Source organism: Xanthomonas sontii (assembly GCF_040529055.1).
GTDB classification, from domain to species: Bacteria; Pseudomonadota; Gammaproteobacteria; order Xanthomonadales; family Xanthomonadaceae; genus Xanthomonas_A; species Xanthomonas_A sontii.
This window is the reverse complement of record NZ_CP132342.1, coordinates 3,876,793-3,934,463: the sequence shown is the minus strand read 5'-3', so window position 1 is coordinate 3,934,463 and position 57,671 is coordinate 3,876,793. Positions and strand designations below refer to the sequence as shown.

Below are 57,671 nucleotides of genomic sequence, written 5' to 3'. Positions count from 1 at the left end.
GCCCGACCCAGGCGATGAAGGCCGATTATCCGGTGCTGATGCGCGACTACGCCCTGGTCGAGAACCTGCAGGGAATGTGGGCCAACGAAAAGGAATCGCCCTACACCGAGATCAAGCGATTCGACTGGTTCCGCGGCTATCACGTGGGCGGCCGCTCGCTGATGTGGGGACGGCAGAGCTATCGCCTGTCGGACCTGGATTTCGAGGCGAACCTGAAGGACGGCATCGCCACCGATTGGCCGATCCGTTACGCCGACCTCGCGCCGTGGTACGACCACGTGGAGAAGTTCGCCGGCATCGCCGGCACGCGCGAGGGACTTGACGTGTTGCCGGACGGCGAGTTCCTGCCGCCGATCCCGCTGAACATCGTCGAGAAGGACGTCGCCGCGCGGATCAAGAAGGCCTTTGGCGGCACCCGGCACCTGATCCACTCGCGTACCGCCAACATCACCCAGCCCAAGGTCGAGCAGGGCCGCGTCAACTGCCAGTATCGCAACAAGTGCATCCTGGGCTGTCCCTTCGGCGCCTATTTCTCGACCCAGGCGGCCACGCTGCCAGCGGCCATGAAGACGGGCAACCTGACCCTGCGGCCGTTCTCGATCGTCAAGGAGGTGCTCTACGACAAGGACCGCAAGCGTGCGCGCGGCGTGGAGATCATCGATGCCGAGAGCGGACAGACCTACCAGTACACGGCCAATGTCATCTTCCTCAATGCGTCCTCGTTCAATTCGACCTGGCTGCTGATGAACTCGGCCACCGACGTCTGGGACGGCGGCCTGGGGTCGTCGTCGGGCGAGCTCGGGCACAACGTGATGGACCATCATTTCGGCGCCGGTGCCTCCGGCCGGGTCGAGGGCTACGAGGACAAGTACTACTTCGGCCGCCGTCCCTGCGGCTTCTACATCCCCCGGTTCCGCAATGTCGCCATGGACAAGCGCGGTTACCTGCGCGGCTTCGGCTACCAGGGCGGTGCGAGCCGCACCGGCTGGTCGCGCGAGATCGCCGAGCTGAACATCGGCGCCGACCTGAAGGAGGCGCTGACCGTGCCGGGCGACTGGAGCATCGGCATGACCGGATTCGGCGAAATGCTGCCGCACCACGACAACACGATTCGCCTGGACCCGCAGCGCAAGGACAAATGGGGGCTGCCGGTGCTGGCGATGGACGTCGCCATGCGCGAGAACGAAAAGGCCATGCGCAAGGACATGGCCGCCGATGCCGCCGAGATGCTGGAGGCGGCCGGCGTCAAGGACGTGAAGATGCACGATGGCGACTACGCGCCGGGCAAGGGCATCCATGAGATGGGCACCGCGCGCATGGGCCGGGATCGCAAGAACTCCGTGCTGAACCAGTACAACCAGGTGTGGGACGCGCCGAACGTCTACGTGACCGATGGCGCTTGCATGACCTCCAGCGGCTGCGTGAATCCTTCGCTGACCTACATGGCGCTGACCGCACGTGCCGCCGATCATGCCGTGCGCGAACTGAAAGCGGGGAACCTGTGATGGAACGTCGCGAACTGCTGAAGATGATCTTCGCCGCCACGGGCGCGGCGATGGTCGGCCTGCCCGCGCTCGCCCCGGCACAAGCGTCGGCCGCGGGGACGAAGGTGCTGTTCTCCGCCGCCGAGATCGGCACGCTGGACGAGATCGCCGAGACCATCCTGCCGCGGACCAAGACGCCGGGGGCGAAGGACGCCGGTGCCGGTGCATTCATGGCGAAATTCGTCACCGACTGCTACACCCCGCGGCAGCAGGCGACGTTCCGCGCCGGCCTGGCCGAGATCGACAAACGTGCCGGCGGCCGATTCGTGTCGCTCACCCCGCAGGCGCGCGCCGAACTGCTGCGCGCCCTGGATGCGGAGGCCAAGGCAAAGGCCGTCGACGTGACCGACACCGGCACCGCCGACGCGGCGGACGCGATGCCGCATCCCTTCACGATGATCAAGCAGCTGACCATCTTCGGCTTCTTCACCTCCGAGGTCGGCGCGACCGAAGTGCTGCGCTACGTCGCCGTGCCGGGACGCTATGAAGACATCACCTACGTTCCCGGTACGCCTGCTTGGGCCACTGGCTAATGGAGCGCCACGCTTCGCCCTTCCTCCTTTTCCTGGAAACACGATGACCAGATCCCTGCTGATGGCGGCCTGCCTGCTGGCCGTGGCGCCTGCGGTCGCGCAGGCCGACGGCGACCCCGCACGCGATCCTGCCAAGACCGAAGTGTGGAAGCCCGTGCCCGCGACCGTGGCCACGCCCCCGGGCGGCGCGCCCTCCGACGCGATCGTGCTGTTCGACGGCAAGGATCTGTCGGCCTGGGAGTCGGAGCAGGGCGGACGCGTGCCCTGGAGCGTCGCCGACGGCGCGCTGACCGTGGTGCCGGGCAGCAAGGGCATCCGCACCAAGCAGCGCTTCTGCGACATCCAGTTGCATGTCGAGTGGCGCACGCCCACCGCGACCCGTGGCTTCGACGGCCAGCAGCGGGGGAACAGCGGCATCTTCCTGCAGGAGCTGTATGAGTTGCAGGTGCTCGACAGCTACGACAACCCGACCTATGCCAATGGCCAGGCCGGTGCGATCTACAAGCAGGCCATTCCGCTGGTGAATGCCTCGCGTGCGCCGGGCCAGTGGCAGGTGTACGACATCATCTGGACGGCGCCGCGTTTCTCGCAGGGCGGCGGGCTCACGTCACCCGCGCGCATCACCGTCCTGCACAACGGCGTGCTGGTGCAGAACGACACCGTGCTGGCGGGCAAGACCGAATACATCGGCGCGCCGTCGTATGCGCCGCATGGATGTGCGCCGATCTTCCTGCAGGAGCACGATTCCAAGGTCAGCTACCGCAACATCTGGGTGCGCGAGCTGTAGCGCCGGCGCGCAGTCGGCGCCGATCGCCCGAGGCGTGTCGGCGATCCCGGGTATGCCGCGCCCAACGCGGCATACTCGGGAATGGAGGGCGCGCCCTACTGCGCCAGGAAGCTGGCGAGGTCGTCGACCTCCTGTTGCGACAGCTGCGAAAACGGCGGCATCAGCCCGCCGCCGTTGCGGATCTTCTCCTTGATCTGCGCGGGCTGCAGGCGCTTGCCCACGTCGGTCAGCGCGGGGAAGGTGGGCGGGACGCCCGCGCGATTCGCGCCATGGCAGGCCGTGCAATGGTTCGCGTAGAGCTGCGCGCCGGCCGCCGGGTCGTCCTTGGACCAGGCCTTGGGCGCAAGCGTCGCCCCCAGCAGCACCACGGCCATCGTCGTGATCGTTTTCAAGCGGAACTCCTTTGCGTGCTAGCGCTGTGTGCTGGCGGGCAGATGTTCGCGCAGGTACTCCGCCCCGGTCCGGATGACGCTGGCCGGGTCGCGCGGCTGGTCGTGCTCGATGATGTACCACTGCACGCCGCTCGCCGCCGCGGCAGGCAGGATCGCGTTCCAGTTCAGCACGCCCTTGCCGACCGCGGCGAAGCCGCCTTCGTCTTGGGCCTGGCCTTTCGGTGCGTTGTCCTTGGCGTGGACCGCGAACATGCGGCCCTTGAACTTGCCCAGCATCGTCGCCGGGTCGTAACCCGCGCGCGCGACCCACGCCAGGTCCAGCTCGGTCTTGAGATCGGGGCCGGCCGCGGCGAACAGCAGTTCCAGGCCGGTCTTGCCATCGAAATCGACCAGCTCGAAATCGTGGTTGTGATAGGCCAGGCGCATGCCCTTGGCGCGTGCCCGCGTCGCGAGCTGGCCCAGCTCCTTGCCCAGTGCGGTCCAGCCTGCGGCATCGGTGGGCCGCTCCTTCTGGTCCAGGTAAGGCACCACCAGCGTCGTGTTGCCGATCGAGCGGTTGAAGGCCACCGCACCGTCCAGGTCCTTGCGCAGGTCGGCCAGCTGCACGTGCGAGGAGATCGCCTTGATCGAATACTTGTCCAGCAGTTGCTTGAGTTCCACCGCGCTCATGTTCTGCGTGCCGACCGTTTCCACCGCGCCCACGCCGGCGTCATGGACGATCTTCAACTGCTGGTCGAGCGTGCCGGCGTTGCGCAGCGAGTACATCTGCACCGCGATGGGGGCCTCCTGGCCGGCGGCGTCGCGTGCGAAGGCGGGCAGGGCCGCGAAGAGCAGCAGTGCGAGGGTTGCGGTTCTGCGTGTCGCTGTGTTCATCAGGAAGTCCTTCCGGGAGTCAGTCGATGGATGTCCAGCCGCGTGTCCTGGCCGATGTGATGACGCGATCGACGATCAGCGCCGAGCGCAGCCCGTCGTCGAAGGTGGGCAGGCCGTCCGGCCGCTCGCCGTCGATGGCGCGGTAGGTGTCGGCGACGAACGCCTCGAAGCAATCGCCGTAGCCCTGCGCGTGCCCGGCCGGCAGCGTCGCCAGCCGGCGTTGTTCGGCGCTGCCGGCACCCGGTCCGCGCACGAAGACTTCCTCGCGCTGGTCGGGCCGGCCGATCCACAGACGTTCGGCGTCCTCCTGGTCGAACGCCACGCTGGCCTGGGCGCCATCGATCTCGAACCAGAGCCGATTGCGGCGCCCCGCCGAGACCTGGCTGACCGTCAACGAGGCCAGCGTTCCGGCGCCGGTTCGGAGCATCGCCATGGCCACGTCTTCGCTCGCGACCGCCTGCATCGCGCCGCCCGCCGCCGGCGTGGTGAAGCTCTGTCCGGTGTTGGTGCCGCGTTCGGCGATCACCGTCGCGAACGCCGCGCTGACCTCGGCGAAGCGCTCGCCGCTCACCCATTCCACCAGGTCGCACCAGTGCGAGCCGATGTCGGCGAATACGCGCGACGTGCCGCCCAGCGACGGGTCCACACGCCAGTTGTTGCTGGCCGGATCCAGCAGCCAGTCCTGCAGATAGCTGCCGTGGATCAGGCGCAGCGGCCCCAGTTCGCCCTGGGCGATGCGCGCGCGTGCCTCGCGGACTACCGGGTGGTAGCGGTAGACGAAGGGCACCGTGGCGACCAGCCCGGTCGCGCGGGCCAGGGCCGCCAGCGCCCGCGCATCCTCCAGCGTGGTGGCCAGCGGCTTCTCGCAGATCACGTGCTTGCCGGCGTCCAGCGCCGCCTGCGCCATGGCGCGGTGCAGATGGTTGGGCGTGCAGACGTGCACGACCTGCACCTGCGGATCGGCGACGACCTCCTCGATATCGCGATACGCATGCGGGACATCCCACGATTGCGCCACCTCGCGTGCGCGGTGTGGGGACGAGGCGGCGACACCGCGGACCGAGGCGCCGGCCAGCAGCGCCGCGCGACGGTGTACGGCGCCGATCATGCCGGTGCCGACGATGGCGATTCCAAGCTTGGGCATCGGGGGGATCCTCAAGGTGCGGAGCGTGCGGCCGCGACGGCGGGCCGGTCGCGGAACAGCAGCAGGAAGGCGACCAGCACGAGCAGCGCGACGCCGGCCGGGAACAGCCAGATCTGCCGCCAGTCCGGGCCCGCCGCGGTGGTGTAGTGCTCCACCACCGCGCCGGACAGGAAGGTGCCGATCAGCATGCCCACGCCGTATGTGGCCAGGGTGATGAAGCCCTGTGCGCTGCTACGTGCGGCGGGGCCGGCATGCGCATCGGTGTAGATCTGGCCGGTGACGAAGAAGAAGTCGTAGCAGATGCCGTGCAGCACGATGCCGATCACCAGCAGGGAAAAGCCGCCGCCCGCATCGCCGAAGGCGAACATCGCATAGCGCACCACCCACGCCGCCATGCCCACCGCCAGCATCGTCTTGACTCCCAGCCGCACGAACAGGAACGGCATGGCCAGCATCAGCAGGACTTCGGACACCTGGCCCAGCGACTGCAGGCCTGCCGCGCCGCGCACGCCCAGGTCGTTGAGATAGGGGTTGGTGAAGTTGTAGTAGAACGCCAGCGGGATGCAGATGGCGATGGACGCCAGGAAGAACACCAGATAGGAGCGCGACTTCAGCAGCCGCAGCGCGTCCAGCCCCAGGATCTGCCCCAGCCCGGCATCGCGCTGGCGCGCCAGCGGCGGCGTGTGCGGCAGGGTGAAGGCGTACAGGCCCAGGGCCAGCGAGGCCAGCGCCGCCATCCGGAAGGTCAGCTCGAGCCGATGCGCCTGTTCCCAGCCCAGCCAGCCGATCAGCACGCCGGCCACGATCCAGCCGACGCTGCCGGCCACGCGCACCGGCGGGAACTGCTTTTCCGGCGCTTGCATGTGCCGCATCGCCACGCTGTTGGCCAGCGCCAGCGTCGGCATGAACAGCAGCATGTAGCCCATGACGCAGGCGAAGAACACGCCGAAGCTCGTCGCCGTGGATGCCAGCCACATGAGTACCGCGCCGGCGAGATGCAGCACTCCCAGGATGCGCTGCGCCGCGAAGTAGCGATCGGCGATCAGGCCGACCAGGAACGGCGCGACGATGGCGCCGATGGACTGGCTGAGGAACGCCGTCGCCACCTGGCTCGCGCTGGCGTGCAGCGGCCCCTGCACCAGATAGGTCCCCAGGGTCACGAACCAGGCGCCCCAGATGAAGAACTGCAGAAACATCATCGCGCCCAAGCGCGACATGGTGTGCGTCATGGCGTCCCCTCCCAGGGCGGTAATGACTCAGGTTCCCAGCATGCGGCGCAGCGATGCCGGATCGGCGCCGCTATCGGCGAAATCGTCGAAGGCGCGTTCGGTCACGCGGATGATGTGGTCGCGAATGAACGCGGCCCCCTCGCGTGCTCCATCTTCCGGATGCTTCAGACAGCACTCCCACTCCAGCACCGCCCAGCCCGGGAAATCGTATTGCGCGAACTTGGAGAAGATCGCCTTGAAATCGATCTGGCCATCCCCGAGCGAACGGAACCGCCCCGGACGATCGATCCAGTCCTGGTAGCCGCCATAGACGCCGCTGCGCGCGCTGGCGCGATACTCCGCGTCCTTGACGTGGAAGATGCCGATGCGCGCGTGGTAGCGATCGATGAAACCCAGGTAGTCCATCTGCTGCAGCAGCAGGTGGCTGGGGTCGTACAGGATCTTGGCGCGTGGGTGCTGGTCGACCACGTCGAGGAAGCGCTCGAAGGTGGCGCCGTCGTGCAGGTCCTCGCCCGGGTGGATCTCGAAGCACAGGTCCACGCCGCAGGCGTCGAAGGCATCCAGGATCGGACGCCAGCGCCGGCCGAGCTCGGCGAAGGCTTCTTCCACCAGTCCGGGCGGGCGTTGCGGCCAGGGATAGAAGTAGGGCCAGGCCAGCGCGCCGGAAAACGTGGCATGCGCCGTCAGTCCCAGGCGCTGGCTGGCCTTGGCGGCCAACTGCAGCTGCTCCACCGCCCAGGCCTGGCGGGCGGCGGGGTTGCCGCGCTTGTCCGGCGGGGCGAAGCCGTCGAACAGGCTGTCGTAGGCGGGGTGGACGGCGACCAGCTGTCCCTGCAGGTGGGTGGACAGCTCGGTGATCTGCAGGCCATGCCCGGCCAGCATGCCGGCGAGGTCGTCGCAGTACGCCTGGCTGTGCGCGGCCTGGGTCAGATCGAACAGGTGGGGCGCGCTGGTCGGTACTTGTAGGCCAGAATAGCCCAGGCCCGCGGCCCATTCGGCCAGCGTGTCCAAGCGATTGAAGGGAGGTGTGTCGGCAATGAACTGTGCCAGGAACAGCGCTGGACCCTTGAGCGTCTTCAACGTGATTCGACCTCATGCAATCGATTGAATCATCCTAGCATGGGCCTCCCGCAAGACCCGTTGTGCACTGCACAGCAGAAAGAAGAAGAGCTCAGATTCATGGCCACAACCATCTACGACATCGCAAAGCACGTTGGCGTCACTGCGGGCACGGTGTCGCGGGCGCTGTCCCGGCCGGAAAAGGTCCTGCCCGCCACGCGCGCGCGCATCGAGCAGGCCGCCGCCGCGCTGGGCTATGTGCCCAACACCGTGGCCAGGACGCTCAAGACCCAGCGCAGCGGCAAGCTCCTGGTCACCGTCCCGGACATCGCCAATCCCTTCTTTGCGCAGATCCTGCAGGGCGCGGAGGACGCCGCGCAGGCGGTCGGCTACGCCGTGCTGCTGGGCGATACCCAGCACCAGCCCGACCGCGAGGAGCGCTACGCGCAGATGCTCCGGCGCAACGAGGCCGACGGCCTGATCGTGCTCGGCCACCGCCTGCCGCCGACGGCGCGCGCGATCGTCAAGCAGCGGGGCGCCGCCGCGCCGGTGGTCAACGGCTGCGAGTTCGACCCGGCGCTGGGCATTCCCAGCGTGCACATCGACAACGCGGCCGCCGCGGGCGCGGTGATGGACCACCTGTATGGGCTGGGGCACGCGCGGATCGCCGTGGTCGGCGGCCCGCCCGACAATCCCCTGCATCAGCAGCGACTGGAAGGGGTCCGGGCCTGCGCCAAGGCGCACCGCCGCCTGCGCAGCCTGACCGTCGTGCCGGGCGATTTCTCCGTCGAATCCGGCCATGCGGCCGCGCTGGCGCTGCTGGGCCGTGCGCCTGCGCCGACCGCGATCTTCTGCTTCAGCGACCAGATGGCGCTGGGGGCCCTGGCGGCCTGCCGGGACCTGGGCATCGGCGTGCCGGACCAGCTGTCCATCGTCGGCTTCGACGACCTGGCGTCGTCCCGTTACCTCACCCCCCCATTGACGACGATCAGGCAGCCCATGCGCGACATCGGTGTCCGCGCAGTCAACCTGCTGCTTGCCATCATCGAACGGGTGGACGTGCCGCTGCAGCAGACGCTGGACTTCAGCTTGATGGTGCGCGGGTCGACCGGCGCGCCGAGAGAGTAGGCGACGGCAGGGCGGCGGCGATGCGCCTGATCGGTGCGCGCCGCCGTTTCCGCGGCTGGTGACGGGCGTGCGGCCTCCGGGCAGCGCGCTTTTTCAGTTTCCAGCCCCGTCGTCGCCTGAGGTCGGCGCCCAGCTTCCGGTACGCCATCGGACAAGCGCCTGGATTAGACTTCACGCGTACGTCACGCCAACAGGAACAGGGGAACAGGGAATGAAGAAGGGGCTGCGCGCAGTCGCGTTGTTGTGTCTGCTGGGAGCGGGGAATGCATGGGCGCAGGTGGATCTGGCGCCGTATCTGGTCAAGGAGCAGGTCGAAACGCTGAAGTTGTCGCCCACCGGCGAGTACTACGCGGCGACGGTGCCGCTGGAGGATCGGACCGCGCTGGCGATCATGCGCCGCTCCGACAACAAGATCGTCGGCAGCTTCTCGATGGAGAAGAACACGCACGTCTCCGATTTCGTGTGGGTCAACGACACGCGCGTGCTGTTCAACATGGTCCAGAAGATCGGGCAGCGGGATCGGCCGTGGGGGACCGGGGAACTGTTCGCGATCAACGCCGATGGCGGCGCGGCGGAGCTGTTGGTGGGCCAGCGCGTGACCGGCAACGGGCCGGGGACGCTGATCCAGACCAAGAAGGTGGAGAAGGTTGCCGCGTATTTCGTTGGTTCGCTGCCCGGCGACGACCGCAACGTCATCATCCAGGCGCAGCCGTTCAGCACCAGCCAGGATCCTTATAGCCGCACCGAAATCATGGACGTCTATAGCGGCCGCCGGCGGTTGCTGACCGGTTCGCCCAAGGTGCGCGGCGCGGATTTCTACAGCGATGAGCAAGGCAAGGTGCGCTTCGCCTTGGGCGCGGATGCCGACAATGCCAAGAAGCTGTTCTATCGCGATGCGCAGGGCAGCGACTGGAAGCTGATCAATGACGAAAACGTCAGCCATCACGTGGAGACGCCGATCGGTTTTTCCGAAGACGGGCATGTCGCGTATCTGCAGGTACAGCAGGCGAAGGGGAGTGACGTCATCGAGTCGTGGAATACCGACAGCGGCGAGCGCAAGGTGGTGGCACGCGATGTGCTGGCCGATCCCTATCGGATCATGTATCGCCATGGCACCCATGTCCCGGTCGGGATCGAAGTGCTGGGCGACAAGCCGCGGAGCCTGTTTTTCGATGACGCCTCGCCCGAAGCCAAGACCCAGCGCTCGCTGGAAGCGGCCTTCCCGGGGCAGGCAGTCTATGTCACCTCCAGCACGCGCGACGGCCAGCTCAACCTGGTCAACGTGCAGTCCGGTCGCAATCCGGGCGAGTTCTACCTGTTCGACACCGTCGCCAAGAAGGCCGATTTCGTGTTCGCACGCCGTGCGGCACTGCAGCCGCCGAAGCTGGCCGAGGTGCGGCCGGTCGCGTTGCAGGCGCGAGATGGCCTGCCACTGCATGGGTTCGTGACCCTGCCGGCGGCGGCCAAGTCCGGCAAGGTGCCGATGGTGGTGATGCCGCATGGCGGACCGTTCGGGATCTTCGACAACGGCATGTTCGATGAGGATGCGCAGATCCTGGCCAGCGCCGGTTACGCGGTGCTGCAGGTCAATTATCGGGGTTCCGGCAATTACGGGCGCGCTTTCCAGCAGGCCGGCGCAGGCCAATGGGGCGGCAAGATGCAGGACGACGTCACCGATGCCACCCGCTGGGCGATCGACCAAGGTATCGCGGACCCGCAGCGCATCTGCATGTACGGCGCCAGCTACGGCGCCTATGCGTCGTTGATGGGCGTGGCCAAGGAGCCGACGCTGTATCGCTGCGCGGCCGGCTATGTCGGTGTCTACGACCTGCCGATGATGTATGTCAGGGGCGATGCCCAGCTGCGCGATGCCAGCCAGAATTTCTTGCGCGAATGGATGGGGACGGGCGATGGATTGGCCGCGATTTCGCCGGTCAATCTGGCCGACAAGATCAAGGTGCCCGTGTTCTTGGCGGCGGGTGGCGAGGACGAGCGTGCGCCCATCCAGCATTCCAAGAAGATGGAAGCGGCGTTGAAGAAGGCAGGGGTGCAGGTGGAAACGCTGTACGTCCCGACCGAGGGCCATGGCTTCTACACCGAGGCGCATCGTCGCGAGTTCTACACCCGGCTGCTGGCGTTCCTGAGCAAGTCGCTGGGCGGTGCGCAGGCGGCGCCGGCGGCAGCGAAGCCGTAAGGGGCTGTCGCCTGACACTCCGGCCGAGGCGCCAGGCGCCACTGCTGTGCGGTATCAGTGCGGTCCGGTACTTCCGGACCGCACTGACGCGGGTTGGACTCGATAGCTCAGCGTGAGCGACTGGCACTGGCACTTCGAGTTCATACCGAATTGGTCACCTGCTTCCATGGCTGGTCGATCTTGCCGTTCAGCTGGAATGGGTAGAGGCGGTGCGCATACTTGACCGCCGCCTCGATGACGTCGAGGTCTCGCCGCCCTGGCTTCGCCTGCTGCATGGGATTGTCAGGCAAACTGCCGAACGAAGCGCTCCAGCCAAAGGAACGAGATCAATGGTGCCGTCAGCGGACGCGCGCGCGTCGCCACCAACTCGTCCAGTAGTTGGAGGACGGCGTCTCGGTCGACCAAGCCCAAGTCGGCAAGGGCGCATTCGCTCAGCTGCACGGCGATCGTCTTGGCGTGATGTGCGATCAACTCAGGCAGGACATGGGCGAACGTTTCCTTGCAATAATCTCGCGAAAATAGGTCGCCTACGTTGGCCCGTAAATAGCGCCACATCGTTTCTCGATCTTTACGGCACTCGAGGGGGAGGCCCCGACAGAAAGCCACCAGATGTGGATCGCTTAAGGGATTGACCGGCCAGAGGCCTCGCCGAAGCAGATGGGGAGCCTGGCACGCGTTCGACGCCAATACGGATGCAGACAACAGACCGGTGGGAGCATCAAATCCACTGATCGAACGCGATGCAGTGAGCGCTCGGGGCGTCAACAACAGATTCGCGCGACGTTTGGCTTCTGCAGCCACCCCGCTGCCGGGACCTGCGCTGGGATGTTCCTCGTTCCGGTACATTGGGAACAGCTGGTCTCCGCCAATACCGGTGAAAAGCCATTCGCTTTCCTGTGCTTGAGCGCAGTCCCACAAATGTTCGAACGCTTCGAGATAGAACTCGACAAGGGGATAGTCCGGTCGAGCCGCGCTCGGTTGCAGATCGAGCGTTGGTGGGAATGAAGCGATAGGGATGCTCGTGTCGCGAAGGCCGAGCTTTTCAACAAGCATGCGACGGCGTTGTGCCTGGTTTTGACTGTCTCCCTCGTCGAGCAAGATTCCAAAGCTCAGGATGTTGTCATGCGATCGCGTCAGAGCGCATGCAACCGTCGCCGAATCCATGCCCCCACTCAACTCCGTGGCCACCCGCTTCGACGCGGGACGAATCGAAATGGCACGATGCAACAACTGCTCGAATCGCTCTACGCCGTAGTCGATCAGTGCTTCTTGGGAAGGCGATCCGATGTCAGCAGGCGAAGGATAGACGTAACGCGTCTTGGCCGGCTCGGCGTAAAGCGTGGCGCGTTCTGTCAGCATTACGACACCCGAACACAACTGTCTGGCGGAGTAGTCCGCGTTAAGTGCGAGACGCCGACTGGCCATCTCCAGGTCGATGGTGGTGGGTCGGGAAAAAAAGTCGGCCAGATCGTAGGAGATTTCTACTGCGGCATCGGTGACCCGGCAATAGACCGGCGCCGATGCGAGAAGGCCCGCGCGCAATTTCAGTCGGGATCCGGCCTGGGCCACTTCGATCATGAGATAATCAAGCGGCCATAGCAGAGCCTCTTTGTATAGCCGGTTGAATTGATCGGCATCGACCAGCACGCCCGTATCGTCTTTTTTCCATTCGACGTCCGTGCAGCGCTCGCGTACCGTCGCGAACCACTGTCCCTGCGTGCGAACCACGACGGTTTCCAGCGCAGGGTGACGGTAGGGCGCGATCTGGCTGTTCCCGAGACACAGGATACTGTCCTGCCACACCGGGGAATGTTCGAGGTCGGAAAAAGCGACGTTGGCCTTGATCATGGCGACGCGGCTGCCTGCGATCGGCGTCGGATGGTTATCGCGCTTTAGAACAGAAGAGCGCCGCCTGATGGCGGCGCTCTTTATCGCGATGCCTTTGGTGCAATCGCCGTCGTTTTAGCCGCCAGGTTGCGTGGAGTACCCGCGAGAATCCTCACCAAGATAAGGCTTCATCTCGCAGACGCCAGGCGCTGCGATATTTTGCATGGGTTCGTCGAGCTGGATAGCGAAAGGATTGGATGGAGAATCTTGTTTCTCAAGCTTGCCATCTTGGATTTTCATCACAAAGCTCCTTTTCTAGATGTCGTCATGCGGCGACGAGCAGAAGCTAGCACCGCGCCTGTAGCAAGGCAAGATCTTTAAGATTTCAATAGTTTCATATGAAAATATTGTATTGAGAGGTTCAAATGCCGATCTGCGTTGCCCATGCACCACTAATGCGCATTGAGGCGACGCTGGGGGCTGTGTGCCGGTGGGGAGGATGTACGCCCCGGCGGGGGGCATGGATTCCATGCCGAAGCGCATCGCTGGGCGTTCTACACTCGCGCGCTGGAACTGCTGAGTGCTCGCTGTGCAGCACGTAGGCGGTGCCGGCGTCGGCCAAACCGTGAGCGCTTGCGCCTGACCATGTGCGCTCCAGGCGGCCGCATCGCTGTTGCACTGGCTCTGGTTGGATCTGTGGCGCAGCACGACTAGCAGGACTTATCGCCGAGGTCGTCCTTGACCATGCGAAATGCGCTGTGTCGATGTGAAACGGTTGCGTCGCCGCTCGGGCGACACAACCCCTCAACGCACCCCGTGCATCATCCGCCGCAGCAGCGGCGCGGCGAGGAAGGCCAGCACCGCGCAACCCACGCCGATCCACAGCAGCAGCCAGAACAGGTGCGCGTACTTGGCCGCGGCGTCGGCGATGTTGAGGGTCTGGCCATCCGGCACCTCGATCGCGGCCAGCTTGCCGAACAGCGCCGCCAGCGCCTCGGAGAACGCCGTGGCCAGGAACCAGGTGCCCATCATCAGGCTGACCACGCGCGGCACCGCGAGTTGGGTCACCGCCGACAGGCCGACCGGCGACAGGCACATTTCGCCGGCCTCCAGCACGAAGTAGGCCAGCACCAGCCACCACACGCTCGCCATCTGGCCGGTCGCGCCGACCTGTTGCGCGGCCAGCGCCAGCGGCACGAAGGACAGGCCGGCCAACAACAGTCCCATTGCCGACTTGGCCGGCTTGGACGGCTCGCGTCCGCGCCGTGCCAGCCACGCCCACAGCGCGGCGAACAGCGGCGCCAGCAACACCAGGAACAGCGCGCCCAGATAGGTCAGCGAGCCGGCGGTTTGCGGCAGCACCAGGCAGTCGCGGATCAGGAACAGCAGCATCAGCGCGCTGACCGCGACGAACAGCCGCCGCGGCGCCGACGAGCCGGGGCGGCGGTCGGACAGCGAGGCCGCCAGCACGAAACCCAGCGGCGCCAGCAGCAACGAGGCGATCGACCAGGGCAGGGGCGTGCCGCCGCGGATCACCAGCGACGGTACGATGTCCTTGGTCATCAGCCGGTCGGTGAAGGTGACCCACGAGCCGTAGGTCTGCTCGTACAGGGTGAAGTACACCAGCGCCATCGCGATCAGCACCATCAGCGCGATCATCTGCTGGCGCTGCACCGGCGTGCACTGGGTGCCGGTGAACCAGGCGAACCACAGCAGCACCGCGCCGAGCACCAGCAGCATCAGCAGCAGGGCCAGGGAAATTTCCCCGCCCAGGCTGAAAGCGCCGTTGGCCGCGGCCCACATCAGCGCGGCCACCGGCAGCACGCCCAGCGCGGCGCACAGGTAGATCGCCCATTCGCGCGGCACGCCAAGCACGCGCTCGCGCAGCAGCGCCGGCTGCGCCGGTTCGGCGTGGCCGTGCAGGTATTTCTGGCCCCACAGGAACATGCCCAGGCCGAGCAGCATGCCGATGCCGGCCGCGCCGAAGCCGTAGCGCCAGCCGTAGGCCTCGCCGAGAAAACCGCAGACCAGCGAGGCGAACAGCGCGCCGAGATTGATGCCGGCGTAGAACAGCGAGAAGCCGGCGTCGCGGCGCGGGTCGTCGGCCGGATACAGCTTGCCGACGATGGTGGAGATGTTGGGCTTGAGGAAGCCCACGCCCATGATGATCAGCGCGAGCGACAGGTAGGTCACGCCCAGGGATGCGGTGTCGCGCACCACCTCGCCGTTGACCCGGGTGGCGGCGTGACCCTCGAACGCCATGCCGATGTGGCCGAGCACCAGCAGCAGGCCGCCGAACACCACCGCCTTGCGCATGCCCAGCCAGCGGTCGGCGAGCAGCCCGCCGAGCACCGGCACGCAGTACACCAGGCCGCCGTAGGCGCCGAGCAGGTCGAGCCCGGCGTCGTCGCCGAACAGGTGGTACTTGGTGAGGTAAAGCAACAGCAGCGCCTTCATGCCGTAGAAGGAGAAGCGCTCCCACATCTCGGTGAAGAAACAGACGTAGACGCCCTTGGGATGGCCGAGGAAATCGTCGCGCGCGTGGCGCAGCGGCAGGGAGGACACGGACACGGCGACTCTCGGCGCAGGAAGGCAGCGGCGGAGTATAGGCGCGCGGGCGCCCGCGCGAATGGCGGCGCGCGGCATGGATGGTTCGGCGGCGGGCGCACCCTCACCCCAACCCCTCTCCCGGTGGGAGAGGGGCTCTTGCTGTTCCTTCTCCCCCTCGGGAGAAGGTGCCCCGCAGGGGCGGATGAGGGGCGGGTAGAGCAGGTAATGAGTGAGCGCGCTGCGCGCCGCCGCACCCTCACCCCAACCCCTCTCCCGGTGGGAGAGGGGCTAACGCCGTTCCTTCTCCCCTCGGGAGAAGGTGCCCCGAAGGGGCGGATGAGGGTCGGGCTGCGCCTGGGGGGTTGGGGTGTGCTGCGTGCGCCTCACCCTCACCCCAACCCCTCTCCCGACGGGAGAGGGGCTATTAGCTGCCTCAGCCTCTGCAAATCCCAAATCCCCAATCCCCGCCCCCAGGCATGTGCCACAAGCTGGGCACCGCGATGCTGGACTTGCCCGGCCCCAGACGCTAGCGTGCAAAGCGTTTTTGTCGTTTCAGGGGTAACCATGAACAACGCTGCCGCGCCGCGCCAGCTCACGTTCCGTGCCGTGGTGCTGGCGATCGTGCTGGCCGTGGTGCTGTCCGCCGCCAATGCCTACCTCGGTCTGTTCGCCGGCCTGACCATCGCCACCGCGATTCCGGCGGCGGTGGTGTCGATGGGGGTGCTGCGCCTGCTCGGCGGCGGTTCCATCCTCGAGAACAACATCGTGCAGACCGGCGCCTCGGCCGGTTCCTCGATCGCGGCGGGGGTGATCTTCACCATCCCGGCGCTGGTGATCATGGGCTACTGGCCGGACTTCAAGTACTGGTGGGTGCTCGGCATCGCCGGCATGGGCGGCCTGCTCGGGGTGCTGTTCTCGGTGCCGCTGCGGCGCTCGATGATCGTCGAGGACCCGCTGCCGTTCCCGGAGGGCAAGGCCGCCGCGGAAGTGCTCAAGGCCGGTGAGAATCCCGGGCCGGGGCTGAAGATCTTGGGCCTGTCGGCGGCGATCGGCGGGCTGGTCAAGCTCGGCGCGGCCAGCGGCCTGAAGGTGATTCCGGATACCTGGGCGCAGGCCGCGTACATCGGCAGCAGCAAGATGGTCGGTTACGTCGGCACCAATCTGTCGCCGGCGTTGCTGGGCGTGGGCTATATCGTCGGGCTCAACGTCGGCATCGTGGTGCTGTCCGGCTCGATCCTGTCCTGGCATCTGGCCATCCCGCTGTACCAGCAGTTCTTCATGGGCTCCGACCCGGCGCTGGCGCAGAGCCTGGTCAATGCGCCGGCGGCCGAAGCGGCGTTCGGCATCTGGGCGGCCAAGGTGCGCTATCTGGGCGTGGGCGCGATGCTGATCGGCGGCGTGTGGACGCTGTTCTCGCTGCGCAAGTCGCTGCTGTCGGGCGTCAAGAGCGGCTTCGCCGCAGCGCGCAAGAGCACCGGCGGCGCCGCGGTGGCCGAGACCGACCGCGACCTGCCGATGAAGTGGATGCTGGTCGCGCTGCTGCTATGCACGCTGCCGCTGCTGGGCCTGTACCAGGCCATCGTCGGCCAGTGGCACGTCAGCGTGCCGATGACCCTCATCATGATCGTCGCCGGTTTCCTGTTCGTCTCGGTGTCCGGCTACCTGGCCGGCCTGATCGGCTCGTCGAACAACCCGGTCTCCGGCATCACCATCTCCACCATCCTGTTCGCCTCGGCGGTGCTGGTGGTGCTGCTCGGGCGCGATTCGCCGATCGGCGCGGTCGCCGCGATCATGATCGGCGCGGTGGTGTGCTGCGCCGCCGCGGTGGGCGGCGACAACCTGCAGGATCTGAAGGCCGGCTACCTGGTCGGCGCCACGCCGTGGAAGCAGCAGCTGATGCTGGCGATCGGTGCGTTCTCCTGCGCGTTGATCATGGCGCCGGTGCTGAATCTGCTGGCCCAGGCCTATGGCATCGGCGCAGCCACGCCGCAGCATCCCAATGCGCTCGCGGCGCCGCAAGCCACGCTGATGGCGTCGGTGGCCAAGGGCCTGTTCGGCGGCGAGTTGCCGTGGACCATGATCGGCATCGGTGCCGGCGTCGGTGCGGCGATCATCGCCCTGGACGAGTGGCTGAAGAAGACCGGCAAGCGCTTCCGCGTGCCGGTGCTGGCCGCGGCGATCGGCATTTACCTGCCGCTGGAGCTGATGGTGCCGATCTTCCTCGGCGGCCTGCTGACCCACCTGGTCGAGCGCTTCCACAAGATCCGCGCCGATGACGAAGAGGGCCGCGATCGCGTGCACCGCCCGGGCACGCTGTTCGCCGCGGGCCTGATCACCGGTGAGGCGTTGATGGGCATTGCGATCGCGGTGCCGATCGTGGCCTCGGGCCGCGCCGACGTGCTGGCGCTGCCGGAAGCATTCCACCTCAACCAGTGGTACGGCCTGGCGCTGCTGGCCTTCGTCGGCTGGCTGCTGTACCGCACCGGCCGCAAGGGCGAAGCCGCGGCCGCGCCGCGCACGTAACCGGCGCAATCGCCTCCTGCAACGCAACATCCGAAGTCCGGCCCCGCGCCGGGCTTCGCTTTTTCCGGCCGGGCCCGCGCGCCGCACGTGCCGATCCCGCAAGCTTCTCGCTGGCTGCTCCGCGCCGCGTGGGTCGCAAAGACCGAATCTTGCCCCGGCCGCGTGCGCCTCCCGCGGTCCGCCTCGCCACCAAGGCCAGCTTCGGCATTGGCCTGCTGCACTTCGCCGTATCAGTGCCTCGCGGCCACTCCCGATCCATCACGCTCATCCGGCCGCGGTATGGCCACGGTCCGCTTGCTATCCGAAACCGGGTCAGTGCGGATCTTCGTAGCCCCAGCCGAACCAGCGCCCCGCGCTTCCCAATCCCCAATCCCGACTCCCCAATCCCAGCCCCTCCATGACTTCAGTCCTTTGCACCACGCCCACCGCGGCCCCTACCATCGACGTTTTGCCGTGTTCCGGAGACGCCCGATGACCCTGCGCTACGCCTTGCTGCCCCTGGCCCTGCTGACCGCGCTGCCCGCGCTGGCCGCCACCCGCGGTTTCGAAGTTCGCGACATGGTCGCGCTGGATCGGGTGTCCTCGCCGCTGCTGACGCCCGACGGCGGCACGGTGATCTTCGCCAAGCGGCAGATGGACAAGGCGCTGGAGAAGTCCAGCACCAGCCTGTGGCTGCGCGACCTGCGCACCCGCGATGCGGCGCCGCCGAAGCGGCTGACCCCGGAAGGCTGGAACGTCAACTCGCCGGAACTGTCGGCCGACGGCAAGACCGTGTACTTCCTCAGCGCCAAGTCCGGCCGCCAGCAGCTGTACGCGCTGCCGCTGGCCGGCGGCGCGCCGCGCCAGCTCACCGATTTCGCGCTGGACGTGGACAGCTACCGCATCGCCCCGCAGGGCGACCGCGTGGCCTTCAGCGCCGGCGTGTTCCAGGACTGCGGTTCGGACCTGGCCTGCACGCAGAAGCGCCTGGACGCCAAGAAGCAGTCCAAGGCCACCGGCGTGGTGTTCGACGAGTTGTTCGTGCGCCACTGGGATACCTGGAACGACGGTCGCCGCAACAGCCTGTTCGTCGCGCCGCTGCCGGCCGGCGCCAAGGCCAAGCCGGTGGCCGGCGCCTCTGCGGTGAGCGTGACCCTGGCCGGCGACATCCCCTCCAAGCCGTTCGGCGGCAGCGAGGACTACACCTGGGCGCCGGACGGGCAGTCGCTGGTCGCCAGCGTGCGCGTGGCCGGCCGCGAGGAACCGTGGTCGACCAACTTCGACCTGTACCGGCTGGACGCCGCCGGCAAGGCCGCGCCGGTCAACCTGACCGCGTCCAACCCGGCCTGGGACGCCGGCCCGGTGTTCTCCGCCGACGGCAAGACGTTGTTCTACCGCGCGATGAAGCGCCCCGGCTTCGAGGCCGACCGCTTCGGCCTGATGGCGATGGACGTGGCCAGCGGCAAGACCCGCGAGATCGCCCCGCAGTGGGATCGCTCCGCTGGCGAGATCGTGCTGTCGGCCGACGGCAAGACCGTCTATACCACCGCCGACGACATGGGCCAGCACCCGCTGTTCGCGGTCGACGTGGCCGATGGCAAGGTCCGCACCGTGGCCGCCGACGGCAGCGTCGGCTCACCGGTGCTGGCCGGCAACACCCTGGCCTTCACCCGCAACAGCCTCAAGAGCGGCGATCAGATCATGGTCGCCGATGCCGATGGCCAGCAGCCACGCGCCATCACCCCCAGCGCGGGCGAACTGCTTCCGGACGTGAAGTTCGGCGACTACGAGCAGTTCTCGTTCAAGGGCTGGAACAACGACACCGTGCACGGCTATGTGGTCAAGCCGTACAACTATCAGGAAGGCAAGACCTATCCGGTGGCGTTCCTGATCCACGGCGGCCCGCAGGGCAGCTTCGGCAACGGCTGGAGCTATCGCTGGAACCCGCAGACCTACGCGGGGCAGGGCTACGCGGTGGTGATGATCGACTTCCACGGCTCCACCGGCTACGGCCAGGCCTTCACCGATGCGATCAGCCAGCACTGGGGCGACCGCCCGCTGGAAGACCTGCAGAAGGGCTGGGACGCGGCGCAGAAGCAGTACGGCTTCCTCAACGGCGACAAGGCCTGCGCGCTCGGCGCCAGCTACGGCGGCTACATGGTCTACTGGATGGCCGGCAACTGGAACAAGCCGTGGAAGTGCCTGGTCGACCACGACGGCGTGTTCGACAACCGCATGATGGGCTACGCCACCGAGGAGCTGTGGTTCAGCGAGTGGGAGAACGGCGGCACGCCGTGGCAGAACCCGGCCGGCTACGAAAAGTTCAACCCGATCCTGCACGTGGACAAGTGGAAGGTGCCGATGCTGGTGATCCATGGCCAGCAGGATTTCCGCATCCCGATGGAGCAGGGCCTGGCCGCGTTCGGCGCGCTGCAGCGCAAGGGCATTGAGTCCAAGTTCCTGTACTTCCCGGACGAGAATCATTGGGTGCTGAAGCCGCAGAACAGCATCCTCTGGCACGACACGGTCAACGGCTGGCTGAAGCAGCATATCGGGCAGTGAGGGGACCTGGGGCCTGGGTTTCCCGGGCCGCTTCTGGAAATGCGGCCCAGGTCCCGGGGATTCGGGATTCGGGATTCGGGATTCGGGATTCGGGATTCGGGATTTTCCCGCGATCCCGGTAATCCGATGACCCTTGTGGGAGGGGCTTCAGCCCCGACGCCTTACCAATGAAGCGTCGGGGCTGAAGCCCCTCCCACAAAAACAACAGGGCGCTTGCAGCGCATCGCTCCTGCGAATTCACCCGCGGCTTGTTGCTCTCTTTCGATCGTTGTTGACACCTCCAAACCTCCAACCGCGGCGCACGAATCCCGAATCCCCGCTCCCGAATCCCCGCCCCACAGCCCGATGCCCTCGACGCCCCTGATCACCAACGACATCGTCATCTTCGGCCTGATCGCCGCCACCCTGGGCGCGGTGTTCTGGACCGCGGCGCGGCCGTCGGGATTTTGGAAGCGCTTCTACGGCATCGTGCCGGCACTGTTGTTGTGTTATCTGATCCCGGGCATCTACAACACCGTCGGGCTGATCGACGGCCAGCATAATTCGCTCTACAACCCGGTCGCGCGCGACGTGCTGCTGCCGGCGGCGCTGGTGCTGCTCACCCTCACCATCGATCTCAAGGGCATCCTGCGGCTGGGGCCGAAGTTGGTGGCGATGTACCTGGGCGCGTCCTTCAGCATCATGCTCGGCGCGGTGGTCGCGTTCCAGGTGATGAAGTGGCTGCATCCGGTGACCGTGGCCGGCGACACCTGGGCCGGCATGGCCGCGTTGGCCGGCAGTTGGATCGGCGGCGGCGCCAACATGCTGGCGATGCGTGAGGTGTTCCAGGTCGATGCCACCACCTTCGGCCAGTTCGCGGTGGTCGACGTCGGCGTCGGCTACGTGTGGATGGCACTGCTGATCTTCTTTGCGCAACGTGCGCCGGCGATCGATGCGCGCACTGGCGCCGACACCCGCGGCATCGACGACCTCAAGCAGCGCATCGCCCACTTCCAGGCCCAGCACGAACGCGTCGCCAGCCTCACCGACTTGATGCTGATCGTCGGCGTGGCCTTCGGCGCGGTCGGCCTGGCGCATGCGATCGCCACCCCGACCGCGGCGTGGTTCGACGCGAACGTGAGTTGGGCCAAGCAGTTCAGCCTCGGCTCGCCGTTCGTGTGGGTGGTGGTGCTGGCGACCACCTTCGGCCTGCTGCTCAGCTTCACCCGCGCACGCACGCTCGAGGGCGCCGGCGCGTCGCGCATCGGCACGCTGCTGCTGTATTTCCTGATCGCCTGCATCGGCATGCAGATGGACCTGCTGGCGCTGTTCGACCGCCCCTGGATCTTCGCGCTCGGCCTGATCTGGCTCATCGTGCACGTCCTGCTGCTGCTGGCGCTGGGCAAGCTGCTGCGGGTGCCGTTCTTCTACTTCGCGATCGGCTCGCAGAGCAATGTCGGCGGCCCGGCCTCGGCGCCAGTGGTGGCGGCCGCGTTCCACCCGGCGCTGGCCCCGGTCGGCGTGTTGCTGGGCACGATGGGCTACGCCACCGGCACGTACCTGGCCTATCTGGTCGGCATCACCCTGCGCGCGATGGCCGGCGCGGGCTGAGCCGCGGCGGCGTGACCGCCGCAGCCTGTTCGCGTGCGGCAGCGCGATGCGGGGGGCCGGCGCTGGGACTGCTGCCGTACATCGCGGGCATGGATCCAGGGCGCTGCGTCCGGCGGTGTGCCTGCGAAACCGCTGGTCTGGGTGGTGGACGCCACGGCAGGCGTCGGCGTGGATGCCTGCCGTGATGCAGTCGCAGGCGGCGACTACTGCATCGCCACGCTGCGCTGCCGTTCTTCCTGCTGCTGTGGCGGCGCCTGCAGGTTCTGTTGCTGCAACTGGCCGACGTTGGCCTGCGACGGCTCGTGGGCCGCGGCCGCGGTCTGGACCTGGCTGCGCAGGTGCGCCGGGTTCTCCGGTTGCCCCTGGACCGCGAACAGTCGGTCGCCATCGCGGCTGGGCAGCACCTGGTCGATGCGCTGCAGGCCGTCCTGGCCGGCGCGCGCGGCGACGCTGGCGGCGGTGTTGAGGAAGGCTGCGTCGTCGTGCAGGCCGAGCCGGTCGCGCTGGCCGTCCAACTGCACCACCGCGTCGTTGAACAGGCGGCTGCCGGTCGACAGCGAACCCGATTGCCCCTGGCTCTGAACCTGACCCTGGCTCTGGTTCTGCGCCAGGTCCTCGGCCTTCATCACCGAGTCGATGCCGTGCAGGTCCAGGCGATGCTTGAGCATCATCCCGGGGATCAGGCGCTGGCCGAACGACAGCGGGTCCGGTTCCGGCAGCTGGATCTGGTGGCCGGCGGCGTCGGGCATCAGGCCGCGGGTCAGCAGGTTGTCTTCCTGCAGGTAGGTCAGCAGTTCGTTCTTGACGTGATAGCCGCGGATCAGCCCGTCGGCGGCATAGGCCTTGGCCGCGTCGGCATCCAGCCCTTCGCGCTCGAGCGTCTTGTTGTTGACCCCGGCGGCGTTGAAGGTCACCGCCGGCACGTCGTTGACCATCGACGAGGCCGCGGCCAAGCCGCCGCCCAGCGAGTGCCCGGAGATCAGCAGGTTGTCGCCGAAGGCCTGCTTGGCCTGGCTGCCGAGCTGGATCGCCGAGGCGTACTGCGCGTCGGAAAAGCCCAGGCCCTGGCCAAGGTTGTGTTTCCAGTCCTTCAGTTCGTCGGTGCCGCAGAAGCCCAGCACCACGTTGCCCTGCGGGTTGCGGTAGAACGCGGCATCGAAGCCGCTCTTGGCGTCGTGCTGCAGGCTGGGATCGATGCCGGCGCGCTGCAGCGCGGCGTCGTCCATGCGCGACCAGCCGTCGGGCAGCGCGGCGAAGGTCTCGGCGCCGCCGGCGCGGCGTTCGGCCGCGGTGTGGTAGAGGTCCTGCAGCAGTGGCGGCAGTTGCCGGTCCACGGCCTGCGGCTGCTGGCCGCGGACGGCGTCGGAGAAGGAGGTGGACGGATCGGACGGGGAAAGCTCGTTCTGGTTCATGCGCGGCTCCGTGCGAATGTGGCGACCGACCGCGTCAGCGGCTCGCTTCCAACGGGATGGCGTGGGCGCTCAGCCAGGCGCGCACGTCGTTGCGGACCTGCTGCGCGTTGGCGTTGAGCAGGCGCTCGGGCGTGTTGAAGAAGTACGCCTGGAAGGTCTTGCCCTGGGCGTTGCGCAGGCTCGGATCGACCCCGGCCTGCAGCAGCTTCGGCACCCAGGGATTGCCGGCGCTGCTCTGCGCGGCCAGGTGCAGCAACGAGTTGCCGGTGGCGTCGACCCGCTTCGGATCGGCGCCGGCCTTGAGCAGCAGTTCGATCTGCGCGTCGCGCTTGCTCTGCACGGCGCGGAACAGCGGCGTCCAGTTCGCGCGCGCGCTCACCGGGTCGACCGGGGCGCCGTGCTGCAGCAGGATCTGCAGGTATTGCGGATCCTTGGCCATGGCGGCCATGTGCACCACGGTTTCCTGATCCATGCCCGGCAGCGACGGGTCGGCACCGGCGTCGAGCAGCGCCGCCAGCGCGCGCGGCTGTTCGTTCCAGATGGCCCATTCGAGCAGGGTGACGTTCTGGTCGCCGTGCGCGGACAGGTCCGTGCCGGGCGCCAGGGCGGCGATGCGGGCGACGTCGCCGCGCGCGATGGCGGCGGCGATGTCGGCGAGTGCGGGGTCGCGGAACGCGACAGAATGATCCTGCAGCGAGGCTGACATGGCGGAATGCTCCTTGGCGCCGGACTGTGCGGCGCAACTGACCGAGAAGAACAGCGAGGTCGCGAGTGCGATCAGGGCGGGGACGGGCGTACGCATGCAAGGCTCCTTTCCTGTTCGCGGTCCTGGGATGACGGCGCACGTCCTGGCGCCGTTGCCGATGCTAGCAGCGGAACGCAGTGGTGTTGTGCCAGTTTTGTGACGCGGTCTGCGAATCGCTGGTGGCGTCCCGCCAGGCGGTCCGTCGTTTAACCGGAAACAAACGTTTGGCGGCCGGGATATCGCCGAGATGCGATTGCTGCCACGAGCGGGCAGGGCGGACAGGCAGTGCAGCAGGCGCGTGCAGCGCGTGCGCATGGGATTGGCCGCGCTGCCGCGACTGCAGGCGCCGCACAGGCGAGGGACATGTGCGCAGCGGCATAATGGACGTTTTCCCAAAGGAGCGCGCGATGACGGCGACCCCCTTCGACCTGTTGATCAGCGATTGCGACGGCGTGCTCGTCGACAGCGAAGTGCTGGCCGACCGGGTGATGCTCGACGCGCTGGGCGCCTATGTGCCGCGGGCCGAACTGGAACGCTTTCTTGCGGGCAGCTTCGGCCTCACCGCGCAGGAAATCGTGCAGCGCGTGCAACGGCAGTACGCGCTGGCGCTGCCGCCGGGCCTGTGCCAGGAGATCCGCACACGCTCGGAGGCGTTGATTGCCGCCGAGGTGCAGCCGATCGACGGCGTGCGCGAGGCCTTGCTGGCGTTGCCGCTGCCGCTGGCGGTCGCCTCCAACAGCATGCGCGAGAGCGTGGTCGCCTCGGTGGCGCGCGCCGGCCTGCATGAGCGTGTCGGCGAACGCATCTTCAGCGCCGACATGGTGGCGCGGCCCAAGCCCGCGCCGGACGTGTATCTGCTGGCCGCGCGCACGCTGGAGGTGGCGCCGGAACGCTGCCTGGTGATCGAGGACAGCGCCACCGGCGCCAGCGCCGCGCTGGCCGCGGGCATGACCGTGATCGGCTTTACTGGCGCCGCGCACATTCCCGCCGGGCACGCCGCGACCCTGAGCCAGCTCGGCGTGGCCGCGGTGATGGAACATATGCGCGAACTGCCGCAGACCTATGCGGAACTGGTGCGCGCCGCGGCGGCCTGAAGAGCCGGGATTGGGGAATCGGGATTGGGGAATGGGAGCGGCGCCGCGAGTGCATGGCATCCGCGTGCTTCTCCGTAAGAGCGGCTTCAGCCGCGATGCCTTGTCGGTAATGCGTCACGGCTGAAGCCGTTCCTACAACAGCCAAGCGGCGATGCCCATTGCAAGCATCGCCGCACTTTCATCACGATTACAGCCACCAATCCCCAATCCCGACTCCCCAATCCCCGCCTTTCAACAACAGCGAAACCCGCTCTTGCCGCCGTACCGCGCTTCCTGGCGCTCGCGGAAGAAGGTCTTGTAGTCCATCGGCTCGCGGTCCGGATGCTTTTCCAGCATGTGCCGCACGTAGTTGTCGTAGTCGGGAATGCCGCAGCACAGCCGCGCGGTCTGCACCAGGCGCCGCCATAGCCGGCGGTGCGCCTGATACTGCCCGACCGGAACCAGGGCGCCGGCCATTACAGGTCCGCCATCTGGTGCGGCTGCAAGGCCACGTACGCGGTCTCGCGGTCGCTGCGCTGCGGGTTGCGGCGCGCGGCAAGAATGGTCTTGATCGCGTAGACCAGCACCGCGAACACCACGCACAGGAACAGCACGGTCAGCCCGGTGTTGACGTAGGCGTTGGTGACGATCTGCTGCATCTGCGCCACCGACTTGGCCGGTGCGGTGATGGTGCCGCTGGCGATGGCGTCCTGGAACTTTTGCGCCTGCGCCATGAAGCCCTGCGAAGGATTGCGGTCGAAGATCTTGATCAGGCCGGCGTAGGTGGTGCAGATCAGCAGCCATACCGCCGGCACCGCGGTCACCCAGGCGTAGCGGTCGCGCTTCATCTTGAACAGCACCACCGTGCCCAGCATCAGCGCGATGCCGGCCAGCATCTGGTTGGAGATGCCGAACAGCGGCCACAGCGTCTGGATGCCGCCGAACGGATCGATCACGCCGGTGTACAGCAGGTAGCCCCACAGCGCCACGCAGCCGGCGGTGCCGATGATGTTGGCGGTCCACGACTCGGTCTTCTTCAACGCCGGGATGAAGTTGCCGAGCAGGTCCTGCAGCATGAAGCGTCCGGCGCGGGTCCCGGCGTCCACCGCGGTGAGGATGAACAGCGCCTCGAACAGGATCGCGAAGTGGTACCAGAAGGCCATCATCGCGTCGCTGCTGTTGGGGATGGCCTGGTGCAGGATCTGCGCGATGCCCACCGCCAGCGTCGGCGCGCCGCCGGCGCGATGCAGGATGGTGGGTTCGCCGATCGCCGCGGCGGTGGCGGTCAGTTGCTCCGGGGTGATGGCGAAGCCCCAGGTGGTGCTGATGTGGTGCGCGGCGGCGGCGACGTCGGCGCCGATCACCGCGGCCGGGCTGTTCATCGCGAAGTACACGCCCGGGTCGATGATCGAGGCCGCCACCAACGCCATCACCGCCACGAACGATTCCATCAGCATGCCGCCGTAGCCGATGTAGCGCATGTGCGACTCGTTGGCGAGCAGCTTGGGCGTGGTGCCCGAGGAGATCAGCGCGTGGAAGCCGGAGACCGCGCCGCAGGCGATGGTGATGAACAGGAACGGGAACAGGCCGCCCTTCCACACCGGGCCGTCGCCGCTGGCGGCGAACCGCGTGAGCGCCGGCATCTTCAGCTCCGGCATCACCACCAGGATGCCGATCGCCAGGGCGATGATGGTGCCGATCTTGAGGAAGGTGGACAGGTAGTCGCGCGGTGCCAGCAGCAGCCACACCGGCAGCACCGAGGCGACGAAGCCGTAGCCGATCAGCATCCAGGTGATCTGCGTGCCGGTGAAGGTGAAGACCGGGCCCCAGGTGGGATCGGCGGCGACCTTGCCGCCGAACCAGATCGCCGCCAGCAGCAGGATCAGCCCGACCACCGAGATCTCGCCGATCTTGCCGGGGCGGATGTAGCGCATGTACACGCCCATCAGGATCGCGATGGGCATGGTCGCGATCACCGTGAACATGCCCCAGGGGCTTTCCGCCAGCGCCTTGACCACCACCATCGCCAGCACCGCCAGGATGATGATCATGATCAGGAAGGCGCCGAACAGGGCGATGGTGCCGGGCACCTGACCCATTTCCTCGCGCACCAGGTCGCCGAGCGAGCGGCCGTTGCGGCGGCTGGACAGGAACAGCACCATGAAGTCCTGCACCGCGCCGGCCACCACCACGCCGATCACCAGCCACAGCAGGCCGGGCAGGTAGCCCATCTGCGCGGCCAGCACCGGCCCGACCAGCGGCCCGGCGCCGGCGATGGCGGCGAAGTGGTGGCCGAACAGCACGTGCTTGTTGGTCGGTACGTAGTCCAGGCCGTCGTTGTTGAGCACTGCCGGCGTGGCCCGGGTGGGGTCGAGCTGCATCACCTTGTCGGCGATGAACAGGCTGTAGAAGCGGTAGGCGATCAGGTAGATCGACACCGCGGCTACCACGATCCACAGCGCATTGATGTGCTCGCCGCGGCGCAGGGCGATGGTGCCGAGGCAGAACGCCGCCAGGATGGCGAGTGCGGCCCAGGCCAGCTTGGAAAACCCTTTCATGCAGAACGCTCCCCCGGAGATTGCCGCAAGGGTCGCCCCGATGGCCTGGGGGGTCAATGGCGGGGAGGGCCGAGGGTCTAGTACTTTGGTCGTAGACAGTCCTTGTGACGAACGGTGTGGCGTGGACGGACGGCGCAGCGCGCGAGCCCCTCTCCCCCCGGGAGAGGGGTTGGGGTGAGGGTCCGGGGCGAAGCCCTCGCGAAGCCAGCCTGCGCACGAGGCTGCGCCCGTACCCTCATCCGCCCCTGCGGGGCACCTTCTCCCGGAGGGAGAAGGGAAGGGCGCGAGCCCCTCTCCCTGCGGGAGAGGGGTTGGGGTGAGGGTCCGGGGCGAAGCCCTCGCGAAGCCAGCCTGTGCGCGAGGCTGCGCCCGTACCCTCATCCACCCCTGCGGGGCACCTTCTCCCGGGGGAGAAGGGAAAGGCGCGAGCCCCTCTCCCGTCGGGAGAGGGGTTGGGGTGAGGGTACGGGGGCGAAGCCCTCGCGAAGCCAGCCTGCGCACGAGGCTGCGCCCGTACCCTCATCCGCCCCTGCGGGGCACCTTCTCCCGGAGGGAGAAGGGAAGGGCGCGAGCCCCTCTCCCTGCGGGAGAGGGGTTGGGGTGAGGGTCCGGGGCGAAGCCCTCGCGAAGCCAGCCTGTGCGCGAGGCTGCGCCCGTACCCTCATCCACCCCTGCGGGGCACCTTCTCCCGGGGGAGAAGGGAAAGGCGCGAGCCCCTCTCCCGTCGGGAGAGGGGTTGGGGTGAGGGTCCGGGGCGAAGCCCTCGCGAAGCCAGCCTGTGCGCGAGGCTGCGCCCGTACCCTCATCCACCCCTGCGGGGCACCTTCTCCCGGTGGGAGAAGGGAAAGGCGCGAGCCCCTCTCCCTGCGGGAGAGGGGTTGGGGTGAGGATCCGGTGCGAAGCCCTCGCGAAGCCAGCCTGCGCACGAGACTACGCCCGCACCCCCATCCGCCCCTACAGGACACCTTCTCCCGGTGGGAGAGGGGAACCAGTCGCCGCAGACGATGGAACGATGGGTTGCGCCGGTCGCGGTTGGCCGCGGTGGCGGCGGCACCCACAGTAGGGAGCTCATCAGGAGATCGTCGCCATGACCGCTTCCACCACCGTCGCCCCCGCGCGCATCCTGCGTGCCATTCGCGGCCACGCCACCGCCGACGGCGATGGGGTCAAGCTGACCCGCGTCATCGGTGGCGGTGCGCTGCCCGAACTGGATCCGTTCCTGCTGCTCGACGAGTTCGGCACCGACCGGGCCGAGGACTACATCGGGGGCTTCCCCAGCCATCCGCACCGTGGCTTCGAGACCGTCACCTACATGCTCGACGGGCGCATGCGGCACAAGGACAACCACGGCAACGAGGGCCTGCTGACCCCGGGCAGCGTGCAATGGATGACCGCCGGCCGCGGCCTGGTGCATTCGGAGATGCCGGAGCAGGAACACGGGCGCATGCGCGGCTTCCAGCTGTGGGTGAACCTGCCGGCGCGCGACAAGATGACCGCGCCGCGCTACCAGGAATTCGCGCCCGAGCGCATCCCGGTGGCGCAGCCGGCGCCGGGGGTGACGGTCAAGGTGATCGCCGGCCAGGTCGGCGAGGTGCACGGCCCGATCGCGCAGCCGGCCACCGACCCGCTGTATCTGGACATCGCGCTGGACGCCGGCACGCGCTGGGCGTTCGAACTGCCGGCCGGGCACAACGCCTTCGCCTACATGTTCGAGGGCGAAGCGGCGCTGGGCGAAGGCGAGGCGGCGCGCATGCTGCCGGCGCAGACGCTGGCGGTGCTCGGCGGCGGCGACCTGCTGCAGTTGCAGGCCGGCACGCAGGGCGCACGGCTGATTCTGGTCGCCGGACGGCCGTTGCGCGAGCCGGTGGCGCGGCATGGACCGTTCGTGATGAACACGCGCCAGGAACTGATGCAGGCCTTCGTGGATTTCCAGGAACGGCGCTTCTGAGCGCGCGTTTCGCGCCGCATGTGGTGCGAGGGTTTGTTTCCTCGTAGCAGCGGCTTCAGCCGCGACGGCGTTATTGGGAATGCCTGTCGCGGCTGAAGCCGCTGCTAAGAGAGACCGCAGTGCATGGCGCAGTGCGCCGCCTCAGCGCTCCAGCGCCAGGCTCGACTGGCGCATGTCCAGGCCCTGCACCAGCGATTGCAGTGTCTGCAGTTCCTGGGCGTCGGCGGCATCGATCCACACCTGTGCGTACTGGTCCTTCTTCAGTTCCGCAACCGTGATGCGGCGTGTGGCCTGGTTCGGCAACTCGACACCGCCCACATCCGGCCGGTACCAATACACCGCTTCGCCGGCGATGGCACCCTTTTCCTCGCGCAGCGTGCGCTGCAGCGGAATGTTCGGGTCGCGCGCGGTGAGCATCATGCCCAGCACCTGACGTCCGTCGGCGTCGCTGGCGCGGCAGACGATGAAGCCCTTGTCGCTGCGTTCGCTCCATTGCAGTTTGCTCTGCGGCGGCAGCGGTGGGCAGTTCTGTGCCTGCTGCGCGGTGGCGGCAGCGGCGGGCAACGCCGCCGCAGCGGTCAGCAGCGCCTTGCGCAAGAGTGTCTTCATTCGCGATGTTCCCCATACGCCGCGATGCGACGCGTTCGATCCATACGCACGCCTGCGGCGTCGTCTGCGGGAGCGCCCATCCTGTGCGGGATCCCGGCAGTGCATCCCCCGACGCAGTGCGTGTCCCGTGTGCGGTCACGCGTGCGCGACCGCGTCTGCACCATAGCCCAGCATGGCCGCGCTGACAATTGGGATGTGGATTCCGGAACATCCGTACGCGTGGTACGGCATGCCGGCACCCGCCCGGCTGCGCCGATCAGGCGGTTGCGGGCGCGGATCGCGGGGGGACGAGGGCGGTGGCGCTTCGCGTGTGGGGGGGCGGTGGCCCGATGCAGGCCTGCCGCCGGCTCAGCGGCCGGGTTCGGGCAACGGAATGAATTCCTGGTCGTCGCCGGGGATCGTCCCGAAGCGGCCCTCGCGCCAGTCCTGCTTGGCCTGCTCGATGCGCTCCACCGAACTGGACACGAAGTTCCACCAGAGGTGGCGCGGGCCATCCAGCGGTTCCCCGCCCATCAGCATGGCCTTCAGCGGGGTCTTGGCGCGCAGCCGCCCGCGCGCGCCGGGCTCGGGCAGGACCAGGTGCCGCGCCGGAATGTCCACGCCGTCCAGTTGCGCCTCGCCTTCCAGGATGTACAGCGAGCGCTCGACGTGCCGCGCGTCCAGGTCGATTTCGGCGTCCGCTTCCAGGTCCAGGGCCACGTTGAGGGTGTCGGCGAACACCGTGACCGGCGATTCCTCGCCGTAGGCGCGGCCGGCGATCACCCGCAGCCACGCGCCGTCGCGGCGCTGCTGCGGCAGGCTGGCGGCGGCATGGTGGTAGAACGCCGGTGCGATCTCTTCCGCCGATTTCGGCAGCGCCACCCAGGTCTGCATGCCGTGCAGCGGATGCGCATGCTCACGCAGCGTGGTCGGTGTGCGTTCGGAGTGGGAGATGCCGCGGCCGGCGGTCATCCAGTTGACGTCGCCGGCGCGGATCACCTGGTCGGAGCCGAGCGAATCGCGGTGGCCGATCTCGCCGGACCACAGGAAGGTGACCGTGGCCAGGCCGATGTGCGGATGCGGGCGCACGTCCACGCCGTGGCCCGGCTTGAACACCGCCGGGCCCATGTGGTCGATGAAGACGAAGGGGCCGACGCTGCGCGCCTGCACGCTGGGGACGGCGCGGCGCACTTCGAAGCCGCCGATATCGTGGACGCGGGGGGCGATCAGGGTGGGCATGCCGGCGCTCGTGGTGGCAGGAACGGAGCGCAAGCTTCGCATGCGCACGCGTGGCACGGACGCCGGCGGCGCAAGACGCAATGTTCCGCGTGCCGCGGCGCTTGGTGTGCGCCTCTCTTGCGCAGGTGATGCGCGTTCGCACATGCGCATCGCGACATGACGCAGGCGACTGCGTGGATCCACGCCCCCGGGCGGGGGCGACCGATCGACGACGCGGGTGGCGACAACGCCATGTGGTTTCAATCCAACGCGTCCGCTTCGGACGCGACACGACAGTTCGGATGCGGCGAGTGCGCTTTCGCAGTCGCGCCAGCGGATGCCGAGGCTACAGCAAGCCCGGCTGGGCGATGGCCACCTCGCCGCGGCGCGAGGCCAGCCGATCGGCCAGCCGGGTCGGTTCCGGCAGACGATAGCCGCGCAGGTAGCGCTGGGTCCACTGCAGCGCGCTGTCCACCGCCACACGATGGCCGGGCGAGACGATCAGCGGATTGCAGCGCAGCTTGCTGCGCAGCGCCCAGCCGACCACCTCGCCGCGATGCACGATGGGGCTGTGGTCGCCGGCCTGCGCGCCGGGCTCCTCGAAGCGGCCGGCCAGCAAAGTCTTGGCCACGCCGATGCTGGGCAGCCCGGTGACCACGCCGAAGTGCGCGGCGATGCCGAGCCGGCGCGGATGGGCGATGCCCTGGCCGTCGACGAACACCAGGTCCGGGCGCTGCCGCAGCAGACCCAGCGCAGCCAGCAAGACCGGCAGTTCGCGGAAGCTGAGCAGGCCGGGCACGTAGGCCATCGAGGTGGGCACGCGCGCGATCTCGGCCTGGTGCGGCTGCAGGGTCTGCGCGTCGAGCAGTACCGCGGCGGCGCGGGTGACCTGGCCATCGTCCTCGAAGCCGACGTCGAAGCCGGCCAGCCAGCGCGGCGGGTCGGGCACATCATCCTGCAGGCTGACCTGGCGCGCCAGCGTCGCCTGCAGCGCGCGCGCCTGCACGATGCTGCCGTCCCAGTCGCCGAATACGGAGTGCGAAGAAGTGTCCATGCGCGGATGATCGCGCCGTCTTCGTGGCTGGGGTGTGGAGAGGCTGGGAATGGGGAATGGGGAATCGCAACGGCTTTGTTCTCCAGCAAGCCGGACAGCCAAGCGCCGCCTGCTGGTCAGAGCCGCGCGGGAACTGCTTCAACGATTCCCCATTCCCGATTCCCCATTCCCAGCCAAGAGCTACAATCCAGGGCTGCACCATCCACGCATCCCCCAACGGAGACCGTCGCAGTGACCCGCAAACTCGTACTGTTGCGCCATGGCCAGAGCCAGTGGAACCTGGATAACCGCTTCACCGGCTGGGTCGACGTCGACCTGACCGAGCAGGGCCGCCAGGAAGCCGTGGCCGCCGGCCGGCTGATGCGCGAGGAGGGGCTGCAGTTCGACGTCGCCCATACCTCGGTGCTCAAGCGCGCCATCCACACTTTGCAGGGCGCGCTGAAGGAACTCGACCAGGACTGGCTGCCGGTGCACAAGAGCTGGCGTCTCAACGAGCGCCACTACGGCGGCCTGCAGGGCCTGGACAAGGCCGAGACCGCGGCCAAGCACGGCGAGGACCAGGTCAAGATCTGGCGCCGCTCCTACGACATCCCGCCGCCGCCGATGGACGCCGAGGATCCGGGCCATCCGCTGCACGACCGCCGCTATGCCACCCTGGACCGCAACGCGCTGCCCGCCACCGAGTCGCTGGCGACCACGCTCGAGCGCGTGCTGCCGTACTGGCACGACGCCATCGCGCCGCAGCTCAAGGCCGGGCAGACCGTGCTGGTCACCGCCCATGGCAACTCGCTGCGCGCGCTGTACAAGTACTTGAACGACGTCTCGCGCGAAGAAATTCTCGAACTCAACATTCCCACCGGCATCCCGCTGCTGTTCGAACTGGACGACAGCCTGCAGGTGCAGTCCTACCGCTACCTGGGCGACCCGGAAGCGGCCAAGAAGGCCGCCGAAGCGGTGGCCAATCAGGGCAAGGCGAAGTAAGCACCAGGATCGGCACGCGGCCGGCAGGAGAACGCGATGGGTGGATTCAGTATCTGGCATTGGCTCATCCTGCTGGTCTTGCTCGCCTTGCCGCTGCTGGTCGGCATGGTGGTGTGGCTGGCGATCCGCGCCCAGCGGCGCCGGCCGGCCGCGGCGGCGCCGCCGTTGCCTCCCGTCGACTCGGTCGAGCAGCGCCTGCGCGCGCTGGAGCAACTGAAGGCGCAGGGATTGATCGATGCGGCGGAGTACACGCGCCGGCGCGAGCAGATCCTGGCCGCGTTGTGAGTGTGTGACGCCTCGGCAGGCGCCGCGTTCTCGCGGCCTGCCAAGCGAAAGTGCGGTGTCGACGCCGCGCCGTGTGTTGCATGCAGCGCGTGTTGCCGCAGCTGTGCGGCAACGGCGTAACCCCGGACTGTCCTTACCAGACGCAACTGGTGAGCAGCAGCCCGGGCTGCACGTCCACCCAGCGCAGACGGTGCGCTTGTCCGGCCGGCAAGGCCGGCGCCAGCGGCGTGGCGATCCGCGTCTCCACGCTGCCGCTGACCGGGTCGCAGCCTTCGATGCGCAAGGCGTCGAAATCGAAGAAGCGGCCGACGGTCGCCGCGGTGGCCTTGTAGAAACTCTCTTTCGCCGAGAAGCCAAGGGTCAACGCATACGGCCAGCCGCGGACGCGGGCGAGCGCAGCCAATGCGTCACAGTCGCTGGCGTCCAGGGCCACGCTGCGGATCGCCTCGAGCTGGTCCGCGGCCACCACACGTTCGATATCCAGGCCGATGCCGTTGGCTCCGGCGGACGTCGGCATGGCGATAGCGACCGCCACGCCGTCGGTATGCGAGAGGCTGCCGAGGAAACCATCCGGCCAGAGTGGCGCGCGGTCGGGGCCGATTGGAAGGTCGGTGGCCGTGCTGCCGGCCGCCCGCAGCGCGGCGAGCGCCGCGCGCCGTCCGGCCAGGTACTCGGCCTGGCGCTTGCGCACGCTGCGCGCGATCGACGGCGGCTGCTGCACGCGGTGGCGCTGGAAATCGTCGCTGTCGAAGGCATCGACCTCGAACGGCAGCAGCCAGGCGTCTGGCACGACGATGCGATGCGCGCCGAGAGCGAGGCGGGCGAACGGCGGGGCGGCGAGGGCCAGGGCATCCATGGCCCTAGCTTAGAGCGTGCGCTGGCCGTGCGGCGCGTGCGATGCGGCCGCAGGGCAGGCATCGCTGTGGTGACCTGTTTCCGCAAGGATTCATCCGAATGCAGCTTGTCCGGTAGGAGCGGCGCTTGTCCCCTTCTGCGGGATCAGCCGCGACCGGTGTTCCCGGTAACGCCGGTCGCGGCTGAAGCCGCTCTTACAGCAGACGTTCCGCAGCGTTGCCTTCAGCCGTCGCTGGCGTCCACCCACACCCGCATTTCGCCCTCGCCGCGATTGGCCCAGGCGAAGTAGGGCACGAAGGTCAGGGGCTGCGGCTGCCGCGTCGGCGGCGGCGCATCGTAGCGGTACAGCGGTGCGGCCGCGGCGTCGACGTCGCCGTGCAGGCGTTCGCCGGTGGCTTGCAGCAGCACCTGGCCGGCGAGCGCGCCGGTGCCGGGTACGGCCTGCAGCGTGGCGTTGGCCGGCAGGCGCAGCTGATGCAGGTCGGCGCCGTTGTCGGCCTGCTCCAGGCAGTACACCAGCGGCCCGCGTTGCACCGCGACCTTGCCGGCCAGGTGGCGCACGCGCGGGTGCCCGCTGACCCGCATCGGCGGCATCGGCAGGCGCAGCTGCAAGCTGTCGCCGGACTGCCAGCGCCGGCGCAGCACGCAGTAGCCGTGCTCGCGGTGCGCATCGATCGCCACCGGCTCGCCGTTGAGCCGCAGGTGCGGCGCCTGGCACCAGTCCGGCAGGCGCAGCGCCAGTGCCGCCTCCACCGGTGCGCTGCACTCCACCTCGAAGGCGATCGTGTCCTGCCACGGATATTCGCCGCGCTGGCGCAGGGTCAGGGTCTGCCCGCCGACCTCGAACCGCGCGTCGCTGCCGACATAGAGGTTCACGTACAGCGTGTCGTCGCGGCGGGTGTAGAGGTAGTGGCCGAGCGAGGTCAGCACGCGGGCGATGTTGGGCGGGCAGCAGGCGCAGCCGAACCAGCGCTGGCGCACCGGCTTGACGTGGTCGAAGGTGTGGTTGCCGTGCACCGTGGGCGGGTGCACTTCCAGCGGGTTGACGTAGAAGAAGTGCCGTCCGTCCAGGGCCATGCCGCCCAGCACGGTGTTGTACAGCGCCCGCTCCATCACGTCGGCGTAGCGGCCATCCGGCGCCAGCTGCAGCATGCGGTTGGCGAACATCATCAGCCCGATCGAGGCGCAGCTCTCGTTGTAGGCGGTGTCGTTGGGCAGGTCGTAGTCGACGCTGAAGGCTTCGCCGTAGCTCTGCGCACCGATCGCGCCGGTCAGGTACATCTGTCGCTGGGTGGCGTTGTCCCACAGGCGCTCGCAGGCCGTGCGCAGGGTGGCGTCGCCGCTGTGCCGGGCCAGGTGCGCCACGCCGGCGTACAGGTACACGAAGCGCACCGCATGGCCGACCGCGGTGTCCTGCAGCGCCACCGGCAGATGCGCCTGGCTGTAGGCCTTGTCCTGGATCATCCAGGCCGGGCCGTGCCCGCCCCAGAAGAAGGTCTGGCCGCGCTTGGCGTACTCCTCGTCGTAGTAGTGCGGCGTGGTGCCGCGCTGCTCGACGAAATAACGTGCCAATTCCAGGTAGCGCGCCTCACCGGTGGCCTCGTACAGGCGCATCAGTGCCAGTTCGATCTCCGGATGCCCGGGGTAGCCGTGCAACTGCGTCGGACCGGGCCCGAAGGTGGCGTCGATGTGGTCGGCGAGCCGGCACACGATGTCGAGCAGGGTGCGTTTGCCGGTGGCCTGGAAGTAGGCCACGCCGGCCTCGATCATGTGCCCGGCGCAGTACAGCTCGTGGCACTCGGCCAGGTTGGTCCAGCGTTCCTGCGGCGCCTTCACCGTGAAGTAGGTGTTGAGGTAGCCGTCGGCCTGCTGCGCGGCCCCGATCAGCTCGATGGTGGCGTCGGCATCGCGCTCCAGCGCCGGATCGGGATGCTGTGCGAGCAGGTAGGCCACCGCTTCCAGCCATTTGGCCACGTCGCTGTCCTGGAACACCATGCCGTAGAACGCGCCGTCGCTGCGGCCGGCGGCGATGCGGAAGTTCTCGATGGCATGGCTGGGTTCGGCATCGGCGACGTTGTCGTTGAGCGCGTCCCACTGGTAGGGCAGTACCACCTCCTGCACCAGGCGCTGGTAGCGCTGCCAGAACGGATCGGCGATACGCAGGTGGGCGAGCGGCAGTTCCGGGGACGGCACGGGCGAATGCGGCATGGAGCGGAGATCCTGGAGAGTGGGGAAGGTCAGTGCACCGGGCGTGCGGCCAGATCGGCGGCGATATTCGCCAGCAGCGGCCGGCGCAGCCGGCAGCGCAGGATCACCGCGGCCAGCAGCAGGTGCAGGCCGGCGGGGACCAGGGTTTCCAGCAGGGTGATGGCCTGCAGCGAGGCGGGACTCTGCTGCGCGGCGCCGGCGCGGTAGCCGGCGTAGACGAACAGCGCGCTGATCACCACCGCGCTCGAGGCCCAGGCCAGCTTGATGCAGAACAGGTTGAAGGCGAAGTTGATGCCCGAGGAACGCACCCGGTTCTTCCAGGCGCCGTAGTCGTCGGCGAAGGCCATCAGCGAGAAGTGCAGCGGCAGCGCGAAGCCCAGCACCAGGCAGTGCACGAAGATCACCCCCAGCCACAGCGTCTGCTGCGCCGGTCCGGTCGGCAGCCACCACTGCGCCACGCCGAACGCGGCCAGCGCCAGGTTGGTGTGCAGGTACAGCGCCAGCGGGTCGAAGCGGCGGCACAGCGCGTTGACCACGATCGCGCCGAGTACCGTGGCCAGCGCCACCATCGCGAAGAACAGCGAGGCATAGCCGCTGCTGCCGCCGAGCACGTAGGTGATGAAGTACAGATAGGCGCCGCCGCGGATGTTGTAGACGTTGATCAGCAGGAACGACATCAGCAGCACCAGCCGCAACTGGTCGTTCTGCAGCAGGCCGCGCAGATGTGCGCCGATGCCGGCGCCGCCGAGCAGGCTGACCGGCACGCGTTCGCGCACGGCGAAGAAGCAGCACAGGAACATCGCCACCGCCAGCACCGCCAGCACCGCCAGCACGCCCACGCCGAGCTGGTAGCCGCGCGCGGCGTCGCCGTTGCCCAGCTCCCGCACCAGCCACGGCAGCCCGACCGACACCAGGAAGCCGGCGATGCCGCACAGCACGAAGCGCCAGGATTGCGCCGAGACCACGTCGCGGTGGTCGCCGGTCATGCTGTTGATCAGCGCGCAGTAGGGCACGTTGATCGCGGTGTAGCACAGCGACAGCAGGAAGTAGCTGGCGAAGGCGTAGGCGATCTTGGCGCCGGCGCTCAGCTGCGGCGCGCTGAAGGTCAGCACGCAGGCGATGCCGATCGGCACGGCGACCCACAGTTGCCAGGCGCGGAACCGGCCCCAGCGGCTGCGGGTGCGATCGGCGATCAGGCCCATCACCGGATCGGACACCGCGTCGGCCACGCGCAGCACGGTGAACAGGGTGCCGACCAGCGCCGGGGTCAGGCCGAACACGTCGGTGTAGAAGAAGGTGAGGAAGTTGGCGATCAGGCAGGTGACCACCGTGCCGCCGGCATCGCCGAGGCCGTAGCCGAACTTCTCCAGGCGCGACAGACGCGGCGTGGTCGCGGCCGGTGCGGCGTCTGCGGTGGCGTGGCCGATGGCGGTCGCGGTCAACGTAACGGCTCCTGGCGCGCCCGGTCCGGCGCCAGCGCAAAGTGGCATGGCGGCGCACCCGCGACAAGAGTCTGTGCGGTATAAAACCGGTACGATTCCGACCACGGCGGCCGCGGCGTCCTTGCGCGGCATCGTTCATTCGAATGCTGCAGTGCAGCGTCGCGCAGGCAAGGGGAGACGTTTCCGACATGCTCGAGTTCGCCGTCGCCTATCCGATCCGGGTCCAGAACGGAGGCCTGTTCATTTCCCGCGGCGTGGGTGCGCATCCGGCGCGGGTGATCCAGTCCTACGAGCTGATCTTCGTCGAGCGCGGCATCCTCTCGATTCGCGAACAGGACAACGACTTCCACGTCGGCCCCGGCGAGACGCTGTTGCTGTGGCCCGGCCGCGCGCACGCCGGCCTGGGCCAGTTCCCGGACGACCTGCGGTTCTATTGGGTGCATTTCGAACTGGAACCGGGCGCGGCGCAGGCGGACAACGCGGTGGCGCTGTCGATGCCGCAGCGCACTGCGATCCGCGATCCGGATCGCTTCGTCGGCCTGTTCCGCTGGTTCCTGGCCGAGCAGGAGGAGCGGCGCACGCTGCCGATGCTGGAACCGATCGTGCTGTCGATGCTGCAATGCGTGGCCGGCGCCTGGCCGGATCCGCACGATTCCGAACGCGCCGGGGTGGCGCTGGCGTACCGTGCCAAGCAACTGATCGGCACCCAGTTCCACACCGCGCTCACCGCCTCGTCGCTGGCCGCGCAACTGCACTGCAATCCGGATTATCTGGGCCGCATCTACCGGCGCAGCTTCGGCACCACGCTGACCGAGGCGATCCATCGCCAGCGCATCGCCTTCGCCGAGAAGCTGCTGCTGGTCAACACCTGCGCGGTGGACGACGTGGCGCAGCGCGCCGGCTTCAGCGACAGCGGCTACTTCCGCCGCGTGTTCCGCCAGCGCCTGGGCATGACCCCCAGTGCGTATCGGCGGCTGTACTGCAAGGAGCACATCAATTCGGGGTGAGGGCAGGCTTGCGGGCGCATGTGCGTCGCCGCTTGCCGCGAACCTGCTTGCGCCGCTGCGCGTGCGGCAAAGTGTGTGGCAGGGACAGGGCTTGGCTGCCCGCGTTTGCAGGAGCGGCTTCGGCCGCGACTGACATTCATGGGAATGCTTCGTCGCGGCTGAAGCGGCTCCTGCGGCAGGGTGGTGCGGCGGCCGGCTGGGCTAGCTCAGCTGCTGGCCGATCTCGCGCGCCATCGCGTTGAGCGGCAGGATCTTCTCCGCGCCGCCGCGCTTGATCGCTTCCTTGGGCATGCCGAACACGACGCTGCTCTGTTCGTCCTGGGCCACGGTGCGTGCGCCGGCCTGGCGCATCTCCAGCAGGCCGACCGCGCCGTCGTCGCCCATGCCGGTCATGATGATGCCCAGCGCGTTGCCGCCGGCGGCGCGCGCGGCGGAGCGGAACAGCACGTCCACCGACGGTCGGTGCCGGTTCACCGGCGGCCCGTCCAGCACTTCGACGAAGTACTGCGCGCCGCTGCGCCGCAGCAGCATGTGCTTGCCGCCCGGCGCGATCAGCGCGCGTCCCGGCACCACGCGGTCGTTGTTGGCCGCTTCCTTCACCGAGATCTGGCACAGCGTGTCCAGGCGCGCGGCGAAGGCGGCGGTGAATTTCTCCGGCATGTGCTGGACGATGACGATGCCGGGGCTGACCCGCGGCAGCGCGGTCAGCACTTCCTCCAGCGCCTGGGTGCCGCCGGTGGAGGTGCCGATCGCCACCACCCGCTCGGTGGTCTGCGACAGCGCGCGTCCGCCCTGCGCCGGCAGGATCACGTCGGCGGTGTGCTTGATCTCCGGTTCTACCACTGGCGTGGCCGGCCGCGCCGACAGGCGCTTGACGTTGGCGCGCGCGGCGCTCTTCACCGTGGCGATCATTTCCTCGGCCGAGTCGGTGAGGAACTGTTTGAGACCGAGCTTGGGCTTGGTCACCACCGCCACCGCGCCGGCGGCCAGCGCGTCCATGGTCACCCGCGCGCCTTTCTCGGTGAGCGTGGAGCAGATCACCACCGGGGTGGGGCGTTCGCTCATGATCTTGCGCAGGAAGGTGATGCCGTCCATCTTCGGCATCTCCACGTCCAGCACGATCACGTCCGGCCACTGCTGGCGCATCTTGTCCATCGCCAGCAGCGGGTCGGCCGCGGCGGCGATGACCTCGATGCCGGGCGCGTCGTTGAGTACGGCGACCAGCACCTGGCGCACCACCGCCGAATCGTCGATCACCATGGCCTTGATCGTGGTCATGCGGGGTTCCCTCCTGGGACGTCGTGGTTCATGGCTTGCGGTACACCGACGGCGCGATCTGCACCACGTCGCCGTTGACGTCGTTGAGGCTTTCGGAGTGGCCGATGCAGAAGATGCCGCCGCGCTTGAGCGTGCCGAGCACCCGCGCCACCACTTCGCGCTTGGTCTGGCCGTTGAAGTAGATCATCACGTTGCGCAGGAACACCACGTCGAACTGGCCCAGGTTGGGCAGCGTCGCGTTGAGGTTGGCGTGCAGGAAGCGCACATGGTCGCGGATCTTGCGGTCGATCAGCATGCTGCCCTCGTACTCGCCGCGGCCCTTGAGGCAGTAGCGCTTGAGCATGGCCGGCGGCATGTGCTCGATGCGCAGCAGCGGATAATGGCCGGTCCGCGCCTTGGCCAGCACGCGCGTGCTGATGTCGGTGCCGACCACCTCGTAGGGGCGGCCCTGCAGGGTATCGTCCAGCACCATGGCCATGCTGTAGGCCTCCTCGCCGCTGGAACTGGCCGCGCTCCAGCAACGGAACGGCGTACTGCCGGTGTGCGCGGCGGCGATGCTGCGCAGCAGGTCGAAGTGCTTGGGTTCGCGGAAGAAATAGGTTTCGTTGGTGGTCAGCAGGTCGATCGCGGTCTGCACCTCGCCGCTGCCCTCGCGGCTTTCCAGCAGCTTGAGGTACTGGGTGTAGGTCTGCAGCGAATGCGCCTTCAGGCGCTTGCCCAGGCGCCCGCACAGCATGGCCTTCTTGGCCGGCGAGATGGTGATGCCGGCGGCGTCGAAGATGAAGCGCTGGAACCGGCCGAATTCCTGCTCGGTGATGGTGTCGTGGCTGGTCATGGTCATGGCCGGTCGGTCAGTGGGGAGGGGCGGGAGCGGGGATGCTGGCGTTGCCGGTGGGACCGTGTTCCTGCAGCAGGCGCTGGTGCTCCAGCAGCCAGGCGTGCAGCGCGCCGCCCCCCAGCGGGCGCGCCAGCAGGTAGCCCTGGCCGAAGTCGCAGCCCAGCTCCTGCAGCAGGGTCCAGTCCTCCACCGTTTCGATGCCCTCGGCGACGGTGCTCAGGCCCAGCCGCTGGGCCATGCCCAGCGCCGATTCGAGGACCGTGCGCAGGTTGCGGCTGCGGTGCGCGTCGTGGACGAAGATGCGGTCGATCTTCAATTCGGTGAAGGGGATGCGGGTGAGCTGCTGCAGCGAGGAGAAGCCGGTGCCGTAGTCGTCCAGCGACAGGCCGAAGCCCTGCAGCCGCAGCCGTGCCAGCATGCCCAGTGCGCTGCCGCAGACCAGCGAGCTTTCGGTGATTTCCAGCACCAGGTCCGACGGCGCCAGCCCATGCTGGCGCAGCAGCCCGAGCAGTTCGTCGAGCAGGTTCGGGTCCTGCAGCATGCTCGGCGACAAGTTCAACGCCAGGGTCAGCTGGAACCCGTCCTGTTTCCACGCCGCCAGCCGTGCCAGCGCCTGGTCGGCGACGCAGGCGGTGAGCGCGTGGATCAGGCCTTCGCGCTCGGCCACGGCGATGAAGCGGTCCGGCGCGATCGGCCCGGCACTGGGATGCCGCCAGCGCGCCAGCGCTTCCACGCCGCCGACCCGGCCGCTGCGCATGTCCACCTTGGGCTGATAGGCCACCTCGATCTCGCCGCGTTGCAGTGCCTCGCGCAGCATCGCCGCCATGGTCGCCTCGCCGGGCGCCTCGGCGTCGTCACGTGGTGCCGGTGCGCTCGGCGCGTGGGCGCGCACCGCGGCCGCGAGCTGGGCGGCGCGCAGCGGTTTCTCCAGCCCCGCCAGCACCTGCAGGCCGTTGCTGCGCCCGACCTGCAGCACCGAGTCGATCAGGGCCGCGCCGCGCTGCGAGGCGACCACGATCGGCACGCGCACGCTGCAGCGGGCCAGTGCGTCGAGCAACTGCACGCCGTCCATGCCGGGCATTTCCAGGTCCACGATCAACAGCCCCAGCGGCGGCCCCTGGGTCACCCGTGCCAGCGCGGCATGCCCATCGGCCGCGCCTTCCACCGCCACCGCCCCCATGCGCTGGCACAGGGCCAGCGCATGTTCGCGCTGGACCTGGCTGTCGTCGACCACCAGGACCGTGCCGAAGTGGTGCAGGGCGGCGGTGTCGGGGGACGTGGGCATGCGAAATCCGTTTCGAGGAAAGGAGGGGCGCTAAGTGGCAACGGCCGCTCAGGCGGCGATGCCTTCTTCCAGGTGGGCGTCGAGCGCGGTCATGCTGGCGAACTCCTGGGGCGCCAGCACCGCATCGGCGGCGAGCAGGATCACGAAGCGCTCGCCGACCTTGCCCATGCCGTGGATGAAATCGCGGCGGATGCCGGTCCCGAAGGCCGGCGGCGGCGCGATGTCGGCGGTGGCGATCTCCAGCACCTCGCTGACCGCGTCCACCAGCAGGCCCAGCACCTGGCGTTCCTCGCCGCTGGCCACCTCGATGATGACGATGCAGGTGCGCTTGCTGATCTCGCTGGGCGCGCGGCCGAAGCGTTGCTGCAGGTCCACCACTGGCACCACGGCGCCACGCAGGTTGATCACCCCGCGCAACGCGGGCGGCATCATCGGCACGTCGGTCGGCGTGCGGTACTCGATGATCTCCTTGATGCCGAGGATGCCGACGCCGAACATTTCCTTGCCGAGCAGGAAGGTCAGGAACTGGTCCGTGGCCAGGTCGCCGGCGTCGGAGGGTGAAAGCGAAGCGGGAGCGTTCATGGCCATGTCTCAGAAGGTTTCGAAGTGGGCTTCGTCGAGCGAATCCGCCAGGACCAGCTGGCCGTTGGCGACGCGCGCGATCGGCTTGGGACCGGCCTGCCCGTTGCGGCCGCGCCCGGCGCCGGGACGTCGCGCCGCGGTCCTGGCCGGCGGGGCGCCCTGCACCTTGAAGAAGCTCATCAGCTGCTGCAGCTGTTCGGCCTGCGCGCTCATCTCCTCGGCCGTGGCGGCCAGCTCCTCGGAGTTGGACGCGGCCTGCTGGGTGGTCTGGTTGAGCTGGCCGACCGCGGCATTGATCTGACCGACGCCGGAGGTCTGCTCCTCGGAGGCGGCGGTGATCTCCTGCACCAGGTCGGAGGTGCGCTTGATCGACGGCACCATCTCGTCCAGCAGCTTGCCGGCGTTCTCGGCCAGTTCCACGCTGGAGCTGGCGACGTCGCCGATCTCCTGCGCCGCGATCTGGCTGCGTTCGGCCAGCTTGCGCACTTCCGCGGCGACCACCGCAAAGCCCTTGCCGTGCTCGCCGGCACGCGCGGCCTCGATCGCCGCGTTCAGCGCCAGCAGGTTGGTCTGGTAGGCGATGTCGTCGATGATGCCGATCTTCTGCGCGATCTGCTTCATCGCCTGCACGGTCGCCCGCACCGATTCGCCGCCGTCCAGCGCCTGGCTGGAGGCCTTGCTGGCCATGCCGTCGGTGATCTTGGCGTTTTCGGTGTTCTGCGAGATCGACGCGGTCATCTGCTCCAGCGAGGCGCTGGTTTCTTCGACGCCGGCGGCCTGCTCGCTGGCCGCCTGGCTCAGCGATTGCGCGGTGGCGCTGACTTCTTCCGACGCGCTGGCCAGCGATTCGGCATTGCCGTTGACCTCGCTGACCACCTGCGACAGGCGCGCGATGGTGTCGTTGATGTAGTTCTTCATTTCGGCGTAGGCGCCGTCGTAGTGCTTGTCGATGCTCTGGGTCAGGTCGCCCTCGGCCAGGCCGCCCATCACCCGCACCACGTCCTGGATGCTGCCGCCGGTCGTGGTCGCCAGATCGTTCAGGCCCTGGCCCATCTCACGCTGGAACCCGGCCAGGCCATCCAGCGCGATCCGCTCGGAGAAGTCGCCGCGGTTGGCGGCCGCGACCACACGGCGCTGGCCGTCGATCACCAGCTTCAGCCGCTCGACCATGGTCCGCATCGCATACAGCGCGCTGCCGCTGTCGTTGGCGCGCACCGCCACCTCCAGGTTGAGGTCGCCCTGCGCCACCTTGTTGGCGATCTCGGCCACATAGGCCGGCTCGCCGCCCAGCAGGCGGGTGAGGATGCGCACGATGAAGAACGCCACGACCGCGCCCAGCAGCACTGCCGCCACGATGGTCGCGATGATCAGCGAGCGCGCGGACGCATAGAGTTCGTCGCCGCGGTCGCTGGCGTCCTGGCCGCCCTTGACGTTCAGGTCCACCAGCTTGTCGATCGCGTCGGCGGTGCTGCGGAAGATCTGCCGCTGCTCACCGTTCAGCACGGCCGTCGCCTCCTGGGTCTTGCCCTGCGCGGTGAGCGCCAGCAATTGCTTGTGCAATTCGGTGTAGCGATCGAAGTTCTTGGCGAAATCCGCGTACAGCGCCTGCTCCTCGGGCGAGGAGATCAGCGGAACATAGGTCTTCCTGTTGTTCTCGAACGCCTCCAGTGTCTTGAGCATGCGTGTGTCGTAATCCTGCATCTCGGCTGGACTGGTGGCGACGACCCGCTGCAACTCGAGCAGACGCAGCTTGTTGAAGTTCGCGCTCATCTCCTCGACGTTGCGCACGCTGGGCATCCAGTTGGTGGCGAGCTCCGTGGACGAGCCGTTGATCCTGGCCATCTGCATCGTGGCGAAAATGCCGGTCCCCAACAGCAGCAGCAACACCAGGCCGAAGCCGATGCCGATGCGCGTGCCGATCTTCATGTGCTGGAACATCGTGATCCCCCTGGATGTGATGTCGTGAAAGTGGATGTCAGAACGTATCGAAATGGGCTTCGTCCGGCCCCGACACCAGTGCCAGGCCGACCTCGCCGAACCCACGCTTGCGCGTCGGCGCCGCCCTGCGGGACGGACCGGCGGTGACTGTCTTCGGACGCCGCGGCGCCACGACCTGGTTGGTACGGAAGAAACTCATCAACTGCTGCAACTGCTCGGCCTGCCCGCTCATTTCCTCGGCCGTGGCGGCCAGCTCCTCGGAGTTGGCTGCGGCCTGCTGGGTGGTCTGGTTGAGCTGGCCGACCGCGGCGTTGATCTGGCCGACGCCGGAGGTCTGTTCCTCGGAGGCGGCGGTGATCTCCTGCACCAGGTCGGAGGTGCGGCGGATCGACGGCACCATCTGCTCCAGCAGCTTGCCGGCGTTCTCGGCCAACTCCACGCTGGACTCGGCGACCTGGCCGATTTCCTGCGCGGCCACCTGGCTGCGCTCGGCCAGCTTGCGCACTTCCGCGGCGACGACCGCAAAGCCCTTGCCGTGCTCGCCGGCGCGCGCGGCCTCGATCGCCGCGTTCAGCGCCAGCAGGTTGGTCTGGTAGGCGATGTCGTCGATGATGCCGATCTTCTGCGCGATCTGCTTCATCGCGGTCACCGTCGAGCGCACCGCATCGCCGCCTTCGTTGGCTTCGCGTGCGGCCTTGGCGGCCATGCCGTCGGTGATCTTGGCGTTTTCGGTGTTCTGCGAGATCGACGCGGTCATCTGCTCCAGCGAGGCGCTGGTCTCTTCGACGCCGGCGGCCTGTTCGCTGGCCGCCTGGCTCAGCGACTGCGCCGTGGCGCTGACCTGCTCGGATGCGCTGGCCAGGGCGTCGGCGTTGATGTTGACCTCGCCGACCACCTGCGCCAGGCGCGCGACGGTGGCATTGATGCTGTCGCACAGTTCCTTCAGCTGGCCCTGGCACTGCACGTCCGCCAGCCGCGTCAGGTCGCCGGCCTCGATCGCCTTGAGCACGGCGCGGGCTTCGTTCAGCGGGCCGATCACCGTGTCCAGGGTCAGGTTGACGCCGTCGACGATGCGGCGGAAGTCGCCATGGTGCAGGCTGCCGTCGGCACGCACGTCCAGACGGCCGGCCGCGGCGGCGTCGACCAGCAGGCTGGTGTCGCGGATCAGCGCGCGCAGGTTGGAACGCACCTGCTCGATCGTGTCGTTGATGAACGCCTTCTTGCCCGGGAGGGCTTCCAACGGCGCGTCGAAGTTGCCGCGGCCAAATTCGGCGATGCAGGCCATCGCCTTCTTCTTGGTGGCGATGTGGTCGCCGACCATGCGGTTGATGCCGTCGGCCATGCTGCGGAAATCGCCTTCGAAACGGTGGCTCTCGATCAGCACGTCGATGTCGCCGGCGTCGTGCTGCGCGGACATGTGCTTCATCTGCGCGATCAGCCCCTGCATGTTGCGCCGCACCTGCTCGATGATCTCGTTGATGAAGACCTTCTTGCCCGGCAGCGTCTCCAGCGGCGCATCGAAATTGCCGCGACCGAACTCGGCGACGCAGGCCAACGCTTTCTTCTTGGTAGCGATGTGATCGCCGACCATGCGGTTGACGCCTTCGGCGATGACCTTGAACTCGCCCTCGAAGCGATGGCTCTCGATCACCACGTCGATGTCGCCGGCATCGTGCTCGCGCGACATGCGCACGATCTCGTCGTTGATCTGACGCATGCCGGTCTGCACCTGGCGCAGTGCCAGCAGCACCTCGCAGGCCTGGTCGTTGCGCACCGTCGGCATCACCACCTCGAAGTTGCCGGTGGCGAAGCGCGCCAGGGTGGTGGTGGCGATCCGCAGCGAGCGGGTGATGGCGTGGACGGTAAAGGCCAGTACCGCGGCGGCGAGCACGGTGGCGCCGATGCCCAGCGCCAGGGTCTGCCCGGCGGGCAGGCCGAGGGCGAACCCGCACACGGCGGCGGCCAATGGCAGCACGATGGCGATGGCCGAGCCGCTCCACAGCTTGGATGACAGCGAAAGGGAGTTGGACATGCCGTGGTACCTGTGCGGGATAGAGAGGCACCGGCCTGCCGGGCCGGTGCGGAGATGGATCAGAACGAGACGAACGCGGCTTCTTCCAGGCGTGCGGCCTGCGCCGTGGCGGCAGGCCCGCCGAAGCTGCGCGCGCGTGGCCCGCGTTGCATCGGCGTCGGCAGCCGCCGCGGCTGCGGGGCCGGTGCCGGGGTGGGCGTGGCGCCGGTGGTGAAGAAGCTCATGAGTGTTTGCAACTGTTCGGCCTGGCTGCTTACTTCTTCGGCCGTGGCGGCCAATTCTTCAGCGTTGGCAGCGGATTGCTGTGTTGTCTGACTGAGCTGCACCACGGCGGTGTTGATCTGGCCGACGCCGGAGCTCTGCTCTTCGGAGGCGGCGGTGATCTCCTGCACCAGGTCGGAGGTGCGGCGGATCGACGGTTCCATCTCGCCGAGCAGGCGCCCGGCGGTCTCGGCCAGGTTCACGCTGGTGCTGGCGACGTCGCCGATCTCGTGCGCGGCGACTTGGCTGCGCTCGGCCAGCTTGCGTACCTCGGCGGCGACCACCGCGAAGCCCTTGCCGTGCTCGCCGGCGCGCGCGGCCTCGATCGCCGCGTTCAGCGCCAACAGGTTGGTCTGGTAGGCGATGTCGTCGATGATGCCGATCTTGCGTGCGATCTCCTTCATCGCCGAGACGGTGGCGCGGACCGCCTCGCCGCTTTCGGCGGCCTCGCGCGAGGCCTTGGCGGCCATGCCGTCGGTGATCTTGGCGTTCTCCGCGTTCTGCGCGATGGAGCCGGTCATCTGCTCCAGCGAGGCGCTGGTCTCCTCCACGCCGGCGGCTTGCTCGCTGGCCGCCTGGCTCAGCGACTGCGCGGTGGAGGACAGTTCCTCGGCGGCGCTGGCCAGGGTCACGGCGTTGCCGTTGACCTCGTTGACGATGCTGGTGAGCTTGTCGATGGTGGCGTTGACGTAGCGCTGCATGTCGGCGAAGGCACCCTCGTAGTGGCCCTGCACCTGGCGGCTGAGGTCGCCCTCGGCCATCGCGCCCATCACCTTGATCACGTCGCCGACACTGCGCAGGTTGCCGCGGGTCTGTTCGATGATCTCGTTGATGAAGGCCTTCTTGCCCGGCAACTGCGGCATCGGCGCGTCGAAATTGCCGCGGCCGAACTCGGCGACCACGCCCAGCGCCTGCTTCTTGACCGCGATGTGCGCGGCGACCATGCGGTTGATGGCCTTGCCGATCGCGCAGAATTCCCCGTCCAGATGGGTGCAGTCGATCTGCACGTCGATGTCGCCCTTGTCGTGCTCGTCGGACATGCGCGCGATCTCGCCGATCAGGCGCTTGAAGTTGCCGCGCACCTGCTCGATGGTCTCGTTGATGAAGGCCTTCTTGCCCGGCAGCGGCGGCATGGTCGCGTCGAAGTTGCCGCGGCCGAACTCGGCGACCACGCCCATCGCCTGCTTCTTGACCGCGATGTGGCCGCCGACCATGCGGTTGATGCCGTCGGCCATGCTGCGGAAGTCGCCCTGGAAGTGCGCGCTGTCGATGCTGGCGTCGATCTCGCCGGCATCGTGCTCCTCGGCGACGCGGCGCATTTCGGCGATCAGGCCGAGCATGTTGCGCCGCACCTGCTCGATGGTGTCGTTGATGTAGGCCTTCTTGTCCGGGAACGCGGCCAGCGGCGCGGCGAAGTTGCCGCGGCCGAACTCGCCCACGCAATCGATCGCCTGCTTGCAGACGCCGATGTGGGCGCCGACCAGTTGGTTGATGTCGCCGGCCACGGCCCGATAGGCGCCGCTGGACTGCGCGGCATCCAGCATCACGTCGCAGTCGCCGGCGGCGTGCGCGCGGGTCATGTGCGCGACGTCGGCCTGCAACTGCCGCAGCGGCCGCTGCGCGGCGAGCAGGGCCTGGCCGATCTCGCTGCCGCCGGCGGTCGCGTCCACGCGCTCCAGTTCGCCCTGCGCCAGCGCCTGCAGACCGGTGCGGGCCAGGTCCAGTTCGCGCTGCGCGGCAGCGGACGTTTGCTGTGCCGAACGCACGCTGCCGCCCAGCACCAGGCCGGCGACCAGCGTGGCCACGGCGACCAGAGTCCATGCGAGGCCGCTGGCCAGCGGCAGCGCCAGCGCGGCGACAGAGGCGGCGGCGGGCAGTGCGACGGCGACGACCGCGGCCGTCGGCAGGGTGGTAAGGGGCGTCCGGTTCTGGGACATGACGGCGATTCCTGGTTGATGGCGTGACGTAGGAACGACGGCAGGCGATGCGACGGTTCAGGCCGCCAGCGATTCGGTGCCGGGTTGCAACTGGCCGATGAGCGACGGCACGTCCAGGATCAGGGCGACCCCGCCGCTGCCGAGGATGCTGGAGCCGCTGATGCCCTTGACCTGGGCGAAGACCTTGGAGAGCGGCTTGATCACGGTCTGCCACTCGCCCAGCAGGGTGTCGACCACCAGGCCGAACCGCTGCGAGCCCTGGCGGATCACCACGATGCTCTCGCGCGCCGGCGGCGCGCCGGCGATGGCGAACAGCGAGCGCAGGCGCACGTAGGGCAGCACGTTGCCGCGCAGGTCGATGTACTCGCTCTGGTAGTTCGGTGCGAACTCCACGCATTCCTCGACCACGTCCAGCGGCACCACGAACACCGACTTGCCGACCCCGACCTGGAAGCCGTTGATGATCGCCAGGGTCAGCGGCAGCCGCACCGAGATGGTGGTGCCGACGTCCTGCTGGCTGCTGATGTCGACGCTGCCGCGCAGCGCGGCGATGTTGCGCTTGACCACGTCCATGCCGACGCCGCGGCCGGACAGGTTGGTGACCTTCTCGGCGGTGGAGAAGCCCGGCTCGAAGATCAGCGCGAACACCTCGCGGTCGGAGAGCTGGCGGCCGGGTTCGATCAGGCCGCGCTCCAGCGCCTTGGCCAGGATCCGGTCGCGGTTGAGGCCGCCGCCGTCGTCGCTGATCTGGATGACGATGCTGCCGGAATCGTGGAAGGCGTTGAGGCGCACCGTACCGCGCACCGGCTTGCCGCGCGCCTGGCGCACCTCGGCCGGTTCGATGCCGTGATCCATGGCGTTGCGCACCAGGTGGGTCAGCGGATCGGCGATCTTCTCCACCACCGACTTGTCCAGCTCGGTGTCCTCGCCATTGACCACCAGCGCGATGTCCTTGCCCAGTTCGCGGGCCACGTCGTGGACCACGCGGTGGAAGCGGCTGAAGGTGCCGCCGATCTTGACCATGCGCAGTTGCAGCGCGCTTTCGCGCACCTCTTCGACCAGGCCGGCGAGGATCGAGGTGGATTCCAGCAACTGCGCATCGCCGGTGCGCTGCGCGTTGGCGCCGGTGCTGGCGACCGCGATGATCAGCTCGCCGACCAGGTCGATCATGCGGTCGAGCTTGTCGGCGTCGACGCGGATCGAGCCGCCTTCGCCGCGTGCGCCGGCGGCCTTGGCGGGGCCGGCATTGGCGGCGGGGGCCGCTGCCGCGGCCGGCGCATTGGGCATGGCCGGTGCGGCTGCAGCCGGCGCGGCCTCCGGTGTGGCGGCACTCTCGAAACCGGCGAAGTCGTCGGCGCTGGCCTGGCTGCCGGCCTCGGCCACCAGCAGCGGCAGATCCAGGTTGGCGGCGTCGCCGTGCGGGTCCACCGCCAGCACCACCAGGTCGCAGTCGTCGCGCACGAATTCGAAGATGTCCTCGATCGCGGCCTGCTGCGCGTCGCTGCGCAGCAGGATGTCGAAGCCCAGGTAGCAGGCCTCCGGATCCAGTTCCGGCAATGCCGGGACGCGCTCGTGACGGGTGCGCACCGCTTCCAGGCTGCCGAGGCTGCGCAGGCACCGGATCAGGTGCAGCGGCGAGTTGCCGAAGCGCAGCGCATCGGTGAACAACTGCAGCGAGATCCGCCAGTAGCCGGTCTGCGCCGGCGCCGCGGGCGTTGCGGTGGCGCTGGCCTTGGCGGCCGGCGCGGCAGCAGGGTGCAGGTAGGTCTGCAGGCGTTCCAGCAGCGGCGCACCCTCGGTGGCCAGCGTGACTTCGTCCGCCTCGGCGCCGGCGGCCGCTTCCACCAGGGTGCGGATGTGGTCGCAGCAGGCCAGCATCAGTTGGATCAGTTCCGAATCCAGCGCGACGGCCTGCTCGCGCACCAGGTCCAGCACGCTCTCCACCACATGGGTGAAGCCGACCAGTTGCGCCAGATCGAACAGGCCGCCGGAGCCCTTGATGGTATGGGCGGCGCGGAAGATCGCGTTGACCGCGTCGGGACCGGCTTCGCCGCGCTCGGCTTCCAGCAGGTTGCGTTCCATGTCCTCGAGCAGGTCGCGGCTCTCGGCGATGAAGGTCTGCAGCAATTGATCCATGTTCATGTCGTGCTGCCGATTAGTGAAGAGTGTCGTCGCCGACGCGCTCGAACGCGTCGCCCAGGCCGAGCAGGTCCAGCGCGTCGCCGACCGCCTTGGTGCAGCCCTCGAGCTGGAATGGCCGTCCCAGCGCGCGCAGCGCGGCCTGGGTGGCCAGCAGCAGTTGCACGCCGGTGGCGTCGATGTCGTTCACCGCCTGCACCTGCAGGCGCAGGCCGCCGGGATGCTCCAGCGCGGGCAGCAGCAGCGGCTTCAGTTCGGCCGCATGGCGGATGGTCATGTCGCCGTCCACGATCAACTGCAGCGGCGGATCCTGTTCGTCGGGGGGCGTCGAGCGCATGGCGGGTCTCCGGCAGTGGCGAGTGGAAAGCCGGCGCCACGCCGTGAAGGGCGTGTGCAGGCCTGGGTACCAGCGATATCGGCGCGGACGGGAAATATTTAGGAATATTTAGCCCGCGTGAAGCATTTGTCTCGCAAGCCGCACGCGAGCCTGAGTGGTTCAGACCGGTGCCAGGACGCGGATCCCATAACCGCGCCGATGCGGTCGGTCCCTACGTTTCTGCATGCGCCGTGCCAGTCGCGGCAACGGGGAAGGCGTCAAAAAGCCGCGCCATCCGTGCGACGTGGCGGCGGTCTTCACGTGAAGACCGCTGCAGGCCAGGGAACACAGCGGCGCGAGCGCCCATACGCCACCGAACGTTGTGGCGGTCGGGGCGGGGCAGGGGTGTGGGGTCGCGGCAGCCGGCCGCGTGCGGGAGCCGACGCGGGCGGACGCGCCCGCGTCGCTCAGCGTGGCGACAGCGCGGTCAGCAGGCCGCGCGCGGCATTGAAGCGGTCGGCCGCTTCCGGCAGCGGCAGCTTGAGCTTCAGCTTGTCCGGGCCATCCATCGCATACAGCTTGGGCTGCTTCTGGATCATCTGGATGATGGTCATCGGATCCACGTTGGGCTTGGCCTCGAACACCAGGCGCCCGCCGTGCTCGCCCAGTTCCAGCTTGCGGATGCCCAGCACGTTGGCCTGCAGCTTCAGTTCGGCGATCGCGAACAGGTGCTTCACCGGATCCGGCAGCAGGCCGAAGCGGTCGATCATCTCCACCTGCAGTTCGCGCAGGCCGTCGCTGTCGCGGGCGCTGGAAATGCGCTTGTACAGGGTCAGGCGGGTATGCACGTCGGGCAGGTAGTCGTCGGGGATCAGCGCGGGCACATGCAGTTCCACCTCGGCGCCGCGCGCTTCCTCGCCGGCGTCCAGGTCCGGCAGCTTGCCCTGGCGGATGCTGCGCACCGCGCGTTCCAGCAGTTCGGTGTACAGGCTGAAGCCGACCTCGGCCATCTGCCCGCTCTGGTCCTCGCCCAGCAGTTCGCCGGCGCCGCGGATCTCCAGATCGTGGGTGGCCAGGGTGAAGCCGGCGCCCAGTTCGTCCATCGAGGCGATGGCGTCCAGCCGCTTCTGCGCATCGGGGGTGATGCTGCGCCGGTCCGGCACCAGCAGATAGGCGTAGGCGCGGTGATGCGAGCGGCCGACGCGGCCGCGCAACTGGTGCAACTGCGCCAGGCCGAAGCGGTCGGCGCGGTTGATGACGATGGTGTTGGCGTTGGGGATGTCGATGCCCGATTCGATGATCGTGGTCGACAGCAGCACGTTGAAGCGCTGCTTCTGGAAATCCAGCATCACCTTTTCCAGCTCGCGCTCGGGCATCTGCCCGTGGGCGATGCCGATGCGCGCCTCCGGCACCAGCTCGCTCAGCTCGCGCTGCATGCGGCCGATGCTCTCCACGTCGTTGTGCAGGAAGTACAGCTGGCCGCCGCGCGCCAGTTCGCGCTGGAAGGCTTCGCGCAACAGCGCGTTGTCCCACTGGGTGACGAAGGTCTGCACCGCTAGCCGGTTCGGCGGCGGCGTGGCGATGATCGACAGGTCGCGCAGGCCGGCCATGGCCATGTTCAAGGTGCGCGGAATCGGCGTGGCGGTGAGGGTCAGCAGGTGCACGTTGGCGCGCAGCGCCTTCAGCGCTTCCTTCTGGCGCACGCCGAAGCGTTGCTCTTCGTCGACGATGACCATGCCCAGGTCCTTGAACTTCACGTCCGGCTGCAGCAGGCGATGGGTGCCGACGATCACATCGATGCTGCCGGCGGCGACCTTCTCCAGCTCGGCCTTGATCTCCTTGCTGCTCTTGAAGCGCGACAGCACCTCGACCTTGAGCGGGTAGTCGGCGAAGCGGTCGCGGAAGTTGCGGTAGTGCTGTTCGGCCAGCAGCGTGGTCGGCACCAGCACCGCCACCTGCTTGCCGGCGCTGGCCGCGGCGAAGGCCGCGCGCACCGCGACCTCGGTCTTGCCGAAGCCGACGTCGCCGCAGACCACGCGGTCCATCGGCTGGCTGCTGGCCAGGTCGCGCAGGGTGGCGTCGATCGCGGCCAGCTGATCCGGGGTTTCCTCGAACGGGAAGCCGGCGGCGAACGGCTCGTACATCGCCCGGTCCACCTGCAGCGCCAGTCCGGCACGGGCCTGGCGGCGCGCCTGGATCTCCAGCAGCTCCGCGGCTACGTCGCGCACCTTCTCGGCGACCTTGCGCTTGGCCTTGGTCCATTGTTCGCCGCCCAGCGAATGCAGCGGCGCGGTCTCGGCCGAGGCGCCGGAGTAGCGGCTGATCAGATGCAGCTGCGCGACCGGCACGTACAGCCGGTCGCCCTTGGCGTATTCGATTTCCAGGAACTCGCCGGGCATGCCGCCGGCATCGAGCACGATCAGCCCGCGGTAGCGGCCGACGCCGTGGTCCTCGTGCACGATCGGCGCGCCCTCGGACAGCTCGCCGAGGTCGCGGATGATCGCTTCCGGCTCGCGCCCCACACGCCGGCTGCGCCGCGGTTGGCTGGCACGCTCGGGGAACAACTGGCGCTCGGTCAGCACCGCGATCCGCGGCGCCTCCAGCGCGAAGCCGTCGTCGAGCGGCGCAACCGCAATGGCGAAGCGTGCACCGATCTCGCCGGAGTCGAGCCCCTCTCCCTCCGGGAGAGGGGTTGGGGTGAGGGTACGACCGCTAGTGGAGTTCGTCTGCGCAACCGTGGAACTTGCCGAAGCACCCGCCTTAGCACCCTCCTTCTTCGTTCCCGACCGCGCAGACGCCGCACCCTCATCCGGCGCTTCGCGCCACCTTCTCCCGGTGGGAGAAGGAACAAATGCCGCGAAATTCGGCAGCACCTCCGGCTTCAACTCCGCGGCCGCCAATACTTCCAGCAGCGCCTCGCGGCGGCCGGGCGAATCGGCGGCGATCAGTACCCGGCCCGGGTAGTGATCGAGGAAGCTCTTCAGCGCCGCGCCCGGCGCGGCGTCCTTGGCTGCCACCGGCAGCGGCGGCAGCGGCTGGTCGCCCAGCGCCTGTGCCTCGTCGATGCGCGGGTGGTCGGCGGCCCACACGTCGATGCGCGGCAGCCCGTTGAGGCGCTCGCGCAGCGCGTCCGGCGCCTGGTACAGCTCCTCCGGCGCCAGCAGCGGGCGCTCCACGTCGTGGCGGCGCTGCTCGTAGCGGGCCTGGGTCTGCGCCCAGAACGCATCGGCCGCGGCGCCCACGCCCGGGGCGATCAGCGGCAGCACGTGCTCGCCCAGATAATCGAACAAGGTGGCGGTGGCCTCGCGTGCGCCGCTGCTGCGGGTGTCCTGGAAGAACAGCGGCAGGTAGTACTCGATGCCCGACGGCGCCAGCCCGGCCTTCAGGTCCTGGTACAGCGCACTGCGCCGGGTGTCCACGTCGAAGCGTTCGCGCAGCGCGGTCAATACCCGCTCCACGCTGACGTCGTCCATCGGCACTTCGCGCCCGGGCAGCATGCGCACCGCCTGCACATGGTCCAGCGAGCGCTGCGATTCCGGGTCGAAGGCGCGGATCGAATCGATGTCCTCGTCCAGCAGTTCGATCCGCAGCGGTGCGTCGGTGCCCATCGGATACACGTCGAGCAGGCCGCCGCGCACGGCGAAGTCGCCCGGGTCCATCACCTGCGGCACGTTGCGGTATCCCGCGCTTTCCAGTCGCCGCTTCTCCGCATCCAGGTCCAGGCGCTGGCCCACGCGCAGGTCGAAACTGCCGCCGACGATGTAGCGCAGCGGCGCCACCCGCTGCATCAGCGTCTGCACCGGTACCACCACGATGCCCTGGGTCAGCGTCGGCAGCCGGTGCAGCGCGGCCAGGCGCTGGCTGACGATGTCCGGGTGCGGACTGAACTGGTCGTAGGGCAGGGTTTCCCAGTCCGGGAACGGCACCACCGGCAGGCTGGGATCGTCGCCGAGCAGGCTGTGCAGGTCGGCTTCGAGCTGGTGCGCGCTCTGGTTGTCGCGGGCGACCACCAGCAACGGCCCGCGGTGCGCGGACGCGGCGCAGGCGATGTGCCAGGCCAGGGCGGTGGAGGACGCGGGGGCGCGCCAGTGCGCGCGGAGCTGGCCGGACTTGGGCAGCGGCGGAACGGGGAAGGGAAGGGGCGGCATGGACCAACTAGTTTAGCAAGGTCGGGACCCGGGGCCCGGGACCGGGGACACGTAAGAGCAGGAGCTGAAGCTGCCTGCGGAGCTCTGGCTTTTCCGGGTCCCGGGTCCCGAGTTTTCAGCTGCCCAGTTCCAGCACCACCCGCACCAGGTCCGGATTGTCCGGATGCGGCATGCGCTGGAAACCCAGCGACTCGGCCAGCTGCAACATCGGCACGTTGCGTTCGAGCACATCGCCGTAGAGCCGGTCCAGGTACTTGCGGCGTGCCCACTTGACCAGCTTGCGCATCAATTGCCGGCCCAGGCCCTGGCCGGAGACGAAGCTGCTGACCAGGATCGCGTACTGCGCCTCGCGGGTGCCGGGGGTGATCACGGCGCGCGCCACCGCGCCGACCACGGCTTCGCCCGGCGGCAGCGGCTCGGCCGCGACCAGGATCAGTTCCGACTTCGGATTGGGATGGGTGAGGCGTTGCGCCATGTCCTCGGTCAGTTCCTGCGTCGAATGCAGGAAGCGCTCGCGGATCTCGGTCGGCCCGAGCAGGCCGAAGGCACCTTGCAGCGGCGCGCTGTCCTCCGGCCGGATGGGACGGATCAGCAGTTCGCGCCCACTGGGCAGGGTGAAGGTTTCATGCCACGGAGGCATGCGGTTGCGGGTAGCCATGGCCGTATGATCCTCGACGAAGCCTGGATTCTCGCATTACCAAAACCTTACGCCCGTGAACGCAGCGTCCTGCCGATGTGCCGTTCGGGTGGTCTTGCTAGAGTGGCGCTTCGTTCAAGGGAATGCGCGACGATGAAGACATCGCATGCCGTGGCCGTCTCCGCGGCGATCGGGCTGGGCCTGGCCACGCTGCTGGTGGGGCTGCTGGTGGGCGGTGGCAGGTGGCTGCTGCGCGTGCAGCACCACGACACGCCGACCGCCACCACCGCCGCTCCAGTCGCCGATGCGGAGCAACTGGCGACGCGGGCATTGGCCCCATACCAGGCGCGGCTGCAGGCCACGCGCCGGCCGGTGGTGCAACTGCAACTGCGGCCGATGGCGCAGGACGATCGCATGGCCAGCAAGGTCGGCGGGCGCCCCTATTGGACTGGCGACAAGCCGTATCCGCATGCGGCCGATGGCCAGCCGCTGGCGTTGCTGGCACAGATCGACCTGGCGCGGATGCCGCCGCTGCCCGGCTACCCGCGCCAGGGCATGCTGCAGTTCTTCATCGGCGGCGACGACGACTTCTACGGGGCCAACTTCGGTGGTGCGCGCAGCGACCTGGCCGCGCTGAGCGAACAACGCAATTTCCGCGTGGTGTACTGGCCGCAGCCGAAGGCGTCGGCGCGGCAGGCCGAGGTGCCGTTGCCGGCGGCCGACACGTTGCCGTTCGATCCGGCGCGGCCGCGGGCGATGCGGTTCGACGCCGGCGAGGAAACCATCGGCAGCAGCGATGTGCGCTTCGAGCAGGTGCTGGGCAAACCACTGGAGGAGGTGGCCGCCGCCTACGCCAGGCGCCACGCGGTGTCGCAGGATGCGGTGGACGACGCGCTGTTCGATGCGCTGAGCCGTGGCGGCAACAAGCTCGGCGGCTACCCGGAGTTCACCCAGCAAGACCCGCGTACCCTGCAGGACAAGCAGGTCCTGCT

General features: G+C 68.3%; 44 protein-coding genes (2 of these 44 only partly in view). 14 read left to right on the top strand and 30 right to left on the bottom strand.

All coding sequences use genetic code 11. From position 1 onward, the window contains the following. The 3 genes in view from RAB70_RS16545 to RAB70_RS16535 are tightly spaced (at most 43 nt apart) and all read left to right on the top strand, a layout consistent with a single transcriptional unit that may run on beyond the window. A protein-coding gene (locus RAB70_RS16545) for a GMC oxidoreductase (protein WP_043095703.1) crosses the window boundary here: on the top strand, window positions 1-1,505 show its 3' portion. It extends 181 nt beyond the left edge of the window; the window shows 1,505 of its 1,686 coding nt (coding positions 182-1,686); its start codon lies off the left edge, out of view; the stop codon is at window positions 1,503-1,505. Beyond that, window positions 1,505-2,077: a gluconate 2-dehydrogenase subunit 3 family protein gene (locus tag RAB70_RS16540; protein WP_017917444.1), complete on the top strand. Its 573-nt coding sequence runs from the start codon at window positions 1,505-1,507 to the stop codon at window positions 2,075-2,077. The genes RAB70_RS16545 and RAB70_RS16540 overlap by 1 nt, the downstream gene beginning before the upstream one ends. A 43-nt stretch (window positions 2,078-2,120) precedes the next feature. After that, complete coding sequence (locus RAB70_RS16535; protein WP_173003402.1) at window positions 2,121-2,864, top strand: DUF1080 domain-containing protein; 744 nt, start codon at window positions 2,121-2,123, stop codon at window positions 2,862-2,864. A 95-nt stretch (window positions 2,865-2,959) separates the two neighbouring features. On the opposite strand, the gene RAB70_RS16530 is transcribed toward RAB70_RS16535, so the two are convergent. The 5 genes from RAB70_RS16530 to RAB70_RS16510 are packed head-to-tail and all read right to left on the bottom strand — an operon-like array spanning window position 2,960 to window position 7,582. After that, window positions 2,960-3,238 (bottom strand): cytochrome c, encoded by a 279-nt coding sequence (locus RAB70_RS16530; RefSeq protein WP_017913243.1) that lies wholly within the window; start codon window positions 3,236-3,238, stop codon window positions 2,960-2,962. Window positions 3,239-3,274: 36 nt separating this feature from the next. Then, window positions 3,275-4,129 carry a sugar phosphate isomerase/epimerase gene (locus RAB70_RS16525; RefSeq protein WP_017917446.1) on the bottom strand — a complete coding sequence of 285 codons (855 nt, stop codon included), beginning with the start codon at window positions 4,127-4,129 and terminating at the stop codon, window positions 3,275-3,277. 19 nt (window positions 4,130-4,148) lie between these two features. Further along, window positions 4,149-5,273, bottom strand: coding sequence for a Gfo/Idh/MocA family protein (locus tag RAB70_RS16520; protein WP_148829046.1), 1,125 nt, complete (start codon window positions 5,271-5,273; stop codon window positions 4,149-4,151). An 11-nt stretch (window positions 5,274-5,284) separates the two neighbouring features. Continuing rightward, window positions 5,285-6,502 carry a nucleoside permease gene (locus tag RAB70_RS16515; protein WP_148829047.1) on the bottom strand — a complete coding sequence of 406 codons (1,218 nt, stop codon included), beginning with the start codon at window positions 6,500-6,502 and terminating at the stop codon, window positions 5,285-5,287. 27 nt (window positions 6,503-6,529) lie between these two features. Further along, window positions 6,530-7,582, bottom strand: coding sequence for a sugar phosphate isomerase/epimerase (locus RAB70_RS16510; protein ID WP_148829048.1), 1,053 nt, complete (start codon window positions 7,580-7,582; stop codon window positions 6,530-6,532). 99 nt (window positions 7,583-7,681) lie between these two features. Between RAB70_RS16510 and RAB70_RS16505 the strand changes: the two genes are divergently transcribed. Both RAB70_RS16505 and RAB70_RS16500 read left to right on the top strand, forming a co-directional pair. Further along, a complete protein-coding gene (locus tag RAB70_RS16505; RefSeq protein ID WP_148829049.1) occupies window positions 7,682-8,689 on the top strand; it encodes a LacI family DNA-binding transcriptional regulator in 1,008 nt (335 codons plus the stop codon). A 430-nt stretch (window positions 8,690-9,119) separates the two neighbouring features. Then, window positions 9,120-10,883, top strand: a complete 1,764-nt coding sequence (locus RAB70_RS16500) for an alpha/beta hydrolase family protein (protein ID WP_408068843.1) — start codon at window positions 9,120-9,122, stop codon at window positions 10,881-10,883. Window positions 10,884-11,023: 140 nt separating this feature from the next. Here RAB70_RS16500 and RAB70_RS16495 read toward each other — a convergent pair whose 3' ends face one another. From RAB70_RS16495 to RAB70_RS16480, 4 genes are all read right to left on the bottom strand, one after another. After that, window positions 11,024-11,158 carry a hypothetical protein gene (locus RAB70_RS16495; protein ID WP_265529694.1) on the bottom strand — a complete coding sequence of 45 codons (135 nt, stop codon included), beginning with the start codon at window positions 11,156-11,158 and terminating at the stop codon, window positions 11,024-11,026. A gap of 7 nt (window positions 11,159-11,165) precedes the next feature. Next, window positions 11,166-12,731 carry an asparagine synthase-related protein gene (locus RAB70_RS16490; protein ID WP_148829050.1) on the bottom strand — a complete coding sequence of 522 codons (1,566 nt, stop codon included), beginning with the start codon at window positions 12,729-12,731 and terminating at the stop codon, window positions 11,166-11,168. A gap of 114 nt (window positions 12,732-12,845) precedes the next feature. Further along, entirely contained in the window at window positions 12,846-13,010 is a 165-nt protein-coding gene (locus RAB70_RS16485; RefSeq protein WP_170268151.1) for a hypothetical protein, read from the bottom strand. A gap of 504 nt (window positions 13,011-13,514) precedes the next feature. Further along, window positions 13,515-15,281 (bottom strand): peptide MFS transporter, encoded by a 1,767-nt coding sequence (locus RAB70_RS16480; RefSeq protein WP_148829051.1) that lies wholly within the window; start codon window positions 15,279-15,281, stop codon window positions 13,515-13,517. 543 nt (window positions 15,282-15,824) lie between these two features. On the opposite strand from RAB70_RS16480, the gene RAB70_RS16475 reads away from it, so the two are divergent. The 3 genes from RAB70_RS16475 (at window position 15,825) to RAB70_RS16465 (ending at window position 21,914) form a co-directional block, all read left to right on the top strand. Beyond that, window positions 15,825-17,783 (top strand): OPT family oligopeptide transporter, encoded by a 1,959-nt coding sequence (locus RAB70_RS16475; protein ID WP_148830085.1) that lies wholly within the window; start codon window positions 15,825-15,827, stop codon window positions 17,781-17,783. A 471-nt stretch (window positions 17,784-18,254) separates the two neighbouring features. Continuing rightward, window positions 18,255-20,324 carry a S9 family peptidase gene (locus RAB70_RS16470; protein WP_148830083.1) on the top strand — a complete coding sequence of 690 codons (2,070 nt, stop codon included), beginning with the start codon at window positions 18,255-18,257 and terminating at the stop codon, window positions 20,322-20,324. Between the two features lie 345 nt (window positions 20,325-20,669). Beyond that, window positions 20,670-21,914 carry a DUF819 domain-containing protein gene (locus RAB70_RS16465; protein WP_017917455.1) on the top strand — a complete coding sequence of 415 codons (1,245 nt, stop codon included), beginning with the start codon at window positions 20,670-20,672 and terminating at the stop codon, window positions 21,912-21,914. 203 nt (window positions 21,915-22,117) lie between these two features. On the opposite strand, the gene RAB70_RS16460 is transcribed toward RAB70_RS16465, so the two are convergent. Together RAB70_RS16460 and RAB70_RS16455 are read right to left on the bottom strand one after the other, a co-directional pair. Further along, the gene (locus RAB70_RS16460) at window positions 22,118-23,326 is read right to left on the bottom strand and encodes an XVIPCD domain-containing protein (RefSeq protein ID WP_017909373.1); all 1,209 of its coding nucleotides are present in this window, start codon (window positions 23,324-23,326) and stop codon (window positions 22,118-22,120) included. Window positions 23,327-23,360: 34 nt separating this feature from the next. Beyond that, the gene (locus tag RAB70_RS16455) at window positions 23,361-24,128 is read right to left on the bottom strand and encodes an ankyrin repeat domain-containing protein (protein WP_170268156.1); all 768 of its coding nucleotides are present in this window, start codon (window positions 24,126-24,128) and stop codon (window positions 23,361-23,363) included. A 350-nt stretch (window positions 24,129-24,478) separates the two neighbouring features. Here RAB70_RS16455 and RAB70_RS16450 point away from each other — a divergent pair, with 350 nt between their 5' ends. Further along, the gene (locus RAB70_RS16450; protein WP_148830082.1) at window positions 24,479-25,165 is read left to right on the top strand and encodes an HAD-IA family hydrolase; all 687 of its coding nucleotides are present in this window, start codon (window positions 24,479-24,481) and stop codon (window positions 25,163-25,165) included. Between the two features lie 231 nt (window positions 25,166-25,396). On the opposite strand, the gene RAB70_RS16445 is transcribed toward RAB70_RS16450, so the two are convergent. Together RAB70_RS16445 and RAB70_RS16440 are read right to left on the bottom strand one after the other, a co-directional pair. Beyond that, window positions 25,397-25,621 carry a YbdD/YjiX family protein gene (locus tag RAB70_RS16445; protein ID WP_017909376.1) on the bottom strand — a complete coding sequence of 75 codons (225 nt, stop codon included), beginning with the start codon at window positions 25,619-25,621 and terminating at the stop codon, window positions 25,397-25,399. Beyond that, window positions 25,621-27,702 carry a carbon starvation CstA family protein gene (locus RAB70_RS16440; RefSeq protein WP_148830081.1) on the bottom strand — a complete coding sequence of 694 codons (2,082 nt, stop codon included), beginning with the start codon at window positions 27,700-27,702 and terminating at the stop codon, window positions 25,621-25,623. Before RAB70_RS16440 ends, RAB70_RS16445 begins: the two co-directional genes overlap by 1 nt. Before the next feature lie 1,087 nt (window positions 27,703-28,789). Between RAB70_RS16440 and RAB70_RS16435 the strand changes: the two genes are divergently transcribed. After that, complete coding sequence (locus RAB70_RS16435) at window positions 28,790-29,650, top strand: pirin family protein (protein ID WP_148830040.1); 861 nt, start codon at window positions 28,790-28,792, stop codon at window positions 29,648-29,650. Window positions 29,651-29,791: 141 nt separating this feature from the next. Here RAB70_RS16435 and RAB70_RS16430 read toward each other — a convergent pair whose 3' ends face one another. From RAB70_RS16430 to nfi, 3 genes are all read right to left on the bottom strand, one after another. Further along, a complete protein-coding gene (locus tag RAB70_RS16430; protein WP_010342081.1) occupies window positions 29,792-30,259 on the bottom strand; it encodes a hypothetical protein in 468 nt (155 codons plus the stop codon). 348 nt (window positions 30,260-30,607) lie between these two features. Beyond that, a complete protein-coding gene (locus RAB70_RS16425) occupies window positions 30,608-31,477 on the bottom strand; it encodes a pirin family protein (protein WP_148830041.1) in 870 nt (289 codons plus the stop codon). Window positions 31,478-31,802: 325 nt separating this feature from the next. Then, a complete protein-coding gene (nfi, locus tag RAB70_RS16420; RefSeq protein ID WP_148830042.1) occupies window positions 31,803-32,510 on the bottom strand; it encodes a deoxyribonuclease V in 708 nt (235 codons plus the stop codon). Between the two features lie 231 nt (window positions 32,511-32,741). Here nfi and gpmA point away from each other — a divergent pair, with 231 nt between their 5' ends. Both gpmA and RAB70_RS16410 read left to right on the top strand, forming a co-directional pair. Next, window positions 32,742-33,491: a 2,3-diphosphoglycerate-dependent phosphoglycerate mutase gene (gene gpmA, locus RAB70_RS16415; RefSeq protein WP_010342084.1), complete on the top strand. Its 750-nt coding sequence runs from the start codon at window positions 32,742-32,744 to the stop codon at window positions 33,489-33,491. Between the two features lie 36 nt (window positions 33,492-33,527). Further along, window positions 33,528-33,776, top strand: coding sequence for an SHOCT domain-containing protein (locus tag RAB70_RS16410; protein ID WP_017909382.1), 249 nt, complete (start codon window positions 33,528-33,530; stop codon window positions 33,774-33,776). A 133-nt stretch (window positions 33,777-33,909) separates the two neighbouring features. Here the strand turns inward: RAB70_RS16410 and RAB70_RS16405 are convergent, their stop codons facing one another. From RAB70_RS16405 to RAB70_RS16395, 3 genes are all read right to left on the bottom strand, one after another. Then, a complete protein-coding gene (locus tag RAB70_RS16405) occupies window positions 33,910-34,632 on the bottom strand; it encodes a 4'-phosphopantetheinyl transferase (RefSeq protein ID WP_148830671.1) in 723 nt (240 codons plus the stop codon). Between the two features lie 221 nt (window positions 34,633-34,853). Continuing rightward, window positions 34,854-36,839 (bottom strand): glycoside hydrolase family 127 protein, encoded by a 1,986-nt coding sequence (locus tag RAB70_RS16400; RefSeq protein ID WP_148829997.1) that lies wholly within the window; start codon window positions 36,837-36,839, stop codon window positions 34,854-34,856. 29 nt (window positions 36,840-36,868) lie between these two features. Further along, window positions 36,869-38,281 carry an MFS transporter gene (locus RAB70_RS16395; RefSeq protein WP_148829996.1) on the bottom strand — a complete coding sequence of 471 codons (1,413 nt, stop codon included), beginning with the start codon at window positions 38,279-38,281 and terminating at the stop codon, window positions 36,869-36,871. A 188-nt stretch (window positions 38,282-38,469) separates the two neighbouring features. Here RAB70_RS16395 and RAB70_RS16390 point away from each other — a divergent pair, with 188 nt between their 5' ends. Continuing rightward, window positions 38,470-39,288: an AraC family transcriptional regulator gene (locus tag RAB70_RS16390; RefSeq protein ID WP_017913264.1), complete on the top strand. Its 819-nt coding sequence runs from the start codon at window positions 38,470-38,472 to the stop codon at window positions 39,286-39,288. Window positions 39,289-39,489: 201 nt separating this feature from the next. Here RAB70_RS16390 and RAB70_RS16385 read toward each other — a convergent pair whose 3' ends face one another. The 11 genes from RAB70_RS16385 to RAB70_RS16335 form a co-directional block, all read right to left on the bottom strand. Continuing rightward, on the bottom strand, window positions 39,490-40,566 hold the full coding sequence (locus RAB70_RS16385) for a chemotaxis response regulator protein-glutamate methylesterase (RefSeq protein WP_017916834.1): 1,077 nt from the start codon (window positions 40,564-40,566) through the stop codon (window positions 39,490-39,492). 28 nt (window positions 40,567-40,594) lie between these two features. After that, the gene (locus RAB70_RS16380) at window positions 40,595-41,401 is read right to left on the bottom strand and encodes a protein-glutamate O-methyltransferase CheR (RefSeq protein WP_026143818.1); all 807 of its coding nucleotides are present in this window, start codon (window positions 41,399-41,401) and stop codon (window positions 40,595-40,597) included. A 16-nt stretch (window positions 41,402-41,417) separates the two neighbouring features. Next, the gene (locus tag RAB70_RS16375; protein WP_148829995.1) at window positions 41,418-42,689 is read right to left on the bottom strand and encodes an EAL domain-containing protein; all 1,272 of its coding nucleotides are present in this window, start codon (window positions 42,687-42,689) and stop codon (window positions 41,418-41,420) included. 48 nt (window positions 42,690-42,737) lie between these two features. Then, window positions 42,738-43,271: a chemotaxis protein CheW gene (locus tag RAB70_RS16370; RefSeq protein WP_026143817.1), complete on the bottom strand. Its 534-nt coding sequence runs from the start codon at window positions 43,269-43,271 to the stop codon at window positions 42,738-42,740. Window positions 43,272-43,280: 9 nt separating this feature from the next. Then, window positions 43,281-45,209: a methyl-accepting chemotaxis protein gene (locus RAB70_RS16365; RefSeq protein WP_148829994.1), complete on the bottom strand. Its 1,929-nt coding sequence runs from the start codon at window positions 45,207-45,209 to the stop codon at window positions 43,281-43,283. A gap of 37 nt (window positions 45,210-45,246) precedes the next feature. Continuing rightward, entirely contained in the window at window positions 45,247-47,241 is a 1,995-nt protein-coding gene (locus RAB70_RS16360; protein ID WP_148829993.1) for a methyl-accepting chemotaxis protein, read from the bottom strand. Window positions 47,242-47,300: 59 nt separating this feature from the next. Beyond that, entirely contained in the window at window positions 47,301-49,439 is a 2,139-nt protein-coding gene (locus RAB70_RS16355) for a methyl-accepting chemotaxis protein (protein WP_148829992.1), read from the bottom strand. 57 nt (window positions 49,440-49,496) lie between these two features. Continuing rightward, window positions 49,497-51,581 carry a chemotaxis protein CheA gene (locus RAB70_RS16350; protein ID WP_148829991.1) on the bottom strand — a complete coding sequence of 695 codons (2,085 nt, stop codon included), beginning with the start codon at window positions 51,579-51,581 and terminating at the stop codon, window positions 49,497-49,499. A 13-nt stretch (window positions 51,582-51,594) separates the two neighbouring features. Beyond that, window positions 51,595-51,915, bottom strand: coding sequence for a lipid asymmetry maintenance protein MlaB (locus RAB70_RS16345; RefSeq protein WP_017908422.1), 321 nt, complete (start codon window positions 51,913-51,915; stop codon window positions 51,595-51,597). Window positions 51,916-52,361: 446 nt separating this feature from the next. Continuing rightward, a complete protein-coding gene (gene mfd / locus RAB70_RS16340) occupies window positions 52,362-56,042 on the bottom strand; it encodes a transcription-repair coupling factor (protein ID WP_265529651.1) in 3,681 nt (1,226 codons plus the stop codon). Window positions 56,043-56,157: 115 nt separating this feature from the next. Beyond that, complete coding sequence (locus tag RAB70_RS16335; protein WP_148830429.1) at window positions 56,158-56,700, bottom strand: GNAT family N-acetyltransferase; 543 nt, start codon at window positions 56,698-56,700, stop codon at window positions 56,158-56,160. Between the two features lie 132 nt (window positions 56,701-56,832). Here RAB70_RS16335 and RAB70_RS16330 point away from each other — a divergent pair, with 132 nt between their 5' ends. Beyond that, window positions 56,833-57,671, top strand: the 5' portion of a protein-coding gene (locus RAB70_RS16330; protein ID WP_148830430.1) for a YwqG family protein. It continues 127 nt past the right edge of the window; only the first 839 of its 966 coding nucleotides appear in the window; the start codon lies at window positions 56,833-56,835; its stop codon lies off the right edge, out of view.

Excerpts from the sequence above, each read along its gene's own strand:
- RAB70_RS16540 (WP_017917444.1), top strand. The coding sequence starts at position 1,505 with ATGGAACGTCGCGAACTGCTGAAGATGATCTTCGCCGCCACGGGCGCG.
- RAB70_RS16535 (WP_173003402.1), top strand. The coding sequence starts at position 2,121 with ATGACCAGATCCCTGCTGATGGCGGCCTGCCTGCTGGCCGTGGCGCCT.
- RAB70_RS16530 (WP_017913243.1), bottom strand. The coding sequence starts at position 3,238 with ATGGCCGTGGTGCTGCTGGGGGCGACGCTTGCGCCCAAGGCCTGGTCC.
- RAB70_RS16525 (WP_017917446.1), bottom strand. The coding sequence starts at position 4,129 with ATGAACACAGCGACACGCAGAACCGCAACCCTCGCACTGCTGCTCTTC.
- RAB70_RS16520 (WP_148829046.1), bottom strand. The coding sequence starts at position 5,273 with ATGCCCAAGCTTGGAATCGCCATCGTCGGCACCGGCATGATCGGCGCC.
- RAB70_RS16515 (WP_148829047.1), bottom strand. The coding sequence starts at position 6,502 with ATGACGCACACCATGTCGCGCTTGGGCGCGATGATGTTTCTGCAGTTC.
- RAB70_RS16505 (WP_148829049.1), top strand. The coding sequence starts at position 7,682 with ATGGCCACAACCATCTACGACATCGCAAAGCACGTTGGCGTCACTGCG.
- RAB70_RS16500 (WP_408068843.1), top strand. The coding sequence starts at position 9,120 with ATGGAGAAGAACACGCACGTCTCCGATTTCGTGTGGGTCAACGACACG.
- RAB70_RS16495 (WP_265529694.1), bottom strand. The coding sequence starts at position 11,158 with ATGCAGCAGGCGAAGCCAGGGCGGCGAGACCTCGACGTCATCGAGGCG.
- RAB70_RS16490 (WP_148829050.1), bottom strand. The coding sequence starts at position 12,731 with ATGATCAAGGCCAACGTCGCTTTTTCCGACCTCGAACATTCCCCGGTG.
- RAB70_RS16485 (WP_170268151.1), bottom strand. The coding sequence starts at position 13,010 with ATGAAAATCCAAGATGGCAAGCTTGAGAAACAAGATTCTCCATCCAAT.
- RAB70_RS16475 (WP_148830085.1), top strand. The coding sequence starts at position 15,825 with ATGAACAACGCTGCCGCGCCGCGCCAGCTCACGTTCCGTGCCGTGGTG.
- RAB70_RS16470 (WP_148830083.1), top strand. The coding sequence starts at position 18,255 with ATGACCCTGCGCTACGCCTTGCTGCCCCTGGCCCTGCTGACCGCGCTG.
- RAB70_RS16465 (WP_017917455.1), top strand. The coding sequence starts at position 20,670 with ATGCCCTCGACGCCCCTGATCACCAACGACATCGTCATCTTCGGCCTG.
- RAB70_RS16460 (WP_017909373.1), bottom strand. The coding sequence starts at position 23,326 with ATGAACCAGAACGAGCTTTCCCCGTCCGATCCGTCCACCTCCTTCTCC.
- RAB70_RS16455 (WP_170268156.1), bottom strand. The coding sequence starts at position 24,128 with ATGCGTACGCCCGTCCCCGCCCTGATCGCACTCGCGACCTCGCTGTTC.
- RAB70_RS16450 (WP_148830082.1), top strand. The coding sequence starts at position 24,479 with ATGACGGCGACCCCCTTCGACCTGTTGATCAGCGATTGCGACGGCGTG.
- RAB70_RS16445 (WP_017909376.1), bottom strand. The coding sequence starts at position 25,621 with ATGGCCGGCGCCCTGGTTCCGGTCGGGCAGTATCAGGCGCACCGCCGG.
- RAB70_RS16440 (WP_148830081.1), bottom strand. The coding sequence starts at position 27,702 with ATGAAAGGGTTTTCCAAGCTGGCCTGGGCCGCACTCGCCATCCTGGCG.
- RAB70_RS16435 (WP_148830040.1), top strand. The coding sequence starts at position 28,790 with ATGACCGCTTCCACCACCGTCGCCCCCGCGCGCATCCTGCGTGCCATT.
- RAB70_RS16430 (WP_010342081.1), bottom strand. The coding sequence starts at position 30,259 with ATGAAGACACTCTTGCGCAAGGCGCTGCTGACCGCTGCGGCGGCGTTG.
- RAB70_RS16425 (WP_148830041.1), bottom strand. The coding sequence starts at position 31,477 with ATGCCCACCCTGATCGCCCCCCGCGTCCACGATATCGGCGGCTTCGAA.
- nfi (WP_148830042.1), bottom strand. The coding sequence starts at position 32,510 with ATGGACACTTCTTCGCACTCCGTATTCGGCGACTGGGACGGCAGCATC.
- RAB70_RS16410 (WP_017909382.1), top strand. The coding sequence starts at position 33,528 with ATGGGTGGATTCAGTATCTGGCATTGGCTCATCCTGCTGGTCTTGCTC.
- RAB70_RS16405 (WP_148830671.1), bottom strand. The coding sequence starts at position 34,632 with ATGGATGCCCTGGCCCTCGCCGCCCCGCCGTTCGCCCGCCTCGCTCTC.
- RAB70_RS16400 (WP_148829997.1), bottom strand. The coding sequence starts at position 36,839 with ATGCCGCATTCGCCCGTGCCGTCCCCGGAACTGCCGCTCGCCCACCTG.
- RAB70_RS16390 (WP_017913264.1), top strand. The coding sequence starts at position 38,470 with ATGCTCGAGTTCGCCGTCGCCTATCCGATCCGGGTCCAGAACGGAGGC.
- RAB70_RS16385 (WP_017916834.1), bottom strand. The coding sequence starts at position 40,566 with ATGACCACGATCAAGGCCATGGTGATCGACGATTCGGCGGTGGTGCGC.
- RAB70_RS16380 (WP_026143818.1), bottom strand. The coding sequence starts at position 41,401 with ATGACCAGCCACGACACCATCACCGAGCAGGAATTCGGCCGGTTCCAG.
- RAB70_RS16375 (WP_148829995.1), bottom strand. The coding sequence starts at position 42,689 with ATGCCCACGTCCCCCGACACCGCCGCCCTGCACCACTTCGGCACGGTC.
- RAB70_RS16370 (WP_026143817.1), bottom strand. The coding sequence starts at position 43,271 with ATGAACGCTCCCGCTTCGCTTTCACCCTCCGACGCCGGCGACCTGGCC.
- RAB70_RS16365 (WP_148829994.1), bottom strand. The coding sequence starts at position 45,209 with ATGTTCCAGCACATGAAGATCGGCACGCGCATCGGCATCGGCTTCGGC.
- RAB70_RS16360 (WP_148829993.1), bottom strand. The coding sequence starts at position 47,241 with ATGTCCAACTCCCTTTCGCTGTCATCCAAGCTGTGGAGCGGCTCGGCC.
- RAB70_RS16355 (WP_148829992.1), bottom strand. The coding sequence starts at position 49,439 with ATGTCCCAGAACCGGACGCCCCTTACCACCCTGCCGACGGCCGCGGTC.
- RAB70_RS16350 (WP_148829991.1), bottom strand. The coding sequence starts at position 51,581 with ATGAACATGGATCAATTGCTGCAGACCTTCATCGCCGAGAGCCGCGAC.
- RAB70_RS16345 (WP_017908422.1), bottom strand. The coding sequence starts at position 51,915 with ATGCGCTCGACGCCCCCCGACGAACAGGATCCGCCGCTGCAGTTGATC.
- mfd (WP_265529651.1), bottom strand. The coding sequence starts at position 56,042 with ATGCCGCCCCTTCCCTTCCCCGTTCCGCCGCTGCCCAAGTCCGGCCAG.
- RAB70_RS16335 (WP_148830429.1), bottom strand. The coding sequence starts at position 56,700 with ATGGCTACCCGCAACCGCATGCCTCCGTGGCATGAAACCTTCACCCTG.